Raw genomic sequence first — 57,671 nt, 5'->3', positions numbered from 1 at the left:
GACAATGCGCACCCGCACCTTGTTGTTCGATTTGACGAGCTGGATCAGGAGCGCGATGACCCAGCCGCCCCACGTCGAGCGCACGAGGCTCAGCGCGAACGCAAAAAAGCCCAGCGCCGCGGCGACCCAGCGCACCCGGTGCGTGGCCGCCATCACGAACACCATCGCGCCCATCATCGCGAACGCGAACGGTCCCGACGAGTTCATCGTGCTGAACACGCGCACGCCCATCGGCACCGGGTCGCCCTGCGAGTTCATCTGCGAGCCGAGCATCCACAGCGCGTCCCACTGCGGCATGATGAAGAACTGCACCAGACCGTAGCCGCCCATCACCAGCATGCCCCAGATGAACGTATTGACGATGGTGTCGCGGTACTGCGGATACTGGCGCGTGTTCGCCATGATGTGAAAGCCGATCAGGATCGGATACAGCCAGTTCGCGAGGTCGTAGGTGGCCGCCAGCGGCCCGCTCGACATCACGCCAACCAGGAACGCGTAGACGAGCCCGAGCAGGACCAGCAACACCGGCAGGCCGCGCCTTTGCGCCAGCAGTTTGTAGTAGCGCAGGAGCGACAGCGCGCTGATCATCGTCACCGCGAGCGGCGCGACCTGGATCAGGCTGGTCGGCGTGAACGAGCCCTTGGACCAGTCGGCCAGACGCCGCACTTCCGGGCTCAGGAACCACAGCCACCACATGTAGCCGATGTAGCGCGCCGGACTCTTGAAGTAGAGCCACAGGCCCGTCAGGATCGCGAGCACCGGAAACGCGAGCGTGAGCACGGTGCCCTGATGCGCGCCGATCAGCAGCGTCGTGACGAACCACAGCAAAGCCTCCGGCAGCCATTCCTTGCGGCCGCGGGACGGCGCCCGTCCGGTGCCGTTCGCGCTATCGGCGCTTCGCGCAATCGTCGACATCGTTCAGAGACCTCCGCGCGACTGGCGCGCCGGCCGCTCGGACTCGGACACGCCCGCCGTCGCCATGTCGGCCGCCGAGCGTGCGCGCGACGAGGCACGCGCACGCAGCATCTCCTGCGTGATCCGCACGTGCTGCATCGCGTAGTGCTGCGTGGTCAGATCGCGCGACAGCAGGCCGGCGGCGGCGGCCTGCGCCTGGCGCAGCGCGTCCAGCGGCGCGGCGGCGAGTTGGTCGACCGCTTCGCGCAAGGCCTGCGGATTGAACGGCGGGATGTAGGATGCCTCGCCCGCCGGAAAATAGTCCTGCAAGGCGCCGACATTGGTGACCACCATCGGCTTGCCGACCGCCGCCGCTTCGAGCATCACCGTGATGCCCGAGGCGTGCGAATTCGGCCGCAGAGGCACGACGATCACGTCGGCCCAGTCGTACAGTTCATGTTGCTTCTTGATGCCGGAAAACAGCGCGATCTCGACATTCGGCGCGCGCAGCGACGCGGGAATCCGGCGCCGTGTCGCGAGCTTCACCGTGTAACGCGCGTCGTTGCCGAACGCCTTGATGAGCGTCTCCCAATCGCGGTCGCGGTCGTTGCCGATCGCGGCGATGCGGATCGGCGTGTGCGGCGTCCATTCAGTCGGCGTCTTGACCGGAAAGTCGCGCGTGTTCAGGCCGTACAGCAGCGGTTTGGCGTCGCGATCGAAATAGCGCCGGCACAGCTCGGCGTTTTCGCTGGCGAGCGTGGTGAGCTGATCCGCGCGCGTCATCAGCTTGCGATACAGCCAGCTGCGCACAATGCCGTAGGAAGGCCATTTATCGAGCAGCCACACGCTTTGCGCGAGCAGCAAGGGCGAGGAGTCGGCGCCCGCCTTGCGGCCGCTCAGCAGCAGCATGAGGGCCGCGGAAAGCCATTCCTGTTCCGTGTGCGTCCAGATCACGTCCGAGCGCAGCATCTCGGCGCGGTTGCGCCACGTATGGATGAAATCGAACCCGAGCGCCGCCTTCAGCGCGCGGCGCAGCAGGCGCACCGGCTTGCCTTCGCGGGCGTCCTGCGAATAGGTGAGCTTGAACGCGTCGGATTCCGCGTGGTGATAGCCGTACAGACAACCAATGTCGTCGCCCTGTCGATAAAAGCGCGGGTCGGCGCCGTAAAACAGATGAACGTGAACTTTCGTACTCATGCAGACACTCCGCTCTGCCGGTGGAAAGGGGCATCGGCGGCCCTGACGCGGGCCGTGCGCCGATGCGCGAACGTGCGGGACGTGGTGCGAGCCAGGGCGATCACGCGGCGCGTGACAGCGCGCGACGCGCCTCGTGCGCGCCGCTGCGCACGGCGCGCCAGCGCGTGAGCTTCAGGCCCGCCTGCTTCGAGAGCAGCGCGAGCGCCGCGTGCGTGAGGCCCGGATAGACTCGCGTGCCGACCAGCGTCCACCACCACCACGCGGTTTCGCGATGCAGCGGCGGCAACTGGTCGCGCAGGATCAGATGGAAGTTGAAGGCGGCGTTGCGCAAGGCCGCCATGGTTTGCGCGTCGCGCCGGTCGTCGTCGAAACGCTCGGCGGGAAAGTGATCGACCGCCACGCGCGGGTCGTACATCAGCTTCCAGCCGGCGTTTCTCACGGCGAGGCTGAAGGCCATATCGTTGTGGACCTGCGCACCCGCGCCGCGCAGCCGCGCGTCGAAGCGGATCGTGCGCACCGCCTCGCGGCGGTAGCTCATGTTGGCGCCCTTCAGAATATCCACCTCGCGCGCGCCACCGACACCCAGATGATGATTGCCGATGATCTTGCCGTGCGCCGTGACCTTGCCCACCAGCGGGCGCTCGCCGTCCAGCACGCGGCCTTTCTCGTGCACCCAGTCGCGTCCGCCGAGCGCGCCGAGGCGCGCGTCGCTCGTGAACGCGGCTGCGATGCGTTCGACCCAGTCGACGTGCGGCGCGGCGTCGTCGTCGGTGATCGCGATCACGTCGCCGCGAGCCGCGTCCAATCCGCGATTCAGGGCCGCGACCTGGCCGGGCACGTCGACAATCGCCAGCGCGAGCGGTAACGCGCCCGCTACAGACGGATCGCGCAGGCACGCGTGGGTCGCTTCGTCGTCGGCGCGCGCCACCACCACCACTTCGTCAGGCAGCCGCGACTGCCGTTGCAGCGCCGCGAGGCAGCGCGCCAGATCGGCCGGGCGGCGGTAAGTCGGAACCAGTACCGTCACTTTCATCGTGATGTCCTTTTAAATCGTCGTTGCGCGAGCGTCGGAATGCATCCGCAAACCCGCCGGCTCAGGTGCTCAGGTATTCCTGAACCGCCGCGTAGCCACGGTCGTAGCCGCCGCGCGAGCGGGCCGGCATGCCGTTGAAAATGCCGCCCTGCACGTGCACGCCGGCCGCGCGCAGACGCTTCAACGCATCGTTGATCTCGCCTTCGCTGTGCACGCCCGAGCGCATCACGAAGAAGGTCGAACCGGCATACGCGCCGATGATCGACGCATCGGTCACGGCCAGCACCGGCGGCGTGTCGATCATGATCACGTCGTAGCGCTTGGCGAGGCCTTCGAGGTACTGCGGCAGACGCGGCGACATCAGCAGTTCCGACGGATTCGGCGGACGGCGGCCGCACGAGATGAAGCTCAGGCCGTCGACCTGCGAGCTGCGGATCGCTTCTTCCAGCGAGATCTGGCCGCTCAGCAATTCGGACAGGCCGTTATCCGGCGCACCGCCCAGATAGCGTTCGAGCACGCCGCGGCGCATGTCGCCGTCGATCATCAGCACGCGCTTGCCCGAATTCGCGAGCAGCACCGCCAGGTTGACCGTCAGGAAGCTCTTGCCGACGCCGGCCATCGGACCCGTCAGCATGACGATACGGTTCTTCGCGTCCAACAGCGTGAACTGCATGGAGGTGCGCAGGCTGCGCAGGCTTTCGACCGTGACGTCCTTTGGCCGCGCATTCGCCAGCACCGAGCGCAGACGCTCGCCGCCGCGCAGGAAGCTGGCTTCGAGCACGCCCTGCTCCGCGCTCAACGGCACGAGGCCGAACACCGGCAGATGGAACGCGCGCTCGATGTGGTCCGGGTCGTCGATGCCCTTGAACATATTGCGGCGCAGGAACACGAAGCCGGTGCCCGCGATCAGCCCGAGAATCACCGCCGCCGACAGAATCAGCGCCTTCTTCGGCTTGACTGGCACGCCCGGACGCAGCGCGGCGTCGACGATATGCACGTTGCCGCCGGTGCCGGCCTTCTGCACCGACAATTCCTGCACGCGGTTGAGCAGCAGCACGTAGATGTCTTCCGCCACCTTCGCGTCGCGCTGCAACTGCACGGCCTTCACTTCGGTGGCCGGCAGATCGCGGAAGCGGTCGGCGTATTTGGTGCGCTGTGCCTGCAATTCGGCCATCTGCTCACGCGCGGCCACGAGCATCGGATGGTCGTCGCCGTAACGCTCGGTGAGCTGCGCCATCTGCAGACGCAAGCCGGCGATCTGCTGCTCGTACTGCACGCTGCCTTCGAGGTACACCTTGGCCTCGTCGCTCGCGTTGATCGAGCCGGACTGGCGCTGATACGCGGTCAGGGCGGCTTCGGCGCGTTCGAGATCGGACTTCAGGCGCGGCTCCTCGCTCTTCAGGAAGTCGAGCATCTTGCTCGCGTCGGCCTGCTTGTTCAGCACGTGCTGGCGCACATACGATTGCGCGAGCGCGTTGGCGACCAGCGCGGCATGCTCGGGGCTCTTGTCTTCCAGCGAGATCTGGATCACGCCGGTCTGCTTGCCCTGCTCCTGCACCGTGATGGCCGACTGGAACGAGGAGATCGCGTCGAGGTCGTTGGCGCGCATCACCGTGAATTCCTCGCCCGGCCGCGCGACCAGTTTATTGACCATGATGGTCACGCCGCCGCCCTGCTCCTGCTGGCCGACGAGGCCGCGCAGCAGCAGCGAACCGTTCTGCGCATACAGGCTGTAGTGCTGGTCGTCGATCACCTTCATGGTGAGCTTCTGACCTTCCAGCGCGGGGATCACGTCGATCGAATCGACGTCGGCCTCTTCACCGCCCCATGCGTACGACGCCAGACCCAGCCACGGACGCGCCGGTTGACCCGGCGTGGCCATGCGCGCGGCGATGCTGCCCAGCAGCGGTAGCGTCTTCGGCGTGACGCTGAAGTTCAGCTTCAGTTGCTGCACGACCGGGCCGACCACGCCGCGGCTCTTGATGATTTCGATCTCGGCGTCGGTCGGCAGCGAGGTCGAGCCGGTGGTGATCGCCGCGCCGGTCTGCGTCTGCGTGAGGGCCTGCGACGTGTTGTCCGATTGCTCGACCCGCACATGCGCATCGGCCGAATAGATCGGCTTGGCGAGAAAACAATAGGCGCCGGCGATCCCTACGATCACGGCGGCGATGGCGATGAGCCACCAGATGTCGTCGAGGATCACCTGCACCAGTTGTCCGAGGACGACGTCCTCTTCTTCGGTCTTGATCGGACCGGCCATGTGTGGAGAGATTTGGTTGCTCACAATTCGCTTCCCGTATCGGTTACAGCGGTATTTGCTTCGGTCCCGCGCCGCGTCCATCACGGACGGCGCGGCGCGGGGCCTGACGACGGCTCAGACTGCGGTTACGACGATCAACGCGTCAGCTGTTTCAGGTAGAACAACGTCTGCACACTCGGCAACACCTGCTGCAACACACGGTTGAAAGTGGTCGACGCGGCGGTGCCCACGTACACGACATCCAGCGGCTGCAACTGGAACTGCGAGGACAGCATGATGGCGTCCGGCTGCGTCATGTCGAGGCGGTACACGTCCGGCGTGGTCGGGTGATCCTTCATGCCGCGCATCACGAAGATCTGGCGCGGATTGGCGTCGGTGTCGAGAATGCCGCCGCCTTGCGTCAGCGCGTCGGCGATCGTCATGCGACCCTTGATGATCGGCAGCTGGATCGGCGTCTTCACTTCACCCATCACGAAGACGCGGCTGTCGGTGCGGTCCGGCACGTTGATCACGTCGCCGTTCTGCAGCATCACGTTCTGCGTGGTGTCGCCGCGATCGAGCATGCGGTCGGCGTCGAGCACATAGAGTTTGTTGTTGCGCGTGAGACGCACGCGCTGAATGTCGGCGTCCGCGTTCGTGCCGCCCGAGCGCGTGATCGCGTCGACCAGCGTGAGCGGCACGTCGCTCATCGCGAGCGGGCCCGGCGTCTTCACTTCGCCGGTCACCTGCACCTTCTGGCCGCGGTACGACAGCACGCGCACGTCGACCTGCGGATTGCGGATATAGCGCACGAGGCCGGTGCTCAACTGATCGCGCACCTCGCCGACGGTTTTGCCGGCGGCCCGGATACGACCGACGAACGGGAAAAAGATCGTGCCGTCGGCGGCGATGGTCTGGCCGTACGGATCGGCTTGCCCCGGCAGCGCGGCCGTGTACGGCTGCTGCAAGGCGCCGCCGATCGACTGCGTGGTGTTACCGCCCGCCGACAGCGTGCTGCCCTGCGGCGTGGTCAATTCAGGGTGGTCCCACACGGTGATGCCGAGAATGTCCTGCGGCGCGAGGCGGTACACGTACTGCGACGGGTCGCTCAGGTTCGAGGGCGGCAGCACCTGGGTCTTCGCGGCGGCGGCTTGCGCCTGCGCGGTCACGACGGCGGCATCGATCACATGGACCGGATAGGTTTCGGCGGGCTGGCTGTCGTGCTGGCCGTCGTCTTTCAGACGGGACGTATCGAGGTAGTTGCCCGGTGCGGTGGCGCAGGCCGACAGAAAGGACGTCAGCAAAAGCGTGGCGGCGAGGTTCGACTTGAAACTCGTCGACTTGCAGTTCGCGATTGAGTTTGCAGCGAGTTTTTTCATCAGCATATTTTCTTCAGCCATCCCATGACCAGATGTTCGATGAGCACGAGACTCTCCCTATAAGCGGTTTCCGCACCGCCGTGCGGATCGGCGACGTCGGAATCCGCTTCCCACTTGCCGAGCGGATAGACCTTGCCGCGTGAGGCCGGATCGAGCGCTTCGACGTCGCTCACCTGCGCGCGCTCGGTGACCAGCACCAGATCGGCGTTGCGCACGAGCTGCCGGTCAAGACGCCGCGAGTAGTGGATGCCCGAGGCAACGCCCTGCTCGGCGAGCAGGCGTTGCATGACCGGGTCCATGGCGTGGCCGTTCACGGCCCGGATGCCCGCCGAATGAAACGCGATCGGCGCCGCCTGCGAACGCGACGCCGCGCGTTGCCGGGCCTTGAACAGCATTTCGGCGGCGGGCGAACGGCAGACGTTGGCGTGGCAAACGATCAGAACGTTGGCGAACATGGCGGGCTCCGTGATAACGGCTTGTCGATGCGTGAGCAGCGGATCAGCGGCCGGCTTCGGCTGCGTCCGCCGTTTCCGCCTGCGGGTGCGGCAAGCCGTTCGTGCCGACCTTCGCGGGCGCGATGCGCAGCGCGTGCTGACGGCCGATCGCGTGATACTCGATACCGAGTTCGAGCAGCGCGTCCGGTTCGTACAGGTTGCGGCCGTCGAAAATCAGAGGCGTCTTCAGGATCCGTTTGAGCGAGTCGAAGTCCGGGCTCTTGAACACCTTCCACTCGGTGAGGATCACCAGCGCGTCGGCGCCTTCGGCGGCGTCCATCTCTTCCTTCACGAACTCGAGGCGCGCGTGTTGTTGCGGCACGTCCTTCAGGTCCAGCGCGAACACTCGCCTCGATTCGTCGATCGCGACCGGGTCGTACGCCTTCACGCGCGCGCCGCGGCGCAGCAGTTCGGCGATCAGCGGACGGCTCGGCGCTTCGCGCATGTCATCGGTATTCGGCTTGAACGCGAGGCCCCACACGCCGAAGGTGCGGTCCGACAGGTCTTCGCCCAGACGCGAGACGATCTTGTGCGCGAGCACTTTCTTCTGCGTGTCGTTGACCGCTTCGACCGCTTCGAGAATGCGCAGGTTCGCCTTGTGATCGGCGGCTGTGCGGATCAGCGCCTGCACGTCCTTCGGAAAGCATGAGCCGCCGTAGCCGCAACCGGCATACAGGAAGTCGTAACCGATACGCGGATCGGAGCCGATGCCGCGACGCACGGCCTCGATATCCGCGCCGACACGGTCGGCCAGATTCGCGAGTTCGTTCATGTACGAAATGCGCGTGGCGAGCATGGCGTTAGCCGCGTATTTGGTGAATTCGGCCGAGCGCACGTCCATGTACAGCGTGCGTTCGCGATTGCGGTTGAACGGCGCGTACAGGCGCTTCATCAGGTCGCGCGCTTTCTCGCCCGGCACGTCCTCGTCGCAACCGAGCACGATGCGATCGGGCCGCGTGAAGTCTTCCACTGCCGCGCCTTCCTTGAGGAACTCGGGATTCGACACCACCGAGAACATGTGCGCCGCGTTGCGTTCGGCTAGCTCGGCGGCGATCACCTCGCGCACGCGCGAGGCCGTGCCGACCGGCACCGTCGATTTGTCGACGATCACCTTGAAGCCCGTCATATGGCGGCCGATGTTGCGCGCGGCGGCGAGCACGTATTGCAGGTCGGCGGAGCCGTCTTCGTCGGACGGCGTGCCGACCGCGATGAACTGGATATCGCCGTGCGCGACGGCGGCTTCGACGTCGGTCGAGAACTTCAGGCGGCCGGCCTTGCGATTGCGCGCGATGATCTCCTGCAGACCCGGTTCATGGATCGGCACGCCGCCGTTGTTGAGCACGTCGATCTTGCGCTGATCGACGTCGAGACAGAACACATCGTGGCCGATGTCGGCCAGACATGCGCCCGTCACGAGGCCTACGTAGCCACTACCGATGATCGTCAGGTTCATGTATTACACCTCGCAAATGGAGTTCAACAAAATAAGTCGCTTAACGCGTGAACGAAGCCCGCAGGAAAACGCCGGGCCGCCCCAAGTTTTCCGCCCCGCAGGAAGTCCCCTTGGGGGATTGCTCCCCCCTCGGGGGGGCTGGCGCGCAGCGACAGGTGGGGGCCGTCAATAAGCGTTGCTGCCCACGAAACCCTTCCACAGTGTCAGCACGACGATCTTGATGTCGAGCCAGAAGGTCCAGTGCTGCATGTAGTACAGATCGAGCTTGACGCGGCCCATCATCTTTTCGATGCGGTCGGTTTCGCCGCGATAGCCGTTGATCTGCGCCCACCCGGTGATGCCCGGTTTGATCCGGTAGCGATGCATGTAGCCCTTCACCAGATCCTTGTAGATGTCGTCGTGTTCGAGCGCATGCGGACGCGGGCCGACCACCGACATCTCGCCGCGCAGCACGTTGATGAACTGCGGCAGTTCGTCGAGGCTGGTGCGCCGCAGGAACGCGCCGACCGCGGTGATGCGCGGATCGCGGCGTGTGGCCTGGGTGATCTTGCCGTGCTCTTCCTTGTGCATCTTCATCGAGCGGAACTTGTAGATCTCGAACTGATTGCCGTCGATCCCCTTGCGCTTCTGCCGGAAGAACACGGGGCCCGGCGAGTTGATCTTCACCGCGGCGGCGATCACCAGCATCACCGGCGCGAGCGCGGTCAACGCGGCCAGCGCGAACAGACGGTCGAACACGCGCTTGGGCAGCACGCGCAGATCGGTGATCGGCGAGGCGGCCAGGTTGATCGCCGGCACGCCGAGCAGATCGACCATCGGCTGATTGAACAGCGTGAGGCTGCGCACGTCCGGAATGAAGCGGATGTTCACGAAGTCGTTGCGCAGGTCCATCACGAAGCGGTGGATGGCTTTCTCCTTCGAGATCGGCAGCGCCAGCCACAGCTCGCGGATCGCGCGCTGGCGCACGAGATGCAGCATGCGCTGATAGTCGCGTTCGACCGGCACGCCCTCGATCGCCTCGCCGGCGTCCGGGTCTTCGTAGTGGTTGATCGTGCTGTCTTCATCGAACACCACGACCGGCGAAAAGCCCGCGTCCGGACGGCTGCGCATCTGCTGGATCAGAAAGCGCCCATACGGCGCGCCGCCGACGATCGCCACCGCGCGCTGATTGAAGCCTTCGCGGCGCAGTCCGCGCAGAATCGAATAGACGATCACCTTGGTGACGATCAGCAGCACGATCGTGGCCACGGCCCAATAGACGAGCCACAGCCGCGACAGGCTGTCCGAGCGGTGCAGGCTGAAGCTGATCAGCACGCCGGTGACTTCCACCAGCAGCCAGCCGCCCGCCACGCGGCACAGCAGGTCGTACAGCGGCTTGCCGCGCCACGAGTGATAGATCCCGAGCGCGGGGAAAAACACCACCACCAGCAGGCAGTCGAACGCGAGCGAGACGCTTTGCATATCGTCCAGCCACACGACTTTCCCGCTGTGCACGGCCGTCGCGATGGCGGCGCCGAGCGCGACCATGGCGATGTCGATGATTCTCGATAGAACGCTCAGCATGCGCTGCCCCTCAGTTCGTCAGTCAAGTGCCATCCGTTGGTTGGTTGAAATTCAATCCGGCGACGGGACGCACAACGCCGGAAACCGCGTCATGCAAATCCATGCGCGACGCGTAACTGTGTGAACCGATGCTAATTGCCCTTCTGTTTCCCGCTCGAAAAAACTGCCTGAACAGCCGAATTGGGAAACCTGTGTCGGAATGAGTGAATACCCTTGTACAGGTATAGATAAAGCGATATTAAAATTCCCACTGCAAGACCGTAAAATATCTCAAATTGTATCGGTCAATGTTTCGGCATTTTTTCTGAATTTTGTTCGGCAATTGTTACCGGATTTGGTGTTTGACAGGCGTCCTGCAAGCGTTGATGTAAGCCGATCTCGTACTTTCAGAGCGTTTTCCTACGAAGCTTACGCGTCGCCCTCCGCCATCATTCTGAGGCATGGACGGCGGTAAAAAAATGGCCCGTGATTTTTTTCGCGTAATTTTTCTTTTTAAAAAATTATCCGGACATTTTTTCTTCACGAAATGGAGAAATTTATTAGGCGTTTTATATAGTTTCTATTTAACGCGCTTTTATTGATTCCTGAGTTCGTGATAAAACTCGACGCATTCACCCAGCCTCGAGGAGTCCATCATGACAGCTCCGGTCACGGCCACGCCCGCCGACACCCGGTCCACGCAAGTCAAGTCCCTGAACGTCAAGCTCAAGGTTCATCCCGTGATTCTGGCGGGCGGCTCCGGCACGCGGTTGTGGCCGATGTCGCGCGAACAGCATCCGAAACAGTTGATCGGCCTGCTCGGCGACGATTCGCTGCTGCAATCCACCACGCGCCGTCTCGAGGGACTCGAGGCCGGCTATCCGCTCACCGAGCAACTCGTCGTGGTGGCTAATGAAGAACAGCGCTTCACCACCGCCGAGCAATTACGCACGAGCGGCAAGCCGACCCGGCTGATTCTCGAACCCGCCGGCCGCGACACGGCGCCGGCACTCACGGTGGCCGCCCTCTCGGTCGCCGCGCAGGACGAAGACGGCATCATGGTCGTGATGCCCGCCGATCATGCGGTCACCGACATCGATGGCTTTCACGCGGCCGTGGCCGCCGGCGTGCAGCATGCGGCGGTCGGTCATATCGTCACGATGGGTATCGTGCCGACGCGCGCGGAAACGGGCTACGGCTACATTCGTATTGGCGCGGCGCTTGGCACGACTAACGACACGCAAGACGCGGCCGCGGAAATGACCGGCAAAGTCGGTGCGCACAAGCTCGATCGCTTCGTCGAGAAGCCGCATCTGGAGCTGGCGCAGCGTTATATCGAATCGAAGGAGTACTGGTGGAATAGCGGCATCTTCATCATGCGCGCATCGACCTGGCTGAAGGCGATCCGCCATTTCCAGCCGGCCATTTACGAAGCCTGCGATGCGGCCTTCGCGGGCGGCAAGGCGGACGGCGACTTCTTCCGTCTGCAACGCGACGCGTTCAGCGCCTCGCCGTCGAATTCGATCGACTACGCGGTGATGGAGCAGCTCGGCAACGATCAAAGCGCGGCCTCGGGCGTGGTCGTGCCGCTGCAGGCGGGCTGGTCCGACGTGGGTTCGTGGGACGCGATCTGGGACATCTCGGATAAGGACGCCGATCAGAACGTGGGCCGTGGGCGCGTGATGTTCGAAGGCGCGGCCTCGACGTTCGCGCATTCGGAAGGACGCCTGATTGCCTGCGTGGGCACCCAGGACCTCGTGGTGGTGGAAACGGCCGACGCCATTCTGGTCGCCGACAAGTCGCGCGTGCAGGACGTCAAGAAGATCGTGGGCCGGATTCGCAACGACGGCGGGCTGGAGGCGGCCAACCATCGCAAGGTGCATCGTCCGTGGGGCAACTACGATTCCGTCGACACCGGCGAGCGCTTCCAGGTCAAACGGATCGTGGTAAAACCGGGTGCGCGGCTCTCGCTGCAAATGCATCATCACCGCGCCGAACATTGGATCGTCGTGCGCGGCACGGCGCTCGTCACGCGCGGTGAAGAGCGCTTTATCGTCTCCGAAAACGAATCGGCCTATATTCCGCTGGGTGTCACCCACCGTCTCGAGAACCCGGGCAAGATGCCGCTCGAAATGATCGAGGTCCAGTCCGGTTCGTATCTCGGCGAAGACGATATCGTCCGTTTCGACGACACCTACGGACGTCAGTAACGCGCGTCGATGAGGGGCGTCGATCAACGGCGTCCTTCTGATAACACCAGTGAATCAGGGCGAATGTCACAACGAATGAAGCGGGAACCTGCGGCGGTTGCTCCTACCGGCCGCGGGGAACTTCTGTGCTCATCCCGCGTGGGAGATGAGTTCTGTGTACGACGGATAACGATCGGATGCACTGTTCTCGGTCGCCGCGGTGGCAGCGGCCGGTTCGCCGGGATAACGGCGCAACGGACCACGGAACGCGTTGAGCGGTCCATGCAACGGCGCGCCGTGATTGGCCGCGACTGGCTCGGGCACATGGCGCAAGGCAGGCAACGGACGAGCCGCCGTGGACGCAGGGTTCGCTGAGACATGAGCCGGCGCTTGAGCGGATGCCTGTGCCGCAGCCGCGGATTGTGCCGCTGCCGCCAACGTGAGGCATTCGCGCTCGATCCACTGATTTGCCCAGTCGAGCGCGTATTGCTCCGCCGCCTCGGCTTGCGCAAAGCGCGGGCCGACGAGGCCGGAACGCTCGACGCGTTTGCCGTCCTTCATGATTTCCGCCCACGCGCGATACATGGCGTTCGGCACCTGCTCAGCCGCGACGTAAATCACATAGCCACGCCGGTCGACGATTTCCGTGCCGCGTGGCGCGAGGCTCATCGACAGCGGGTTGCGCCGATCGTCGGGCGCAGGCGTGCCGCGCGCCGACGCGATGGCCGAATTCAAACCATGCATGGCCGCGCCTACCGCGCGCGCTTCGTCCGGACGCGGCAAGCCGGCCCGCACGACATGCCGTGCGGGCGCTGCAGCGGGTGCCGCTGGCGCACGAGACACCGGCGGCACGTTCGCGGCGCCGGACAACTGACGCGTGATGTCCGCGATCGGATCGGCCGAACGCCAACTGCTCAGGCTGTTCGACATGCCACCCGGCGCTTGCCACGACTCGGGGCTTCTCCAGGACACGCCACGCAGATGCTCGTCGCGCACGCTGGGGGGTTCCGCTACCGGTGCCGCGGGTTTGGCCGCGACGGGCGGCGCCGGTTGGGGGACGTACGCAAAGGTGCGCCCGGTTTGCGACAACAGCCGAACCATCTCCAGCAGCGTGCCGTTCAACTGCCATTCTTCAAAACGGCGCCGGCAAGTCGGACCCGACGGATAACGCCCTGGCAGTTTCGACCAGGGTTCACCGGTTGTCAGAATCCACAGGACGGCATTCGCCACGATGCGTGGTTCGGCGCGGGGCCGGCCGCGTCGGTTTAGACGGACGGCCGGCTCATCTGAAACAAGCGCTGCCAGCAGCGCCCATTCGTCATTGCTTAGCTCATCGAAAAACATTGGGTTTTCTCCACGCAGCCTGGCCGGGCCGCGGCTTTGGACTGCCACGGATTCAACTTTCACGACCCGTGTGCAGGCCTCGGTTGCACAAATATGTTTTGTACGTTCTGTTGGCTGGTCAATACCGCCCCGACTTAGTGCGGTTTGTCCCTATTGCGAAGCACAAAACGTGGTCTCACTCGTGCATGGGAGAATTTGTGCACGAAGCATACCATCCCCAGGGTTTCCGTGAATATCAATGAGACAAGTGTTACGGATGGAAACAAACTTGTCCTTTTTGCTGCGTCTTTCTCGCAATGCCGTCACAAAAGTCCCGGCGCTTTCGGCAGCGAAATGATGCTATTGCATCGCACAACAAGCAGGTATCACGTCGAATAACTTTTATGAATCCGTCGCCTGTCCGGTACGGGATTTCCATGCATTTTGGCTCGGCTTTCGCGGATCGACTGAAGCGCGGGAAGCAGCGCTGAACACGCTATGTGCAGTGCATCAATGCCGAGGAGATCGCGCGGCCTGAACGGCGCGGGAGCATGAAGTCAGCGACGGGTTTCGCCGCTCGACACTCCACTGATACAACTGATAGACCAGGTTTCAGCGCACTGGTTTCGCCGCGCCCTCGCCCACCACTGTCGTCCATTCCCGCACGCGCCAGCGTGTCACGAGACCGGCAAGTACATACGGATCGGCCTTGGCAAAGGCTTCGGCGGCAGCGGCGGAGTCGCCTTGAAAGAGCAGCATGGCGGTGTCCGTGGGCTCGGCCAGCGCGCCGGCCAGCAACAGCTCGCCGCGCTCCGTGGCGGCCCAGGCGAGCTTCAGATGCTCATCGCGATACGCGGCGCGCCGCTCGAGGTAATCGGACACGAGGTCGTACATCAACAGATAGTGCATGGCGAGCCTCTTTGGCCAGTGTGAGCGCAGACCAGCGACGCAACGGGCGACATGCATCCTGGTCAATATTACCCATATGTTGGGTGGTGGAATTTCCTGCCGAATTACAATTCAATTGCATGTGCAGCAATGCGCAAAGCATGTTTGAATTTTTGATCGGTCTTATCGAATGGCATCGTGCTAATTCGTTTGAATGCGCTTCATGCATTTAATCTGGAATGCATAACATCATTCCCCACTCTCGCCATTCGCCATTGCATACTCCAATCCGCCGTCAGTCCCCGTCACGTAAGGGAAAACCAGCGTGAGCGTCTGTCAACCGGAATGTGGTTTTGGCCGTTCTGGCAGACAGCATTTGCCATAATGGACGTGCCGAGGGTCCTGGATATCGTTGACGCCCGCGCGCATGAACGACCAAAAACGTTTTCACCACCGATGGAGTGTCACATGAAAATCCAATCCGCTATCGCTACGCTGGTGCTGGGCGCTGTCCTCGTTTCTTCGCCGGTGTTCGCGCAGAACAGCCAGCAAACGAAAATGGCCGACTGTAACAAGCAGGCCGGCGACAAGAAGGGCGACGACCGCAAGGCGTTCATGAAGACCTGCCTGTCCGCCAAGCCGGCCGCCGCTGCGCCGATGAGCCAGCAGGACAAGATGAAGGCGTGCAACGCGCAAGCCACCGGCAAGAAGGGTGATGACCGCAAGGCGTTCATGAAGACCTGCCTGTCGTCCGCACCGGCTAACTAAACACAACGAATCGGCGCCGCGCGACATGCGCGGCGCCTGAGCGCGCTCCGCTCGAACACATCGGCGCTGTCTTCCGGCGCTCGCCCCGCCCTTCGCAGTGCATCTGCCCGAACCCGCCATTTTTCTTCTATGATGGCTGCGGAGACGGCCCACCCCCCTATACAACATTAGACGGGCCGCCATCTTGTCGTTGGTGCTGCAGAGCATCCATCGGAGGCAAGGATGGTATCGAAGCATAAAAACCGCTGGTTGAGGCGGTGGCTGGTCGTCATCATATTTTGGGCGGTGCCCGTGGCGATCGTGGCGGTGAGCGAGATCCGGGAGGAAATGGCGTACAACGCCGTCGACCTCGACCGTGCGCTGACCACCTGGAATTTCACTGACGCGCAGCGCGCCGCCGGCGCCGCTGCGCGCTGTCACGGCAAGCCCGACGAAGCGCAAGCCGCGGGCTGTCCGGCGGATGTGCTGGCCGCCAACGCGCCGCGTCAGCAGGACGCCCGCAATGAATACAGCGTGCGCCGCTCCACCTTGATGGCTTATCTCTGGCACGCATTCGTCGGCTACTGGATCGTGCCGGCCGTGACGCTGTTTCTGCTCGGCGTGCTGATCGGCATGGTGCGCCGCGCGCTGCGGCGCCCGCCGGCGGTCAAGAGTCCGGCGAACCACGGCTGAGCGCGCGTCCGGATCAAAAGGCCGATTGCGGGCCGCTATGCCGGCCGATCTGCTGCGTCGAGGCAACACTTTCAATTTGATTTCAATGTCGATTCGCGCGGCGCAAAATCGGTAAAAACGAATGGTCGCTACCGTCGCGGCTTTGCTCTGATCGGCTCCGGCGAAACCCGGCGCGATTCACCGGGAGCCCATTCGAACGCGCGCTGCGCGGAGCTTCCAGGCGCGCTGCAGCGCCGGTCAAAGTTACCGCACGACATCTTACGATTAGCCCGAAACCCCCGCCGCACAAGGCTTTTCGCCTGATGAGGAAGCGCGCCTTTTGGGCTTGCGTGTGATATAACTCAAAGGCAACCTGGCAAGTCAGATGAGGTTGCGCCCCGGAACCATGACGGAGAAAAACGATGCAAAGACGAAACTTCATGTTGAAGACTACCGCTGCGCTCGCTTTCGGAGGCCTTGCACTGGCTGGTTGCACGACCAATAAAGGCAACCCCGATACACCCGCCACCGATTCAGCCAAACGCCAGTCGATCGACGCTAGCGTCGAGGGCACCATGTCGCGCCTCTTCACGACCGTCAAGGGTTCGCGCGAACTGGTCTCGAAGGCGCGTGGCGTTCTCGTGTTCCCGTCGGTGCTGCAGGCGGGCTTCGTCGTCGGCGGACAGTATGGCGAAGGCTCGCTGCGCGTAGGCGGCGGCACAGTCGGTTACTACAGCACGATTTCGGGTTCGTTCGGCCTGCAGGCGGGTGCTCAGTCGAAGGCGATCATCTTCCTGTTCATGACGCAGGACGCCCTGGACAAATTCCGCAATGCCGACGGCTGGTCGGTAGGCGGTGACGCGTCCGTCGCGCTGGTGAAGATGGGCGCCAACGGCGCGATCGACAGCAACACGGCGACGGCTCCGGTCGAAGTGTTCATCCTGACCAATGCCGGCCTGATGGCCGATATATCGCTGCAGGGCACCAAGGTCACGCGCCTGAAGATCTAGGCACGCCGTCTGGTTGCCGGTCTGCGGGGTGTGCGTCTGATCCGCCGGGTTCCGTGAGCAGCGGTGCCGGGTCAGACGCAATCCTGCGCAGCCTGCCTTTGCAACGTGAGCAACGCGGCGTGCGCCGCGCCGGTGAGCTTTTGCCGGCCGTAGTCGCAATCGCAGCCCATCGCTACCCCCCCTTGCCTGATGCGAAAGCCGCAATCGTGTCGAGCCGTGCGCCAATGAAAACGGCGATGCGTACCTCGCATCGCCGCTCTTTTTTCACCTGCCGCATGAGCCGAATCTCTTCAGCTCAGCTTCCCGACGTATCGATCACCTTGAAGCGCGAACGCTTTTGCGCGCGAATCACCAACTGATACGCATCCACATACTGTTGCGCCATGCGGTGCGAGGTGAAGCGCTCCTCGAAGCGCTGCCGCACGCCCGCGCGCGGCATCTTGTGCAGGCGATTGACCGCCGCCACCGCGCCGATTTCGTCTTCGACGATAAAACCCGTCACGCCGTCTTCCAGCACTTCCGGCACCGAGCCGCGGTTGAACGCGATCACCGGCGTGCCGCATGCCATTGCTTCGATCATCACGAGGCCGAACGGCTCCGGCCAGTCGATCGGGAACAGCAGCGCGTGCGCGCCGGACAGGAATTCGGCCTTCTGGTTATCCGCGATCTCGCCGATGAACTCGACATAAGGCAAATCCAGTAACGGCCGGATGTCGCGCTCGAAATACTCGCGATCGGCGGCATCCACTTTCGCGGCGATGCGAATCGGCATGCCGCAGCGGCCCGCAATCCGGATCGCGGTGTCGACGCGCTTTTCCGGCGAGATCCGGCCGAGAAACGCGAGGTACTTCTGCTCGACCGGCTGCGGCGTGTAGAGCTGTTCCGGCAAGCCGTGATAGACGGTGGTCAGCCACTTGGCCTGCGGCAGCGGATGCCGCTGCGAATTCGAAATCGAGATCACCGGCGCGGTGTTGAACGTGTCGAACACCGGCTGTTGCTCGGGCAAGTCCAGGCGGCCGTGCATCGTCGTGACGAACGGCGTGTCCTGGCGCTTGAAGACCGAGAACGAGTAATAGTCGAGGTGAAAATGCAGGACGTCGAAGTTCTCGGCCTGACGGCGCACCAGTTCCATCAGCAGCATATGGGGCGCCACGCGGTCGCGAATGCCCGGATCGAGACGCAGCGCGCGCGGCCAGACGGCTTCGAGCTTCGCGCTGGTGACGGAGTCGCCGCTCGCGAACAGCGTCACGTCATGGCCGAGATCGACCAGCGCCTCGGTGATGTACGACACGACGCGCTCCGTGCCGCCATACAGCTTCGGCGGCACGGATTCGGTCAAGGGGGCGATCTGCGCAATCTTCATATTATGTCTCCGTGAGCTGACGGCTTGCGCCGCGAGGCGGTGCGCGTCAGCGGCGCTGAGTATGACAGCGCCGATACCTCCGATCAATGCAACGGCCGAATCCGGCCGCGTGCACCACCGGCATCGAAGCATTATTCACTACAGGACAACAAAAAGCCTCTGGTCTTGCATTTCCTAGGTGCTGTTACATTCAGCTTACATACGGCTCGATGCGTGAACGGCTTTACCTATCAGCGCGTGGGCCATTTCCAGGCCGGCAAATCGCGGTCGTCGGCGTCGGCGATGCGGGTTGCGCCGAACTGCTTTTCCAGCACGATCGACTGGCTCGCTTCCTCACGCTCGAGCGCCGCGATCAGACGCGCCGCATGCGACACCACCAGCACCTGCGAATGGGCAGCCGCCCGCGCGATCAGGCGGGCGAGCGCCGGTAGCAGGTCCGGATGCAGGCTCGTCTCGGGTTCGTTCAACACGAGGAGTTCAGGCGGACGCGGCGTCAGCAAGGCCGCGACCAGCAGCAGATAGCGCAAGGTGCCGTCCGATAGCTCCGCGCCTTTCAGCGGTCGCAGCAGGCCGTGCTGCTGCATCACCACTTCGAAGCGGCCGTCCTGTGTCGTGACGTCGAGGCTCGAGCCGGGAAAGGCGTCGTCGATGGCGGCGTCGAGCGCAGCCGGGTCGCCGATTTCGCGGATGGTTTGCAAGGCCGCGGCGAGGTCCGCGCCGTCGTTCGCGAGCACCGGCGTGTGCGTGCCGATCTGCGGCAGACGCGCGGCCGCTTCGGCGTCGGTGCGGAAATGGTCGTAGAAGCGCCACGAGCGGATCTGCTCGCGCACCGTGACCATCTCGGGCGCGGTCCGCGGGTCGGAGAACTCCGTCATCATGCTGTCGAAGCTGGCGACGGGTTGTGGAATGGTTTGCCAGTCGCCCTGCTCATCGCGCGTGCGCAGCGCCGGACCGTGGCGGTCCACCAGCAAGGCTGACGGCCGCAGCACGGGGCCGCTCCAGATGCATTCGCGCTTGATGGTGGGATCGAGCGGAAAGCGCGTGGCGCGATTGAGAAGCGGCAGACCGAGATCGATCGCGTAGCCGAACTGGTCGCCGGAAAAGCCGAGCCGCAGACTTACCGGGTCTTTGCGGCGAAGCGGTTCAACCGGAAGGTCGCCCGCCAGCATGGCCCGCGAAAAGCGCTCAGGACCGGCCCACAGCGTGGACGGCAAGCCGCCCTCGCGCGCCAGCGAGGTAATCACGCCACCGCGCGCCGTTTCGGCCAGGAGGCGCAGCGAACGGTACACGCTCGACTTGCCGCTGCCGTTAGCACCGGTAATTACATTCAGGCGGCCGAGCGGCACGATCAACTCGCGCAGCGAGCGGTAACCCGCGACAGCCAACGTGGTCAACATGCGACCGCCCAGCCTTCAGCAGCGAGGCGCGACGCGCCTCGCAAAACTACCCCGTGGAAACGCCCCATCACTTATGCCCGCCGCCCTTGCCCGGTTTCTGTTCGGGCACGCTGCGCAGATCACGCAGGAAGGTATCGCGCCACACGCCGAGATCGTTCTTGCGCAGCGCCGCCATGTTGATCTCGTGACGCCGCTGACGCGCGTCAAGCGGCATCTGCAACGCGCGCTGCAACGCTTCGCACATCCCGATCGCATCATGCGGATTGACCAGCAGCGCGCCGGTCAGCTCCGCCGCCGCGCCCGCGAAAATCGACAGCACCAGCACGCCGGGGTCGTCGGGATTCTGCGCGGCGACGTATTCCTTCGCGACCAGATTCATGCCGTCGTGCAGGGGCGTCACGAAACCGATCTGCGATTCGCGAAACAGCGACATCAGCTTCCAGCGGTCGTACTGCTGGTTCAGATAACGGATCGGTGTGTAGTCGAGGCCCGAGTAACGGCCGTTGATGCGCCCTGCTTCGTACTCCAGATCCTGACGGATCTTCTGATAGGTGGCGACGTCCGAGCGGGTCGGCGGCGCGATCTGCACCAGCGTGACGTTGCCGCGCCATTCCGGCGAGCGCTCCAGCAGATGCTCGAACGCCCGGAAGCGCTCGACCAAACCCTTCGAGTAATCGAGCCGGTCGACGCTCATGATCAGCTTGCGCCCTTCCAGGCTCTGCTTCAGGTCGAGCACGTGCTGACGGCTTTCGTAGCGCTTCGCCTGCTCGGCGATCTCGTCGGGGAACACGCCGATGCGGTAGACGCCCGTATGCAGCTTGCGGCCGAATGCTTCCACCACGCCGTCCGCGCCCACCGTGCCGCGCGCGTGGCGCGTGACGTAATCCTTGAAGGCAAGCTCGTCGGTGGCGGTCTGGAAGCCCAGCAGGTCGTAGCACGACAGCGACTTCACCAGTTCTTCATGCGGCGGAATGTTCAGCAGGATCTGCGGCGCGGGAAACGGAATGTGCAGGAAGAAGCCGATGCGATTCGTGATGCCCTCGTTACGCAGCGCCTCGGCAAACGGGATCAGATGGTAGTCGTGAATCCAGATCACGTCGTCGGGCTCGAGCAGCTTGATCAGCTTGTGCGCGAGCCACGCATTGACTCGCCGGTAGCCCGCGTACTCCTCGCGCTCGTAGCGTGCGAGGTCGTTGCGGTAGTGGAACACCGGCCACAGCGTGGCGTTCGAAAAGCCGCGATAGTACTGGTCGTAATCCTTGCGCGTGAGACCGACGGTTGCGAAAGTCACCGCGCCGTCCTGCTCCAGCGTCGGACCCGCGTTGGCGACGGTTTCGCTGACCACGTCGCCGCTCCAGCCGAACCACACGCCTCCGGCATCCTTCAGCGCGCCGAATACGCCGACCGCGAGGCCGCCGGCCGAGCCCTTGGTTTCCGTCGGCGTTGCGACGCGATTCGACACGACGATCAGTCGGCCCATGTTGCATGTCCTCCTTGGTTCGCGCGGCGCGCTGGGTGCGTTGTCAGGTGTTCGCGGTGTCTCGCCTGCAATGGGCGCAGCGAGAACCGGAAACACGATGGGGCACGCGATGCCGCGCCAGGTTGGTGAGTGCGTGGACGGTTCGACCGCTTTAGTGCCCGATCAGTTGCATTCATCGGCCCGCCACGCCAGAGTATGCCGCTTTCCGCCGTCAAACCTTTTCCTTCACCGGCCGCGGCGCATCGGTTGCCGATGGCCGTCCGGCGCGGCTTGCCACCGGATCGGCCTCGGTATGCGCGGCCGTGCTGCCGGCCGGCGTCTGCGTGCTGCGCGGCACCCAGTCGAGCGGTTCACCGTTGCCGGTTTCGAGTTCCGCCGACACTTCCGCACGGGCTCGCGGCAAGTACTGCGGGTAATGCTGCTGGATGAAATCGAGCAACCCCTCGCGCACCCGGCAGCGCAAATCCCAGTTCAGGCCGGAATCGAGCGAACTGACGAGCGCGCGCAATTGCATGGAGCGCTCGGTGCCGTCCGTGACCTGCAGCACCTGCACGCGGCGATCCCACTCGGGCGCGTCCTCGACGATGCGCGCCAGTTCCTCGCGCAACGGCGCGAGCGGCATGCGGTAATCGACGTACAGAAACACCGTGCCGATGATCTGCGAACTGCTGCGCGTCCAGTTGGAAAACGGGTTTTCGATGAACCATTGCAGCGGCACGATCAGCCGCCGCTGATCCCACAGACGCACCGACACATACGTGCCGGTGATTTCCTCGATACGCCCCCACTCGCCCTGGATGACGACGACGTCGTCGAGACGGATTGGCTGCGACAGCGCGATCTGCAAGCCGGCGATCAGATTGCCGAGCACCGGCCGCGCCGCGATACCGGCGACCAGGCCCGCCACGCCCGCCGACGCCAGCAGGCTCGCGCCGATCTGCCGGACACTGGGAAACGTCATCAACGCACCGCCCACGCCGACGATCACGATCACGAACATCACCGAGCGCGCCAGCACGCGCGCTTGCGTATGGATGCGGCGCGCCTGCAGGTTGTCGGCGGTATCGAGCGGATGGGCCTGAATGATCGCCTCGCCGATCGCCGCCGCCGAGCGCACCGACAGCCACGTGATCCCGCCGATCAGCGTGATTGCGACAGCGTCGCGCAGCGGTGTGATGAAGGTGAGCGTGTCGGGCGCTTCCGACCACACCGCCTCCAGCGCGAGGATCACGAGCACGAACAAAGACGGCTTGTCGATATAGCGCAGCACCACGCTGGTGAGCGGATAAGGCCGCGCGAGCCGCGTCACGATGCGCGCGCCGATCCGATGAATGCCCACGGCCAGCACCATCCCGATGACCGAGACAATCAACGCGCCGAGCCACGTATGCAGCGGCGCTTCGGCCATGCGGCTGAGTTCGTCGAGAGTTGGCATGAAGGGGCTTTTCCTCCTTGGCTTGAATATGGACAGAACCAGCGCGGAACGGGGCGCGGAGCCGACGAGCCTCGAACGCGGCTGCCGTGTTGCGTGATGCGGGGCGCCGGTGGCGAAGGGTCCGCCAAAGAAACGGGCGCGAGCCGCACGACTGCGCGCCGTCGCGGACTGCCTACAGACATCTTAGGTCGTTCGTCAGCGCGATCTTGGAAAGGTGCCGAGGCCAGCCGCTTCTACAAACGGACGGCCGGGGTTTAAACCGGTTTTCAGGCGGGGCTTCGAAAAAGCCCCCGGCGGGGTTCCGGCTGCTGAAAACCCGAAACATACCCGCAAGCTAAAACGCCCACCGCGCCCGATACTACCGGTGCGCGAGGCATCAGCCGTGATTCAATTCAACTACCGCTCTTGCAGGGAAACGCTTTGCCGAGCCCCAGCGAGATCGCCGTGCTGGCGTTATAGCCCGCGACGTTCGGATTCTCCGCAATATACTTGCGCACTGCGTCGGTCAGCTGCGCCGAACGCGCGTCCTGCGGCAGGCAGAAGTACTGGCCGACGCGCGGACCGGTAGTCCCGCCGATCGCGTCGATGGTGTTGAAGATCCCGTCGGCGGCGCCTTCGATATAAGCGGCACACGCGCTACGCGATGCCACGTCCGTCTTGGTGCACAGCTTGTTGAGGTCGCCTCCCGTGAACGCGGCTGCCGATAGCGGTACGGCAAGCGCGCTGGCGAAAATCAAAGCCCGCAGCATGGTGTTCCTTTCCAGGGTCGTTTATCAGGCGGTCTTTCGCCGCGTCCAAACGGCGCGCCCAGGCGGCGCGCCAAAGTCGTCATTCTGCACTGTTTTGCGAAGCGCAAGCGTGCGCGGCGCCGCTATCTTCAGGCACTTTTTACTGGCTTGCCAGACGGTGGCGGCTGCACCGGTAGTTTCGTGCTTCGGCGCTAGCACGCCTAAAGCTCAGATTGCGGCGCCCAGGCGGCCGGCGGACCGGGCTGGCCTTTGAGCGCGGTGCTCTGGCGAAGCGAGTCGGCCGCTCGTGAGCCGCCGCCGACTCCCGCCGCCACTCACATCACTTCTGTTGCATCTGCTGCAGGCGCGCGGTCAGCCCTTCGACCACGTCCGGCTCCTTGTAGGTCTTGGCGAAATCGAGCGCCGTCATGCCGATCTGGTTCTTCACCGTCAGGTCCGCGCCGTTGTCGAGCAACAGCTTCACCGTCGACACGTGACCGCCGCGCGCGGCCATCATCAGCGGCGTGGTGCCGTTCGGCGAGCCCGCGTCGACGTAGGCCGAATGGTCGAGCAGCACCTTGACGATGTCGTCATGGCCGTTCGCCGCCGCGTAGTGCAGTGGCGCCCAGCCCTTCTTGTTGACCTCGGCGTCTTTCGCGATCAGCAGGTTGACGAAGTCGAGGTCACCGTTCAGCGCGGCCATCATCATGGCGTTCTCGCCGGCCTTGTCCTGAATCTCGATGTTGGTTTTCGGATTGGCGACCAGCGCGGCGCCCACCTTGTCCGATTTCTCGCGCGCGGCCAGCACCAGCAGCGGAATGCCCTGGTTATCCACGCTGTTGGGGTCCATGCCCTTGGCGAGCAACTTGTTGACGCCGTCGACGTCGTCGAACTTGACCGATTTGATCAGCGAATCGATCGGCGCAGCCTGAGCCGGCGACACCACCAGCGAGCTCAGCGCGGCGCACGCCAGCGCCGCCGCGAATGCGACGCGCGAGGCGCCGCGCCGTGCCGAAGCCAGCGCGCCACGCGCTGCGGAAGTGTCTTGGGATGCTGCAATCGACATCGAAATTTCTCTCATATTTAACTTTAGGAAACGTCCCTATCCTTTTGATATTGATCGACTTTACGTATCACGCACCAGCGGGCGCGGGGATCTTGAAAAGGCGGAAGAAGTTCTGCGTGGTCGCGGCGGCCAGCGCCGTTTCCGGCATCTCGCGTTGCTGCGCAATGAACCGTCCGACATAACTGACGTACGCAGGTTCATTAGGCTTGCCGCGATACGGCACGGGCGCGAGGTACGGCGAGTCGGTTTCGATCAGCAAACGCTCGAGCGGCACGCGGCGCGCGACGTCCTGCACGTCGGTCGCGCTCTTGAACGTGACGATGCCTGACAGCGAGATGTAAAAATTCTGCGCCAGCGCCTGTTCGGCGACGGCCCACGGTTCCGTGAAGCAATGCATCACGCCGCCCGGCTCGCCCGCGCGCTCCTCGGCCATGATGCGCAGCGTGTCTTCCGACGACGAGCGCGTATGGATGATCAGCGGCTTCCCAGTGGCATGCGCCGCGCGGATATGGGTGCGAAAGCGCTCGCGCTGCCATTCCATGTCGGCGATCGTGCGGCCTTCCAGGCGGTAATAGTCGAGGCCGGTCTCGCCGATCGCGACCACCTTCGGATGCCCGGCCAGCTCGACCAGTTCGGCGACGCTCGGCTCACGCATGTCCTCGTGATCCGGATGCACGCCGACCGAGGCGTACACGTTCTCATACCGGCTGGCGATGTCGAGCACGGACGGCAGCGTTTCCAGATCGACGGACACGCACAGCGCATGCGTGACCGAGTGGCTGCGCATATTCTCGAGCACCTGCGGCAGGCGGTCGGCGAGTCCTTCGAAGTTGATATGGCAGTGCGAGTCGACAAACATGGTGATGTCCTGCTTAGGAAGTGCTCAAGGTGAATCAGGCGGCGTTCGCGGCGGCCGCAACAGCGTCGAGGCGTTTGCCGAGAATCACCAGATCGCGCTCCACGCCGTCCAGCACGGCCACGCGCGGCAGCGAGCCCCACGTATCGAAACCGAAGGCGCGGAACAGGCGCAGGCTCGCCTCATTGTGGCCGAAGATAAAGCCGAGCACGGAGTCGATGCCGAGTGCCGGCGCCGCCGCCAGCGAAGCCGCCAGCAATTGCTTGCCAAGGCCGCGGCCACGCGCGCTTTCGTCGAGATAGATGCTGACTTCGGCGGTGCGCTGATAGGCCGGACGGCCGTAGAAATCCGAGAAGCTCAGCCACGCGATCACACGGCAGGGCTGTTGCGCGTCTTCCACCACCCACAACGGCCGCTTTTGCGGACCGTGCGCGTGAAACCAGCCCAGCCGGCTTTCGACGCTGACCGGCTCGAGATCGGCCGTCACTTGCCGCGACGGCACAGTCGAGTTGTAGATGGCGACGATCGCGGGCAGATCGTCGAGCGTGGCATCGCGGTAGGAAAGGCTCATGGTGCGTTGAACGTGAGATGGAAGGCCAAAACGGGAATAGGACGAAAGATGGACCGGCGCCGGCAGCCTAGTGCGGTAAAGCGCTGCGAAGCGCGCCTGCCGCTGCCGGCGTGCCCCACGGACAGACTTACGCGAACAGCTCGCGGTAGCCGATAAACAGTTCCTCGAACACCAGCCGCGCATTCAGCGGATGATTCTCGACGGCGCGCTGGCGCGTCACGGTGCGCATGAAGCGCGCGAACGCGCTGGCATCGGCCTGCGACGCGCAGCGCGTCAACGCCGCCGACGCTTGCGGAAAGTAACGTGGCGCGCCCGCCGTGCGCTGCGCCAGCAGATCGTACATCCAGCGTTGCAGCCAGCCTAGCACCAGCGGCGCGGGCAGCTTCTGCAGCGCCTCGCCGCAGGCGAAGGCGTCGCAATCGGGGCCGGCGGCGAGTTGCTTGAGCGTCCAGTCGCGCAGCGCGCGGTTCTCGTCGCTGGCGAGCGCGAGTGCGGTGAGCGGCGCGCCACCGGCTTCGGCGAGCAGCGCGGGCGCTTCGGCCACGCCTTGCGCGGCGAGCCACTTCGTCGCCGCTTCGGGCGCAGGGATGGTCATCGGCCATTGGCGGCAGCGGCTGATGATAGTGGGCAGCAGGCGGTCGATCCGCGCCGACACCATCAGGAACACGACGCCCGCCGGCGGTTCTTCCAACGTCTTCAAGAGCGCGTTGGCCGCGGCGATATTCAACCCTTCCGCCGGATACAGCACGACCACGCGCGCGCCGCCGCGGTGCGAACCCACGCCGACGAAGTCGAGCAAGCCGCGAACCTGCTCGATCTTGATTTCCTTGCTGGGAGCGCGGGTCTTCTTGCCTTCGTCGGCGTCGGCCTTGTCGGCTTTCTCGTCCGCGGCGTTGTTCAGGCCCGCTTCGGCGGCCAGCGCCTCGGGCACGACGATCCGGTAGTCCGGATGATTGCCCTGCGCGAACCAGTTGCAGGCCACGCACGCGCCGCACGGCTCGCCGTTGGGCTGTTGCGCCTCGCACAGCAGGCCTTGCGCGAGATGCTGCGCGAAGCGCAGCTTGCCGATGCCGGCCTGTCCATGCAGCAACAGCGCGTGCGGCCAGTGGCCGCGCAGCTGCTGCAGGCGGTTCCAGTCATCGGCTTGCCACGGATAAATCATCGTTTCTCTTTTAAATCAAACCGTTGCAGGAGTTTTATGAGACGTAACACGAACTCTGCACAGCGTTATAAGACAAGGTTATATTCTTTTAAAATCAAAGAACTGCAATCAATTCTTCAAGCTTTCTCTGAATCTGCACAATGCTCTGCGCGGAGTCAATGATAGCGAACCGGTATGGCGCTTCCTCGGCGCGGCGCAGATATTCGGTGCGGGTTCGGTTGAAAAACGCCACGGATTCGCTCTCGAAGCGATCCGGATCGCGCGCCGCACTGCGCCGTTCGTTGGCGATCTCGGGCGCGAGGTCGAACAGCACCGTCAGGTCCGGTTGAAAACCGCCCTGCACCCAGCGCTCCAGCGTTTCGAGCTTGTCGCGCGGCAGACCGCGGCCGCCGCCCTGATACGCGAAGGTCGCGTCGGTGAAACGGTCCGACAGCACCCAGTCGCCGCGCGCGAGCGCCGGTTCGATCACTTCGGCCAGATGCTGGCGGCGCAGCGCGAACATCAGCAGCGCCTCGGTTTCGAGGTCCATTTTCTGATGCAGCACGATCTCGCGGATCTGCTCGCCGAGCGGCGTGCCGCCAGGTTCGCGCGTCATCACGACCGAGCGGCCGGTGCTTGCGACCTTCTGTTCGAGGCGCTCCCGAAACCAGCTGAGATGGGTGGTCTTGCCCGCCCCGTCGATGCCCTCAAACGTAATGAATTTGCCCCGCGCCATCATTGCCCTCGAATGTATTTGTCCACGGCCTTGTTGTGATCGCCGAGGGTGTCAGAAAAGATACTGCTGCCGTCGCCGCGCGACACGAAATACAGCGCGGTGGTTTGCGCCGGGTTCAGCGCCGCTTGCAGCGACGCCACACCGGGCAGCGAGATGGGCGTCGGCGGCAGACCCATCCGGGTGTAGGTATTGTAAGGAGTGTCGGTCTGCAGGTCTTTTTTCCTGATATGGCCGGTGTAGCCGCCGCCCATGCCGTAGATCACGGTCGGGTCGGTTTGCAGCGGCATGCCCACGCGCAGACGGTTGGCGAATACCGCCGCCACCATCGGCCGGTCGGACTTCTTGCCGGTTTCCTTTTCAATGATCGACGCCATGGTCAGCGCGTCGTACGGCGTCTTGTACGGCAGGTTCGGCGCGCGCGCGGTCCACGCTTCATCAAGCCGCAGACGCATCAGACGGTAGGCGCGGCGGTACACGTCGAGGTCGCTGGTGTTCTTGTCGAACAGATACGTATCCGGGAAAAACAGCCCTTCGCCATTGCCGATCGAAGCTTCCGGCGCATTGATCGCGTTCATCAGATCGGTGTCGCTCATGCCGATGGTGTCGTGCTTGAGCGCCGGATTGGCGTCGAGCTCGGCGCGCATGCGCTTGAAGGTCCAGCCTTCGATAATGGTCGCCACGTATTCGTTGACGTCGCCGCGGGCGATTTTCTGCAGCACCTCGTACGGCGTCACGCCCGTCTTGAATTCGTAGTTGCCCGATTTCAGCTCGCTTTGCAGCCCCAGCAGCCGCGTCATGATGACGAACAGTTCCGGCTCGACCGGCACGCCGCCACGATTGAGCTGCAGCGTGACGCTGCGCAAGCTGCTGTGCGGCTTGACGGTGACATCGAGTTGCGCGGGGGTCAGCTCGAGTGGGCTGTTGGCCCAGTGGTACCCGCCGGCAATTGCGGCTGCGGCCAGCACAATGACAAGTGAGCCGGCAATGAAACATTTCTTGAAAAGGGTCATGCGAAACGCGGCAGGGTTGGACTGCATATAATACTTGTTTGCCTTAGCTAAAGTCAGAATTGACTGTTCTCGGAATCCATGAACACACCGCTCGCTACCGCTTCAGGCACTTCCACAGGCACGGCGCCCACTGCCGCCACGCCGGCCGGCCTGCCCACGCTGCCGCGCCCTTCCGCCGATGAATTCGACGCCGTCATTCACCACGGCGCGTACATGCCGCTCACGCAGTTCGGCGTGATCGACGTCACCGGCGACGACGCCGCGAGCTTCCTGCACGGCCAGTTGACCAACGACACCCAGCACCTCGACGCCGCCAATGCGCGTCTGGCCGGCTACTGCTCGGCCAAGGGACGTCTGCTGGCATCGTTCCTGACGTGGCGCAGCGGCGACACGATCCGCCTGCTGGCGTCGAAAGACGTGCAGGCCGCCGTGCAGAAGCGGCTCTCCATGTTCGTGCTGCGCGCCAAAGCCAAGCTCGTCGACGCGAGCGGCGAACTGGCCGTGGTCGGTCTCGCCGGCGACGTGCGCAAGGCGCTCTCGGGCGTGTTCGACGCGCTGCCGGACGGCGTGCACGTGAAAGTGGACGGCGCGGCGGGCTCGCTGATTCGCGTACCCGATGCGCTCGAGCGCCTGCGTTTTCTGTGGATCGGCCCGAAAGCGCAAGTCGAGTCGCTCCTGCCCTCGCTCGACGAAAAACTCAAGCGCGTCTCGCCGGCCGTGTGGGACTGGCTCGACATTCGCGCAGGCGAGCCGCGCATCACCCAGCCGGTGGTCGAGCAGTTCGTGCCGCAAATGGTCAACTTCGACGTGCTCGGCGCGGTGAATTTCCGCAAAGGCTGCTATCCCGGTCAAGAAGTGGTGGCGCGCAGCCAGTATCGCGGCACGATCAAGCGGCGCACATCGCTCGCCAACGTGGCCGGCGAACTCGACACGGTGCACGCCGGCGCGGAACTGTTTCATTCGGACGATCCAGGCCAGCCGTGCGGCATGGTCGTGAACGCGGCGTCGGCGCCGGACGGCGGTGTCGATGTGCTGGTTGAGATCAAGCTCGCCGCGCTCGAAAACGGCTCGGTGCATCTGGGCGCGGCGGACGGCCCGGCGCTTCGCTTCCTCGCGCTGCCCTACGGGTTGCCGACCGAAGTTTAAAGTTCTCTCGCGGTACGAAGCGGCGCAACCAGCGCCGCTTTTTACTGGCCTCTTCACCTGCAGCGCCCCACCGGGAGATGCCCCCCGATGTGCCTGATCGTCTTCGACTGGCGACCCGACGCGGTCGACGGCCCGCTCTTCACGCTCGCCGCGAATCGCGACGAATTCTTTCGCCGCACGGCCGAACCGATCAGTTGGTGGCATGACGCGCCGGGCGTGCTGGCCGGCCGTGATCTGGTGGGCGGCGGCACGTGGCTCGGCATGTCGCGCGACGGCCGCTTCGCCGCGCTGACCAATTACCGCGCGCCGCACGAAATGCGCGCCGACGCGCCGACCCGCGGCACGCTCGTCAGCGACTGGCTGAGCGGCGCCGCGCGCGATGCGACGGGAAACCCGCACGCCACCCCGCTCGCGTACCTGCAACACGTCGCGCAAACCGGCGACATCTACAACGGTTTCAATCTGCTGGTGGGCGACTGGACGCGCCGCGAACTCGCCTGGTACTGCAACCGGGGCGATCTCGCGCCCGCGCTGCTCGCACCTGGCACGCACGGCATCTCGAACGCGGTGCTCGATACCGCGTGGCCGAAGCTTGTGAATAAGCGCACGGAACTGAGTGCCGTGCTCGCGCGCGACGCCATGCCGCCGCTCGAACGCCTGATCGATCTGATGCGCGATCCGCGCCTCGCGCGCGACGACGAATTGCCGTCCACCGGCATTCCGCTCGAACGCGAGCGGGCGCTGTCGGCGGCATTCATCGAAACGCCGGAGTACGGCACGCGCGGCACGACCGCGTTGCGCGTGGCCGCGCATGGCGAAGTGATCAGCGTGGCCGTCGCCGAGCGTAGCGACGACAACGGCTCGCACCGCATCGCACGGCCCGGCGACTTCGAGCGCAGCTTCGCTTTCAATATCGAACGCGAGATTGCCTGAAGGTCATTCCGTTGGCGGTTGATTGACTAGCTAAACAACCGCGTTCACTCGATGCCGAACGCCGCGCGCAATGCCGCGGCGGCATCCGCGTGCGCCTGCGCGACCTCGGGTACGAAGCCGCCCATTTTGAAGAACTCGTGGATCATGCCCGGATAGCGCTTGAGCGTGACCGTGTTGCCCGCCGCGCGTAATTTCTCCGCGTAGGCATCGCCTTCGTCGCTCAAGGGATCGTATTCGGCGGTGGCGATCCATGCCGGCGCAATGCCGCTGAAATCGGGCGCGCCGCGTTGGCCGTCGAGCGGCGCGAAACGCCAGTCTTCACGGTCGCTCGCATCGCGCACGTATTGCTCGAAGAACCATTGAATCGTGTCGCCGGACAACAGAAAGCCGTCGGCGAGGCGCGAGTGCGAATCAGTTTGCTGGTAGCTCGTCGTGCCTGGATAGATCAGCAATTGCAGTGTGAGTTTGATCCCGACGTCGCGTGCGAGCACCGCGCAGACCGTCGCCAATGTGCCGCCCGCGCTATCGCCGCCTACCGCGAGGCGGCCGGTATCCACTCCGTATTCCGCGGCATGCGTATGCAGCCAGCTCAAGGCGTCGAACGCGTCCTCGACGGCCGTGGGAAATTTGTATTCGGGCGCGAGCCGGTAATCCACCGATAACACCGTGCACTGGCCGTCGCGCGCGAACATCCGGCACAGCGCATCGTGCGTATCGACGCTGCCCACCGTGAAGCCGCCGCCGTGGTAGTACACCAGCGCCGGCGCGGGCTCGGCCCAGCTCGGCTCGACAGGCTGATAAAGGCGCGCGCGAATGGTCGCGCCGTCGCGTGTCGGGATACGCAGATCTTCCAGCGCGAACATCGGCGCGCTGGCGATCTCCAGAATCGGTGCGCTTTTTTCGTAGGAGGCGCGCGCGTCTTGCGCGGTCATTTCGTGAAGCTTCGGGCGCCTGGCCCGCGCGATCATGTCGAGCACCTGCTCGATCTTCGGATTCAGCGGCATGGTGCGTCTGATGGCGCATGAGCGCCGAAGGTTTGAAAAAACCGGCGCGATAGCGCGCCGGCGATGCGATGAAAGTCGCGCCTAACCGGCGTTCTTCACTTCCGGCTTGAGCGACATGGGATCGGTGGGATTGCGCAACTGCTCGATGTCCTCGTGACGCAGCTTCACCGTCGCCATGATGCCCGGATGCGTGACGATATAGAAACGCCGCGTGGCGATCGCTTCGAAGGTGATCTCGGCGACATCGTCGGCACTCAGCTTGCCCGATTGCACCGCACGCTGCAGTTGCTTGCCCGCGGCGACCTGCGAGCGCGTCGGTCCGCTGTCGTTGCGCAGGTCCGCGGGGCGCGCGCGTTCCGCGTCGGCGATACCGGTCGGCACGAAGGCTGGGCACAGCAGCGAACAGCCGACGAGCCCGCCCGCCGCCTCTCCGCCTTGCGCCAACTGCAGGTCGTGATACAGCGTTTCGGTGAGCGACACGACGGCATGCTTCGACGCGTTGTAGATGCCCATTGCGGGCGGCGACAGCAGCCCCGCGACCGACGCCGTGTTGACGATATGCGCCGGCTCGTTCTGCGCCAGCATGATCGGCGTGAAGACCCGCACGCCGTGCGCGACGCCCAGCACGTTCACGCCGAACACCCACGACCAGTCGTTCGCCGAGCTTTCCCACAGGAAGCCGCCCGAGCCCACGCCCGCGTTATTGAACAGCAGATGCACGCGACCGTAGGCGTCGAGTGCCGCTTGCGCAAGCGCTTCGACCTGCGCCGCGCTGGCGACGTCGGTCGGCACGCCGATCGCCTCGGCGCCGTCGGCGCGCAATGCGTCGACGGTTTGCGCGAGCGCGTCGGGGTTCACGTCGGCCAGCACGAGCTTCATGCCGAGCGACGCGCCCTTCTGCGCGAACGCGCGGCCAAAACCGCTCGCCGCACCGGTGATCACCGCCACCTTGCCTGCGAATTCGAACATCATGTGACTCCCCTGGGTTGATCGGCGTGTTGTGTGATTCGCTTGACCGCCGTTGCCATCAGATCAGTTTGACGAGTTGCTTGCCGAAGTTCTTGCCTTTGAGCAGGCCCATGAACGCCTCGGGCGCCGCATCGAGTCCTTGCGCGATGGTTTCGCGATATTCGAGCTTCTTTTGCGCGACCAGCGTGCCGAGTTGCTTGAGCGCTTCCGGCCACACGTCCATGTGCTCGCTGACGATAAAGCCTTGCACGAGCAGTCGCTGCGTGAGCATCAGCGAAGGATGCTTGAGCGGCAACGGCTGGCCGTCGTAGCCCGCGATAAACCCGCACAGCGCGATCCGGCCGAACGCATTCATGCGCGCGAGCGTCGCGTCGAGCACTTCGCCGCCGACGTTCTCGAAGTAACCGTCCACGCCGTTCGGGGTCGCGGCCTTGAGGTCCTGATAGAGATTGCCGCCCTTGTAGTCGACGCAGGCATCGAAGCCGAGCGTTTCGGTCACATAGCGGCACTTGTCCGCGCCGCCGGCGATGCCGACCGCGCGCGCGCCGGCCAGCTTCGCCAGTTGGCCGACCACGCTGCCCACCGCGCCGCTCGCCGCGCTGACCACCACCGTCTCGCCCGCTTTCGGCGCGATGATGCGGTTCAGGCCGTACCATGCCGTGACACCCGGCATGCCGACCGGGCCGAGATAGGCCGATAACGGCACATGCGTATCGTCGACTTTCTGCACGCCGGTTCCGTTCGAGGTGCCGTATTCCTGCCAGCCGAACATCGCGACGACCTTGTCGCCGACCGCGAACTTCGGATTCTTCGACTCCACCACTTCGCCCACCGTGCCGCCGATCATCACTTCGTTCAACGGCTGCGGCGCTGCGTACGACTTGCTATCGTTCATGCGGCCGCGCATGTACGGGTCGAGTGACAGGTAGTGATTGCGCACGCGAATTTCGCCATCGGCCAACGGGGCGAGCGGCGTTTCGACGAGGCGGAAATTGTCGGGTGTCACGGCGCCTTGCGGGCGCGACGCCAGCACGAGTTGACGGTTGATCTGAGGCATGACGATCGTCTCCATGAGTTGCCGATGAGTTCGGCGAATGATTCGAACGGCGTTTTGTGAAAGCAGGAACCCGCGCGCGGTTCTGGGACACGCGCGTTGTTCGCACGGTTGCGTTCAGCCGTCGCTAGGACCGGGTTTCGCCGACGGGTCGCTGCGCAAGCGTTGTTGCGTGATATCGCGTCCCACGGCGAGGCGCCGCATGTACTTGAAGGTGCCGAGCGCCTTGGCGACGAAGTGGCCTTCGCTGTCGCGGATCTCGCCTTCGCAGTAGGCCATGGTGGTCGAGCGGTGCAGCACGCGGGCGCTCGCGCGCAATTCGCCGCGGCCCGGCTGCATGAAGTTGACCTTCATCTCGACCGTGACGACGCCGACGCCGTCGCCGGCGAGGCTGCGGGCGGCCATCGCAAGCGCGATGTCGGCGAGCGTCATCGTGACGCCGCCGTGGGCGACGTCCCACGTGTTCATATGATCTTGCCGCAGCGGCAGCACGACTTCGCTGGCGCCGTCCGCGGCCGAGAGGAGCTGCGCGCCGAGCCGGTCGACGAACGGGCTCTCGGGCATGGACGCAGTGCTCGCGTTAGATGAAGGCGAATCGGTCATGGCTTGTTTGCAGATTGTGTAGTCGCTACGTTCATGAAATCGATGCGGGGCGCGTAGGGTGGCTTCGGCATTTTGTTCGAGCGCCCCTTGCGGCCAGAGCAAAGAGCAAGCCTATCAAACTTACGCGTTGGGTGGAGTGTTATCGGGCGGTTCGGGGCGGGCAAAACGGGCCTTGGCGATGCGGATGAAGGCTCGCTCGCGAGCATTGTGCTCTGCGGCGAAATCACGCCCTTGGGGTCGAGAGAAAAGGCTTTTGCGACGACTGGCAGAACTGCGGCCCGATTGGGTTGGCCAGAGCCCCCAATCGGGTACAGGCTGTGTCGGCGCCAATTAGAAGAAATCTACAAGATGTTTGCGGACAAACGAACGAGGTCGGCGCGCGGGCGCGACGCCGAACCGTTGGCCTCTTTAATGGCTGAAGTCAGCCCCTAGCCAACCCGCAGCCGTGGTTTTCGCATGGCTGACGGCGTCTTGCGCGTCGGGGAAGATGCCAAGCTGGTCCCAACGTTCTTCCGGCGCAAAAGGCCCCTTGATCCCGAGCGCTTTCTGAATGCTCAACTGCGCCGCGTACCTTCCGTCCTCGAGAGGCCGGGCTGTCGCGACCACCTTGTGCGGTAGCCCCTGCCGCACGGGCTGAATCAGTTCCAGAGGACCACCGGCGGCGCCGACATCGATCAGCTCGTTGCGCGTATTGCAGTCGGGGCAATAGAAATAAAACGTATTGTTGTCCCGATTCGGTTTGACCTGTTTGCGGGCAAGCACAGCTCGGCACTCGACATTTTCACAAATGAATGGCATATCGTCTCCGTGGTGATCTTCGAGTGGTAACGCGGGGCAGATCGGCATTGCCTTCAAGAAACGATCTGCCAGAAGCAGTCGGGGAGCAATCAGCACATGACCGGATTGCTAATGATAGGAAGATGCCATTCGGAGTGCTTTGCAGGTCTTTTGTGACTCCTTGCAACGAACCGCTGCGCTGGCAGACGATCCGCCGACGATCAAAGTAATGTGTCTCTTCAAGCACTTATACATCGGCGCCGCACCCGCATCAACCTGAATACGCCGTCATCCGCGCGGCCAGCCGCCCTAACCTGCGCACGGCTTCGTCGGCCAGATCGAGATCCGTGCTCGGCGAACTGAGCCGGATGAAATGATCGAAGCGCCCGGCATTTGAAAACACCGTCCCCGGCATCACGCGAATGCCGTCGTCCAGCGCGGCCTCGAAGAACGCCGTCGACGACAATTCCCCCGGCAGTTCGATCCAGAAAAACATCCCGCCGCCCGGCGGCGTGAAGCGCGTGCCGTCGGGAAACGAGGTAGCGATCGCCGCCGCCATCCGTTCGCGCTGCAGCCGCAGCCGGTCGCGCAGACGCCGCAAATGCCGCTCATACGCGTTCGTTTCCAGAAATTCGGCGAGCACGACTTGCGACAGTTGCTCGTTGTGCCGCGATTGCGCGAACTTCAGCATGCCGATGCGCGGATGCCAGCGGCCGCCGTTGATCCAGCCGACCCGCATGCCGGGCGCCAGCACCTTGTTGAACGACGTGCAGTGAATCACGGTGCCGTCGGTGTCCCAGGCCTTTAGCGATTTGGGCGGCTGGGCGGCATCGGCCAGTTCGCGGTAGGGATCGTCCTCGATCAGCGGAATGCCGGCTCGCGCGCACAGCTCGACGAGCCGCGCCTTGTGCGTGTCGGGCATCACGCTGCCCAGCGGGTTCTGCAAGTTCGGCACCACGACCACGGCCTTGATGTCGGGATGCGTTTGCAGCGCGAAGGCCAGCGCTTCGATCGCGAGGCCGGTGGTCGGACTGGCCGGAATTTCGAGCGCGCGCAAGCCGAGGCTTTCGAGCGCCTGCAGCAAGCCGAAAAAGCACGGCGACTCGACCGCGACGGTATCGCCCGGCTGCGTCACCGCCCGCAACGCGAGGTTCACGGCCTCGATGCCGCCGTGAGTCATGATGATGTCATCGGCGCCGATCTGGATGCCGGCGTCGAGCGCGCGGCGCGCGATGATCGCGCGCAAGGCTGGATCGCCTTGATCGTGTCCGGCGGCGGTCAGCAAGGTGGGCCGCTTGCGCAACGCGCGCAGCGCGGCTTTTTGTAGCGCGTCCGTCGGATACAGGTCGGGCGACGCGGTCGCGCCACCGAGATTCAGCGCGTCCGGATAGCGCTGGAATGTCGACACGATCGCGGAAATCACCGAGTGAATGCCGACGAACTGCGCGGCGCCCGGCAGCACCGCCAGGTCGGGCTCGGACGCGGCCGGCAGCGCAGCCGTGGGCGGCACACGCACGAAGTAACCGGCGCGCGGCCGGGCATCGATCAGCGCGTCACGTTCCAGCACGCGGTAGCTCTCGGTCGCCGTCGCGAGACTCACGCCGTGCCGCTGCATGAATGCGCGCATCGACGGCATGCGGTCGCCCGGACGGAGCACGCCGCTGCCGATCGCCCGGCGGTATTGATCAGCCAATTGCCGGTAGAGAGGCTGGCTGTCCGGCAGCCGGTCCGCGGGCGCTGCCTGCCGGGTCAGGATGGATTGGGTCATGAGCCGATGGTGCGCACAGTTCGCGCGTCGCAACAGATACACATCCGTTCGATTCCGACCGATACAGCACACCGAAACGCGCTGCTGTACCGGTTCACATTGTCTGTGGCTGCGGCTGTTTTGATGCGAACGGACTCAATAAGCTGTGTGGCATGGAAACGCTTTAAAGGAAACGGCCATGTCAGTCTGTCAATCCCGCTTTGGTCCGGCATGCAGCGCTGCTTCTCGCCTCGTGGCCGGCCAGTTGGCCGTGCATGACTTGCGCGCCCGGACCTCGATCGTCGCGGTGGAAGGCGACTTGCAACTCGAGTTCCGCGACCACTCGCTTGCATGGCTGGGCGACGCCGTGCCGCTCACGTCAATCACTTTGCACGAAGGCGACTGCTTCGTGACGCCGCAACGCGGCGTCGTGTCGATCAGCGCCGCGCATGCGAATGCTGCTGCGTTTGTCGTGCAGCCTTGGGGCGCGCGGAAGGACGGTCGCAGTCTGATCCTTCAAACGGCGCACCATCTGGCCAGCTTCGTCAAAACACGGCTGCGGCGCGCGGCCTGAAACGCTGCTCCGCGTGCAATATGGCCCGGTACAATGCATGACCAAAGCCGCTTCTTTCGAGGTGCAGGTCATGTCCTTCTTTCGCGCGCTGCTGTCCGGCCGTTCCGTTCGTCTGACCACGATCCTCGCCCTCGTCACGCTGACGCTCAACGGTTGCGCCGGCCTCTTCGGCGGCGACCCGGTGCGTGTCAACGTGGCAGGCATCGAACCGATCGACAGTCAGGGCCTCGAGATGCGCTTCAACGTGAAACTGCGCGTGCAGAATCCCAACGATTCCGCGGTTAACTTCAACGGCGTGTCGCTCGATCTCGAACTGAATGGCAAGCCGTTCGCGAGCGGTGTGAGCGACCAGGCGGGCACCGTGCCGCGCTACGGCGAAACGGTTGTCAACGTGCCGTTGACCGTGCCGGCTTTCGCCGCGGTTCGGCAGGCGTTCGCCTTCGCGGGGGCCACGGAATCGGGACAAATTCCGTACATTCTGCGCGGCAAGCTCGCGGGCGGACTGACGGGCACGACACGCTTCATCGACCAGGGCACTTTGAGCCTGCCGTCGTCCAGCATGGCTTTGCCTTGAGACGGCTCATGACGGTGGACACCACGCGCGAATAAAAACGGGTGCCGCGAGTTCGCCGCTCTCGCGCCGAACCACACGGCACCCGCCGTTCACTACCTCGAGCCGGATCACACCACTTCGAACAAACCCGCCGCGCCCTGCCCGCCGCCGATACACATGGTCACGACGACCAGCTTCGCGCCGCGTCGCTTGCCTTCGATCAGCGCATGGCCGGTCAGCCGCGCGCCCGACACGCCATACGGATGGCCGACCGCGATCGCGCCGCCGTTCACGTTCAGACGGTCCTGCGGAATGCCGAGCTTGTCGGCGCAATACAGCACCTGCACCGCGAACGCTTCGTTCAGTTCCCACAGGTCGATGTCCTCGACCTTCAGACCCGCCTGTTTGAGCAGCTTCGGCACCGCGAACACCGGACCGATGCCCATCTCATCCGGCTCGCAGCCCGCCACCGCGAAGCCGCGGAAAATGCCGAGCGGCTGCAGGCCTTCGCGCTCCGCCACCTTCGCGTTCATCACCACGCAAGCCGACGCGCCATCCGAGAACTGGCTCGCATTGCCCGCGGTGATGACCCCGCCCGGCATCGCGGTGCGAATCTTCGATACGCCTTCGAGCGTCGTGTCGGCGCGAATGCCTTCGTCGCTGCTGACGGTGACTTCCTTGGTGAAGAGACGTCCGCTCGCTTTGTCGGCGACACCGGCTAGCACCGTCAACGGCACGATCTCGTCCTTGAACTTGCCGGCTTCGAGCGCGGCCGCGGCGCGTTGCTGCGAACGCACGCCGTATTCGTCCTGGCGTTCCTTCGAGATCGAATAGCGTTTCGCGACGTTCTCCGCGGTCTGCAGCATCGACCAGTAGATTTCCGGCTTGTTCTGGCTGAGCCAGCCTTCGGTCAGCATGTGGTGGTTCATCTCGTTCTGCACGCACGAGATCGATTCCACGCCACCCGCCACATACACGTCGCCTTCACCGGCGATCACGCGTTGCGCGGCCAGCGCAATAGTTTGCAATCCCGATGAACAGAAACGGTTCACCGTCATGCCCGGCACGCTGACCGGCAAACCCGCGCGCAGCGCGATCTGCCGAGCGATGTTCATGCCCGTCGCGCCTTCCGGATTGGCGCAACCCATGATCACGTCTTCGACGCGCGCCGGATCGAGCTTCGCGCGCTCGACCGCGGCCTGCGTCACGTGGCCGCCGAGCGTCGCGCCGTGCGTCATGTTGAAACCGCCGCGCCAAGATTTGGCGAGACCCGTACGGGCGGTCGATACGATTACGGCGTCAGTCATGCATGTCTCCTACTTCCAGATGTCGATGGTGGCGCGCCGGCGAATCGTCGCGCAGCGCCACCTCAGTCAATTCGCTCGCGCTGTGGCTCAGCCGTTGAACCCACGGCCCTTCGCAGCCAGCTCCGCGATGCTCGGCGCCAGTTCCCAAGCGTCGCCGTTCGGCCGCGCCGTGTAGCGGCGAATCGCGCGCTCGACGTTGTAGAGGCCGACCGTGTCCGCGTACAGCATCGGACCGCCGCGATAGAGCGGGAACCCGTAGCCGGTCAGATAGACCATGTCGATATCCGACGCCTTCGACGCAATGCCTTCCTCGAGAATCTTCGCGCCTTCGTTCACGAGCGCGAACACGAGGCGCTCGACGATTTCCTCGTCGCTGATCTTGCGACGCTCGGCGCTGGTTTCCTTCGAGAACGCGACAATCATGTCGTCGACCACTTTCGACGGGTACGCGGTGCGGTCGCCCGCCTTGTAGTCGTACCAGCCGCCACCGGTCTTCTGACCGAAGCGCCCCGTCTCGCACAGACGATCGGCGATCTTCGAGTAATGCATGTCGGGATGTTCCTGATAGCGACGCTTGCGGATCGCCCAGCCGATGTCGTTGCCGGCCAGATCGCTCATGCGGAACGGCCCCATCGCGAAGCCGAACTTCTCGATCGCTTTGTCGACCTGCGCGGGCAGCGCGCCTTCTTCGAGCATGAAGAGCGCCTGGCGGATGTACTGCTCGATCATCCGGTTGCCGATGAAACCGTCGCACACGCCCGAAACCACCGCGGTCTTCTTGATCTTCTTCGCCAGCTTCATCACGGTGGCGAGCACGTCTTTGGCTGTCTCCTTGCCGCGCACCACTTCGAGCAGCTTCATCACGTTGGCCGGACTGAAGAAGTGCATGCCGACCACGTCCTGTGGACGCTTCGTGAAAGCGGCGATCTTGTCGACGTCGAGTGTCGACGTATTCGAGGCGAGGATCGCGCCTTTCTTTGCCACTTCATCCAGACGCTTGAACACCTGCTCTTTCACGCCGAGTTCTTCGAACACCGCTTCGACGATCAGGTCGGCGGTTTTCAGGTCGTCGTACGAAAGCGTGGGCGTGATCAGCGCCATGCGCTGTTCGAGCGCTTCGGGCTTGAGCTTGCCCTTCTTGACCGTGGCTTCGTAGTTCTTGCGGATCGTGGCGAGGCCGCGGTCGAGCGCTTCCTGCTTCGTTTCCAGCAGCGTGACTGGAATGCCCGCATTGATGAAGTTCATCGCGATGCCGCCGCCCATCGTGCCCGCGCCGATCACGGCCACCTGGTTGACGTCGCGCACCGGCGTGTCCGACGGCACGTCGGGAATCTTGCTCGCCGCGCGTTCACCGAAGAACGCGTGACGCAGCGCATGGCTTTCCGGCGTCTGCACGAGCGCCATGAAGCATTCGCGTTCGAACGCGAGGCCCTTGTCGAAACCCTTCTGCACGCCCGCTTCCACGGCATCGATACATTTCTGCGGCGCGGGGAAATTCTTCGCGACAGCCGCGACGGTATTGCGCGCGAACTGAATGAAACCGGCAGCGTTCGGATGCTCGATCTTGCGGTCACGCACCTTCGGATGCGGGCCTTCTTTCGCACCGACCTTGCGAGCGAACGCGAGCGCCGCTTCAGCCAGATCGCCTTGCGCGAGTTCATCGAACAGACCGGAGTCAGTGAGCTTCTCCGACATGACGGGCGCGCCGGAGACGATCATATTGAGCGCGGCTTCGAGACCGATGGCGCGCGGCAGACGCTGCGTGCCGCCCGCGCCCGGCAGAATGCCGAGCTTCACTTCCGGCAGCGCGATCTGCGCGCCGGGTGCGGCGATGCGGTAATGCGCGCCGAGCGCCAGTTCCAGGCCGCCGCCCATCGCGACGCTGTGAATCGCCGCGACCACCGGCTTCGCGCTGCCTTCCACGGTCTTGATGACCGTGGCGAGCGTCGGCTCCTGGGTGGCTTTCGGTGTATTGAATTCGGTGATGTCGGCGCCGCCCGAGAAGGCCTTGCCCGCGCCCGTCAGCACGATGGCCTTGATGGCCGGATCGTTCTGCGCGCGCTCGATTCCGTCGACGATGCCCGCTCGCGTCGACAGGCCGAGGCCGTTCACGGGAGGATTGTTCAGCGTGATGACGGCCACGCCGTCATGAGTTGTGTAGTCCACTGCCATCTGCCTGCCTCCATGCGATCCATGCAATAAGGCGACGCTTGGGCGCGCCGCCCTTCCGGTTCATCGAGTCGGATCATTGTCCGACCCATTGTCTGACTTTCCGGGGTCAGCAGGCAGAATACACAAAAAAGCACGCTCGTTCAATTCTCGTTTATTTTATTTCTAGGCGGGGTTTCCCCTGGCAAGCGGCGTCAGCGGACAATCCTTTTCGTCTTCGAGCGCCGATGGCAGGACATGGTCGCGGAAAATGTCGCGCAGCTTGAGTTTCTGCAGCTTGCCCGTCGCCGTATGCGGCAGTTCGTCGACGAAGGCGACGTCGTCGGGAATCCACCATTTGGCGACCTTGCCGTCGTAGAAGGCGAGCAACTCCTCGCGCGTGACCTCGAAGCCGGGCCGCTTGACGACCACCAGCAGCGGCCGTTCGGTCCATTTCGGATGCGCGCAGGCAATGCACGCCGCTTCGGCCACGGCCGGATGCGCGATCGCCACGTTCTCGACATCGATCGAACTGATCCATTCGCCGCCGGACTTGATCACGTCTTTCGAGCGGTCCGTGATGTGCAGAAAACTGTCGCGGTCGATGGTGGCGACGTCGCCGGTGGGAAACCAGCCGTCCACGAGCGGCGAGTCGTCCTTGCGGAAATACCGGTCGATCACCCACGGTCCGCGCACGTGCAGATCGCCGAATGCCACCCCGTCCCACGGCAGCTCGCGGCCGTCCTCGCCGACGATTTTCATATCGACGCCATAGAGCACGTGCCCCTGCTTCTCGAGCAATTCGCGCTGCTCTTCCAGCGGACGCTGGCTTTGTTCCCACGTCAATTTCGACAGCGTGCCGAGCGGCGACATTTCGGTCATGCCCCACGCATGGATCACCTGCACGCCGTAGTCGTCCTCGAACGTGCGCAGCATGGCCGGCGGACAGGCCGAGCCGCCGATCACCGTGCGATTGAGCGACGAAAATCGCACCTTCGCTTCGCGCAGATAGTTGAGCAGCCCGAGCCACACCGTCGGCACGCCGGCCGAATACGTGACGCGCTCGCTTTCCATCAGTTCATACAGCGACTTGCCGTCGAGGTCCTTGCCGGGGAACACGAGCTTCGCGCCCGTCAGCGGCGCGGCGTGCGGAATGCCCCATGCGTTCACATGAAACATCGGCACGACGGGCAGTACGGAGTCGCGCGCGGAGAGGCTCATGGCGTCGGGCAGCGACGCGCCGAACGCATGCAGCACCGTCGAGCGATGCGAATACAGCGCGCCCTTCGGATTGCCCGTAGTGCCGGATGTGTAGCACAGGTACGAGGCTTGCCGCTCGTCGAGCGGCGGCCACTCGAAGTTGCCGTCCTGCGCGGTGACGAGCGTTTCGTAGCTGAGCGCAGGCGTCTGCATGACGGGCCGATGCGCTTCGTCGGCGAGCGCGATCCAGCCGCGCACTTTCGGGCATTGCGGCGCGAGCACATCGACGAGCGGCGCGAACGTGGTGTCGAACAGCACGTAGGCGTCGTCGGCGTGATTGATGATGTAGGCGATCTGATCGGGAAAGAGACGCGGATTGATCGTGTGGCAGACGGCGCCGAAGCCGGTCGTGCCGTAATACGCTTCCAGATGGCGGTAGCCGTTCCACGCGAGCGTCGCGACCCGTTCGCCGGGTTCGACACCGAGTGCGATCAAAGCCTGCGCGAGCTGCTTTGCACGCTTCTCGCAATCACGATAGGTATAGCGATGCAGGTCGCCTTCGATACGCCGCGACACGATTTCGGTGCTGCCGAAATGCCGCGCGGCGTGTGCAAGCAACGAAGGCACAGTGAGCGGCACGTCCATCATCTGGCCAAGCAGCGGCGTCGTCATAAAGGGTGGTCTCCTCGGCTTGATCGTTTCAATTGGTTTTGCAGCTCGGGGGGCGCGCCTCGACGCGCCATCGGCGAAAAGCGCAAAGCCGGCAAACGACCTGGACAGGATCGGTACGGAACAGACGTACGGCCGGCCAGCAGCTCCGCGGGCGCGGACTTACAATATCGGTTAATCCAGAGGCGCTCAACATGTCGTTTTCCCCAAGCATTGCAGGGTTATCCGGGCCTTTGTCGGCTCTTTCCGATGCGCTCACCACGTTGCACGAGAGCGCATTCGCACGGCTCGGCAGCGTGTTTCTGACGCGTTTGCCCGCGGCGCCGCTCAGCGCGCCATACATGGTCGGGTTCTCCGCGGAAACCGCCGCGCTGCTCGGGCTGGAACCGGGCCTCGAGAACGATCCGGGCTTTGCCGAACTGTTCTCGGGCAACGTCACGCGCGAGTGGCCGGCCGAGGCGCTGCCTTATGCGTCGGTGTATTCAGGGCATCAGTTCGGCGTGTGGGCCGGCCAGCTTGGCGACGGCCGCGCGCTTGGCCTGGGCGAAGTCGAACACGACGGCCAGCGCTTCGAGTTGCAGCTGAAGGGCGCGGGGCGCACGCCGTACTCGCGCATGGGCGATGGCCGCGCGGTGTTGCGTTCGTCGATTCGCGAGTATCTGTGTTCGGAGGCGATGCACCACCTCGGCATTCCGACCACGCGCGCGCTGTGCGTGATCGGCTCCGATCAGCCGGTGCGGCGCGAGACGGTCGAAACGGCCGCCGTGGTCACGCGAGTGGCGCCGAGCTTCGTGCGCTTCGGCCACTTCGAGCACTTCTATTCGAACGATCGCACCGACGCGCTGCGCGCGCTCGCCGATCATGTGATCGAGCGTTTCTATCCGCATTGCCGCGAAGCCGACGATCCGTATCTCGCGCTGCTCAACGAAGCCGTGATATCGACCGCCGATCTGATGGTCGATTGGCAGGCGGTCGGCTTTTGCCACGGCGTGATGAACACCGACAACATGTCGATCCTCGGCCTCACCATCGACTACGGTCCATTCGGTTTCATGGACGGCTTCGACGCCGGCTACATCTGCAATCACTCCGATTCGCAAGGCCGTTACGCATACAAGATGCAGCCGCAGATCGCTTACTGGAATCTCTTCTGCCTCGCGCAAGGACTGTTGCCGCTGCTGGGCGAAAAGCATGACGAAAGCGTGCGCGGCGACAAGGCGATCGAAGACGCACAGCGCGTGCTCGGCGGCTTCAAGGACCGTTTCGCCCCGGCACTGGAGCGGCGCATGCGTGCCAAGCTCGGCCTCGAAACCGAACGTGACGGTGACGCTTCGGTCGTGAATCGTCTGTTCGAAGTGATGCACGCCAATCGTGCGGATTTCACACTGACCTTCCGCAATCTGGCGCGCATGTCGAAGCACGACGCGAGCGGCGACGCGCCGGTGCGCGATCTGTTTCTCGACCGCGCCGCGTTCGACGCCTGGGCGAACGACTACCGCGCGCGGCTGTCCGCAGAAACACGCGACGACGCCGCGCGCGCCATTGCAATGAACCGTGTGAACCCCAAATTCGTACTTCGCAATCATCTGGCGGAAACGGCGATCCGCCACGCGAAAGAGAAGGATTTTTCCGAAGTGGAACGACTGGCGGCCGTGCTGCGCCGTCCGTTCGACGAACAGCCCGAGCACGAAGCGTATGCGGGGCTGCCGCCGGACTGGGCGAGCTCGCTGGAAGTGAGCTGCTCGTCGTGATGTGCTGAAAGCCTTCCAATCGCGTGCAGTGAGCCGAATCCGCCTGACCATCCAGCCTCCCCAAAACAAGCCCGAGACAGGAACCCGACCATGAACAAGCCCGACGAACTCAAGACCGACGCCCCCGCCGTGCAGAAAGACGACGCCGAGTGGCGCAAGCAACTCTCCGACATCGAATATCAGGTGACGCGCCACGCCGCCACCGAGCGCCCGTTCACTGGCCGCTATCACGATCACTGGGACCGCGGCATCTATGACTGCGTCTGTTGCGGCACGCCGCTGTTCGAATCGGACACCAAGTTCGACGCCGGTTGCGGCTGGCCGAGCTACTTCAAGCCGATCGACGGCGAAGTGATCACCGAGAAGACCGACCGCTCGCACGGCATGCTGCGCATCGAGGTGGAGTGCAAGAACTGCGGCGCGCATCTGGGCCACGTATTCGAAGACGGACCCGCGCCGACCGGTCTGCGGTACTGCATCAATTCAGCTGCGTTACAATTCGAGCCCAAGTAACGTAGCGCGGAGTCCGGCGCGTTGCCGGCCGGCGTCTGCGACCATTCAGGCGCGCGCCGGCCGCGACCCTTCATCCAGCTTGCGAACCGGTTGCCCCGACGCTTCGCACCGCGCCCTTATTCTTCGACTCACTCTCCGGTCACTTTCCGCTCACTTTCCCATTCCCCCGACCAGATAATGAAATTCCTGTTCGATCTGTTCCCGATCATCCTGTTCTTCGTCGCCTTCAAGATCTGGGGCATTTTCACGGCGACGGCAGTGGCGATCGTCGCCACGCTTGTGCAGATCGCGTGGGTGGCCTTCCGCCACCGCAAGGTCGATCCGATGCTGTGGGTGAGCCTCGGCGTCGTCACCGTGTTCGGCGGCGCCACGCTCGTGCTGCACAACGACACGTTCATCAAATGGAAGCCGACCGTGCTGTACTGGGCGTTCTCCGTCGCGCTGATCGTCTCGCAACTGGCCTTCAACAAGAACCTGATTGAAGCGATGATGGGCAAGCAGATCACGCTGCCGCACGCGATCTGGGGCAAGCTGAATGTCGTGTGGGCAGTGTTTTTCGTGCTGCTCGGGCTCGTGAATCTGTTCGTCGCGTACAACTACACGACCGACCAGTGGGTCAATTTCAAGCTGTTCGGCGCCACCGGCTGCCTCGTGGTGTTCATCGTCGGACAGAGTTTGTGGTTGTCGAAGTATATGAAGGAAGAATGACATGACGAGCGACGCCAATGTATTCATGCACGCCACCACCGCCGAGCGCGCCGCGCTGATCGAGGCGCGCCTCGCCGCCGCGCTGGCGCCGGTCACTTCGATCCAGATCACCGACGACAGCGCGCAGCACGCCGGCCACGCCGGCGCCTCCGCCGGCGGTCATTTCAGTGTCACGATCGTGGCTGCCGCATTCGCCGGCAAGGCCCGCGTGGCGCGGCATCGCATGGTGTATGATGCGCTGGCCGATGCCATGCAGCGCGGCATTCACGCCCTTGCCATCACGGCGTATACGCCCGAAGAATTCGCTTTGTTGCCCCGCTAGGAAAATTTTCGATGACCTTGAAGAAAACCCGCCTTTGGGTATTGCTGGCTGCATTTGCAGCCGCACCTGCATTCGCACAGAACATCGCCGTCGTGAACGGCACGCCGATTCCCAAAGCACGCGCCGACGCGCTGATCGACCAACTGGTTCATCAAGGCCAGCAAAATACGCCGCAACTGCAAACGGCTGTGCGCGAAGAACTGGTGAACCGCGAGATCCTGATGCAGGAAGCGCTGCGCCGCGGCCTGCCGAATCGTCCGGACATCAAGGCGCAAATCGCCGTGGCACAGCAAACCGTCGTGCTGCGCGCGCTGATCGAAGACTTCGTGAAGAACAACACGCCGAGCGACGCCGAAGTCACCGCGCGTTACAACGCGCTGATCAAGGACGCGGGCGGCAAGGAATATCACCTGCACCACATCCTCGTGGATAACGAACAGCAGGCGAAGGACCTGATCGCGAAGATCAAGGCCGGCGCAAGTTTCGAGGATCTGGCCAAGCAATTCTCGAAGGATCCGGGATCGGGCAAGAATGGCGGCGATCTGGACTGGTCGGATCCGAAGGCCTACGTGCCTGAATTCGCGGATGCGGCCACGCATCTGCAGAAAGGCCAGATGACCGACACGCCGGTGCATACGCAATTCGGCTGGCACATCATCCGTGTCGACGACGTGCGCGATGTCACGCCGCCGCCGCTGGAGCAAGTGCGCCCGCAGATCGTGCAGCAGATCCAGCAGGAAAAGCTGCAGGCGTTTGAAGAAGGTCTGCGGAAGAACGCGAAGATTCAGTAAGCGGGTTTGCCGCTGAGGAGCAAGTGGCTCGCTTCGGGCGAGTACGTCGGTTCTTATTATCAGCGGTCCAGGCTTCTGTTCACGGCCCCGTTCAATCGATGATTGAACGGGGCTTTTGCATGTGCGGTCGGATCCGCCGCGATTACCTGCGCAGGGCCCGGCTCATCTCCGCAAGCGGCATCGCGACAATCGAGTCGAGCAGCCGGACTTCGCCCGCATTCGGCTGCGCGATCTCGTCGACGCGACGCCGCGTCTCCGCCACGCGAACGTCGAGCGTGGCCAGCATGTCATCCAGCAATTTTTCCGAGCCCTTCGGCGAGAGACGAAGCACTTCGCCGAATGCGAGCATGTTCTTCCTGGAGATCTGCGCGAACTGCGTCGCGTCTCCGACAGGCATGGTGAGGTCGCAGTGTGGCCAACGGTCCCGCTGTTGCGGCTGGTAGGTCGGCGTATGGTAGACGACCGTACTGACCAGGTCGTAAAACGGAGCCAGCATGTAGCCGCGAGGGCTGACGAAGAACGAGAGATTTTTCAGATGTGAGTCGGCATTGCCGATGAGCACATTGAAGATCGCCCATCGGAATACATCGAGACGCGCCACTGCCCGCGTGCTCGTTTTCTCGATGGCATCCCTGAGCACCTGCGCCGTCGCGTTCTGATATTTGAAGCTGCGGTCGTAGTTCAACAGTTGCATGGCGTCGACGGTATGCAGCCGCCGAGCCGGCTCGCTGCTCGTGTCACGGTCGAAGCGATCGATCACGTAGCAGGCCGAAGGCACGCGCATGAAATGCGTAGGCGGTACGGGCACGCCCATCGCATGAGCGAGTTGCATGCAGAAAAATTCGTTGATCGCCGAATGCGGATAGCCCGTGCTTCGCATGTCGGGCTTGAGCAGATGCATGGACGGTTCGCTGCCCACAGGCTCAAGGAGCGTGTAATCCGGCGCGTCGCCGCGCAAGGTCAGCAGCAGCTTCTGTTGGGCACCCGCCGCGGACATGCGTTTGGGCGCCGTGGCGGTGAGCGCATGCTGCGGCATCGCCTGTATGCGTGCCTCCAGATTCGCGTACGACAACGGTTGCAGACCGCTCGATGCCTCCTGTTCACCCTCCGCAAGCAGCGTCAAGGCGCCAGCCGACTCCCGGCCGTAATAGGCAAGCAGACCCCACGCATCGCTCGCATCGACCTTGGCTTCACGAGCGAGCGCACTGCGCATTTCCTCTTCTGGCAAAAGGTTGTCGAAGAACCATTGCACCGGCCGCTGACTCGAGCCGTCTACGAAAGGCTGGGCTTCCAGCGGGAAAGCGGGTGAGAGCGCAAACGCGTCCTCACGACCTGGCCAGTGCGGGTCGTAGGTAAATGACCAGACACCGCTGTCATCGCTCACGATGCCCACGCGCCGGCCATTCGCATAGGCGACGAGCGTTCTAGCGGCCATGAGTAGTCCGTCGGCGATGGAGCGCCTTGGTGGCCAAGGCCGGGGGAATGTCCACGGAAACTTGCGCGCGCAGCGTGATGCCCAGTTCGCCGAGGAGGTGCAGCACCTTGCCGATCTGCGCTGTCGGCTTACCTGCCTCGATATGCGTGATGAACTTGGGGGACAGGCCGGTCGCGATGGCGACGTCGTCGCGCGTCAGCCCTTGTGCGAGCCGCGATGCCCGCACAAGATCGCCTAAGGCCGTCATATCGCCAATGAAAGTCTCGGATTGCACCACTTTCCGCCCCTTGTACGTTCGTACCCGCTCGGGAACATTATGCCACGGGACGAAGGGGCAGGCTTGATTTCGTACCCGATCGGGTACCAAGTGATGTATTGGAGGTTTGTACGACTGTTTCGTACCCGGTCGGATACGAAGCGTACCAATTTGAAGCGTATCGCCTTTCCCGTACCAGATCGGATACGGACCAAGGCGTCGACAGCCTGCTCAACTGCTACGAGGGCCGGCGCATGTGCCGCCCGCCTTGCCGGCGTCAGACTGACCACGCAGCCGTCGCACCCGCCAGGCTGCCGTGCGAACCACACGGCAGCCTGCCTTACATCATCAACTCAACCAACGGCGCGCGTTCTGGAACACGCGCAGCCACGGGCTTGCGTCCGTGGCGCCCTCGCCCCAGCCTTCCGGATGCCAGCTCATCTGCACCGCGCGATGCACACGCTCCGTATGCGGCATCAGCACCGTGAAGCGACCGTCCGGCGTCGTTACCGACGTGATGCCGTTCGGCGAACCGTTCGGGTTGAACGGATACTGCTCGGTCGCCTGACCACGGTGATCGACATAGCGCATCGCCACCGCGACCTTCGACGCATCGCCTTGCTGCGAGAAGTCCGCGTAGCCTTCGCCGTGCGCGATCGCCACCGGAATGCGCGAGCCTTCCATGCCGTTGAAGAAGATCGACGGCGAAGCCTGCACTTCGACCAGCGAGAAGCGCGCTTCGAATTTCTCCGACTTGTTGCGCGTGAACTTCGGCCAGGCTTCGGCGCCCGGAATCATCGAGGCGAGGCTGCTCATCATCTGGCAGCCGTTGCAGATGCCGAGTGCGAACGTGTCTTCGCGGCCGAAGAACGCTGCGAACATATCGGCCAGTTGCGCGTTGAAGCGGATCGCCTTCGCCCAGCCTTCGCCGGCGCCCAGCGTATCGCCGTACGAGAAGCCGCCGCACGCCACCGCGCCGGCGAAATCCGCGAGGTTCGCGCGGCCGGCCAGCAGGTCGCTCATGTGCACGTCGTGCGCGTCGAAGCCGGCGCGGTCGAATGCATAGGCCGTTTCGAGGTGCGAATTCACGCCCTGCTCGCGCAGGATCGCGACGCGCGGACGCGCGCTCTTGCCGATGAACGGCGCGGCGACATCTTCTGCCGGATCGAACGTCAGCACCGGCGTGATGCCCGGATCGGCCGCGTCGGACAGCGCGTCGTATTCGGCGTCGGCGCAAGCGGGGTTGTCGCGCAGACGCGCAATACGCCAGCTCACTTCGCTCCACGTACGATGCAATTCGGTGCGCGGCGCTTCATAAATCTTCTTGGCGTCGCGATAAATTTCGATCGTGTCGCGCTCGTTGATCTTGCCGATCACATGCGAGCACGCCGACAGTCCATGCTCGCGCAATGCTCCGAGCACCGCGTCGCGCTCAGACGCGCGCACCTGAACGACGGCGCCGAGCTCTTCGGTGAAAAGCGCGCGGATCGTGCGGTCGTCACGGCGGCCGCTGGTCTGCTTCGCCCAGTCCTTGGCGTCGCCGTAGTCGGATTCATGGGTCGGATCGAGCACCAGCATATCGACGTTCAGCGACACGCCGACGTGCCCCGCGAACGCCATTTCGCACACCGTCGCCCACAGGCCGCCGTCGGAACGGTCGTGGTAAGCGAGCAGCTTGCCGTCCTGGTTCAACGCCTGGATCACGGCGAAGAAACGCTTGAGGTCTTCCGGATCGTCCACGTCCGGCACCGTATCGCCGACCTGCTGCGTGACCTGCGCGAGAATACTGCCGCCCAGACGATGCTTGCCGCGGCCGAGGTCGATCGCGATCAGCACGGACTCGCCCACGTCGCTGGCGCGGCGCAGTTGTGGCGTGAGGTGGCGGCGCACGTCTTCGACCGGTGCGAACGCCGAGATGATCAGCGAGACTGGCGCGACCACTTCCTTCGCGACGCCGCGGTCTTCCCACTTGGTGCGCATGGACAGCGAATCCTTGCCGACCGGAATGCTGATGCCGAGTGCCGGGCACAGTTCCATGCCGATCGCCTTGACCGTGTCGTAGAGCGCGGCGTCCTCGCCTGCTGCGCCGCACGCGGCCATCCAGTTGGCCGACAGCTTGAGCTTGTCGAGCGACGCGATCGGCGCCGCCGCGATGTTGGTCACCGCCTCGCCCACCGCCATGCGGCCCGAAGCCGGCGCGTTGATAACAGCCAAAGGCGTGCGCTCGGCCATCGTCATGGCTTCGCCGGTGAAGCCCGCGTAGTCCATGGTGGTGATCGCGACGTCGGCGACCGGCACTTGCCACGGGCCGACCATCTGGTCGCGCGCGGTCGTGCCGCCTACCGAGCGGTCGCCGATCGTGATCAGGAACGACTTGCTCGCCACCGTGGGATGACGCAGCACGCTGACCGCCACGTCCGACAGCGCGAGGCCGGTGACATCCACCGGTTCGAGCTTCTGCTCGACGCGTTTGACGTCGCGGTGCATGCGCGGCGCCTTGCCGAGCAGCACTTCCATTGGCATGTCGACCGGCTCATGCGCGGTGTCGTCGTTCAGTTCGGAGTCGATCAGCTTGAGCTGACGCTCGGCGGTGGCCGTGCCGATCACCGCGAACGGGCAGCGCTCGCGCTCGCACATGGCGGCAAAAGCCGGCAGATCAGCCGGCGCGATGGCCAGCACGTAGCGTTCTTGCGCTTCGTTCGACCAGATTTCGCGCGGCGACAGACCGCTCTCTTCCAGTTGAATCTTGCGCAGGTCAAAGCGCGCGCCCTTGCCGGCGCCGTCGACCACTTCCGGGAAGGCGTTCGAGAGACCGCCCGCGCCGACGTCGTGAATGCTCAGAATCGGGTTCTTCTCGCCGAGCTGCCAGCACGCATTGATGACTTCCTGCGCACGGCGTTCGATTTCCGGGTTACCGCGCTGCACCGAATCGAAGTCGAGCTCAGCGGTGTTGGTGCCGGTCGCCATCGAGCTCGCGGCGCCGCCGCCCATGCCGATGCGCATGCCCGGACCGCCGATCTGGATCAGGAGCGACCCTTCCGGCAGATCGTGCTTATGCGTGTGCTGGTCCGAGATATTGCCGATACCGCCGGCGATCATGATCGGCTTGTGATAACCGCGCACCAGTCCCGCGACGTTCTGCTCGTAAGCGCGGAAATAGCCGCCCAGATTGGGCCGGCCGAATTCGTTGTTGAACGCGGCGCCGCCGAGCGGGCCGTCGATCATGATCTGCAGCGGCGAGGCGATGCGGTCGGGCCGGCCGTACGCTTCGTGCTGGTCGTCCGGATTGCGGTGCGCGAGCGGCTGCGCGGCGTCGCGCGCGTTTTCCCATGCCTCGACACCGTCCGGCAGTTCCAGGTTCGACACCGTGAAGCCCGCCAGACCCGCCTTGGGACGCGCGCCGCGCCCCGTTGCGCCTTCGTCGCGGATTTCGCCGCCCGCGCCGGTCGCGGCGCCCGGGAACGGCGAGATCGCGGTCGGGTGATTGTGCGTTTCCACCTTCATCAAGGTGTGCGTGAGTTCGTTGCTGCGGCGGTAGTGCTCCGGCAGTTCACTCGCGCCCAGGTCGGCAGGCGTGCGCGGGAACCAGCGTTCGGCCATGCCGCCCGCCATGATCGCCGAGTTGTCCGAATACGCGACGATCGTGCCTTGCGGATTCAGCTTCTCGGTGTTGCGGATCATGTTGAAAAGCGAGATGTCCTGCTTCTCGCCGTCGATGGTCCAGTCCGCGTTGAAAATCTTGTGGCGGCAGTGTTCGCTGTTGGCCTGCGCGAACATCATCAGTTCGACGTCGGTCGGGTTGCGGTCGAGCTTGGTGAAGGCGTCGACGAGGTAGTCGATTTCGTCGTCGGCGAGCGCGAGGCCCAGTTCCGTGTTCGCCGTTTCCAGCGCGCCGCGGCCGTCGCTCAATACGTCGACGGTTTGCAGCGGCTTGGCCGGCAGTTCGTCGAACAGATGCAGCGCGTGGTCGCGCGACGGCGACACGCTCTCCGTCATGCGATCGTGCAAGGCCGCCGCGACGGCCGCGCGGGCTTCGTCGGTGAGCGCCTTCTTGCCGCCCAGCAGGCCGCTTTTCAGCGTGACCGTGTACTCGACGCCGCGCTCGATGCGGCGCACCTGCGTGAGGCCGCACAGATGCGCGATATCCGTTGCCTTGCTGGCCCACGGCGACACCGTGCCGAAACGCGGCACCACGAGGAAGGTCTCGGCCGTGCCGCGCTCTTTGGTTTCTTCGAGCGGATCGCCGTAGTGCATCAGCGCTTCGATCTTCGCGTTGTCTTCAGCGGAGAGCGGCGTCTGGGCGTTGACGAAGTGCAGATATTGCCCGCGCACGCCGGTGATGTTCGGATCGATGCGCGTAAGCGTGTCGAGCAGGCGGGTTTGACGGAAATCGGAAAGGGCCGAAGCGCCGGGGAAACACGAGAAGTGGGCCATGGACTTGACGTTGCGTCGCTAATGATGCCGATGAGTGATGCCGATGAGTCGCGCGTGAAGGCGACGTGAGGCGCAAAGGAAGTCCGGGATTATACCCCGGGAAGAGGCTTCCAGCGGGCTTGGCGGTGCGGCTTCGGCCGGGTTTCGAGATAGTTCCGCGCCGCTTCCGCGTGGATCCCGGGCGCGTTTCGGCCGGACTCGGGCTCGCTCACGGCACGCACGGCGGCGGCGCTCAGGCGTTGCACCCGCGTGGCCGCGCCGGCGGTTTGACTGCTATCATTCGCCCTTTCACCAGATCGGCGCGGGCGGCCTGAGCAGGCCGGGCAACGCGCCGCATGTCACGCTCAACGGGAATGCGCCGCTTCGGCGTCTCGTCGGCAAATCGAATCAGAACATGGATGTCATCGTCATCGGCGGCGGGATTGCGGGCGTCGCCACCGCTTATCAACTGCGCGCGGCCGGCCATCGGGTATGCGTCGTCGAGCGCCACGCCACGGTCGCGCAGGGCGCGACCTATGGGCACGGCGGCACCGTCCTGCCGACCCCGCTCGACGTCTGGTTCGGCCCGACTTTCATGGCGAGCCGTCAAAACACCAAAAACGGCGTCGTCAACAAGACCGGCTTCAACGGATCGGCGCGCCAGTTCGTCAAGCAGCTCGCCGAACTGCAGGAACCCAACGCGTTCGGCCATCAATACGGACTGCTGCGGCCGCTGATCGAGCTGTCGCGTGAAACCATGGCGGACATGGAAGCGCGCTTCGGCCTCGAGTTCGAACAGACCAGCGGCGTGCTTTATCTGGTCCGCTCGGAACAGGAATGGGAGCAGATGCGGCCCGCGCGCGGCCTGCTCCAGCTCTTCGAAGTGCCGCACCACGAGCTGACACCCGAACAATGCGCGGCGTTCGAGCATTCCGTGCGCACCGAACCGCAATTCGCGGGCGGCGTGCTGTTCGACCAGGAGCGCACGGCCAATGCCCCGCTGTTCACCAAGCTGATCAAGCAGACGCTGGACACGCAAGGCGGCGTGCAATTCATGCTGGGCTGCGAAGTCTCGTCGATCCGCCTGGAAGGCCAGCGCGCCTCGGTGGAACTGGCGCCGCAGCCGGGCGCGACCTCCCGTTCGCGCGAAGTGGATGTGATCCACGCCGACGCGGTGGTCGTGGCGGCCGGCCACGGCAGCCTGCCGCTGCTCGAGCGACTCGGCTTGCGGCTGCCGTTGCATCCGTTGCGCCTGCACACGCTGGTCGCGCCGATCGCGCATGAGGAATGCGCGCCGCACGTCGCGATCGTGGACGCGGTGAAGCGGATCGCGATCAGCCGGATGAACCATCGGCTGCGGATCGCGGGCGGCGCGGTCTTGCAAAGCGCCGGCCAGATCGACAAACCGTTGGGCGAAGCGGTGACGAAAGAAGCCCTCGCCCTGCTCGGCCAGGCTACGCACGACTGGATTCCGGGCGCCGCGCGAATCTCGGTGGCTTTGCCGTGGGAAGGCGTCAAACTGCTGTCGCCGGACGGCTTGCCGGTGATCGGCAACGCACTGCATCCGCGTCTTTTCGTCAATGTGGGCCACGGCCCCGCCGGCTGGGGGCTCGCCTGCGGGTCGGGCAAACTGGTTGCCGACCTGATTTCGGGCGGCACGCCGGACGTCCCCGCGGACACGCTGGCCGCGCTGCGCGCGGATCGGTTCAGGTAAATCGCCGGCCCGCGCACAAGCGGGCCGCAAGAGGCGCGCGCTGGGCGCCCATCGGCACTACCATAGCGATATCCCAAGCTTTTTCGCCTGCCACCGGGCGAACCGCCAAGCCTCGCCATGACAGAAGCCGACAACACGCCGCCGACGCTCATCAGCCCGCACAACCGGGCGCTGCCGCTTCTGACGCTCACCGATCTGCGGATCGCCGAATCCCAGGCGGCGGCCGCCTTGCCGAAGCACACGCTGATGTCGCGCGCCGGGAAATCCGCCGCGAGCTTTCTGCGCGAGCAGATCACCCGCGATACCTCGATCGAGAGGTCCAGGCAGAAGGTATGGCTCATCGCCGGGCCGGGCAACAACGGCGGCGATGCGCTGGTTCTCGCGACGGAACTGCACGAAGCCGGCATCGCCGTCGAGCTGTGCATGCCGGTCGAGGTGAAACCGGAAGATGCGCGCTGGGCGCTCGATACGGCCCGCGCGGCAGGCGTCGCGATCACCACCGCACCGCCCGCGTCGCTGGACGGCTACCGGTGGCTGGTGGACGGCATGTTCGGCATCGGCCTGACGCGTCCGCTCGAAGGCGTGTTCGCGACCGTCGCCCGGCAGCTTTCGCAGCGGGCCAAAGCACGGCCGCGCAAAGGCGGCGTGCTGGCGCTCGACGTCCCGAGCGGCCTCGACAGCGACACCGGCACGGTCGTGGGCAACGGCGACGGCGCCGCTGTCCATGCCACCCATACGGTCACCTTCATCGGCGCCAAACCCGGGCTCTTTACCGCGCAAGGGCGTGATCTCGCGGGCGCCGTCACGGTCGCGCCGATCGGCGTCGACACCAGCGGCCGCACGGCCGTGCAACTGAACGCACCCGAGCTCTTCGCCGCCTTCCTGCCGCCGCGCGATTTCGCGACCAACAAGGGCAGCTTCGGCAGCCTCGCCGTGGTCGGCGGCGACACCGGCATGTGCGGCGCGCCGATCCTCGCCTCGCGCGCGGCGCTGTACACCGGCGCGGGCAAGGTGCACGTCGCGTTGCTGGGCGAAGGCGCCCCGCCCTACGACCCGCCGCATCCCGAACTCATGCTGCATACCATCGACGATCTGCCGCTCGACCAGATGGACGCGCTCGCCGTCGGCTGCGGCATGGGTCATCGCGAACGGGCCACGCACGTGATGTACGACGTACTGCAACTCGACGTGCCCAAGCTGTTCGACGCGGACGCGCTGAATCTGATCTCGAAGGATCCCGCGCTCGCCGCCGACCTCACCGCGCGCGGCGTGCAAGGCGATCCGTGCATCCTCACGCCGCACCCGCTCGAAGCCGCGCGTTTGCTCGGCACCGACGCGCCGGGTGTGCAGCGCGACCGGCTCACCGCCGCGCGCTCGCTCGCCGCGCGCTATGCCGCCGTGGTGGTGCTCAAAGGCACCGGCACCGTCATCGCGGCTCCGGACGGGCGCCTGGCGATCAACCCGACCGGCAACGCCGCACTCGCGACGGGCGGTACCGGCGATGTGCTCGGCGGCATCATCGGCGCCCTGCTCGCGCAGCATCTGCCGCGCTACGAAGCGGCGCTCGCGGGCGTCTATCTGCATGGGCTCGCCGCCGACACGCTGAGCGCGCAAGGCCACGGTCCCGCTGGCCTGACCGCGGGCGAACTGGCGCCGATGGTGCGAACCTTGCTGAACCGTTTGTTCTACCCGGCGGCGGAGTGCTGAAGCTGTCCGTCCCAACCTATGGATGGACGGCCCAAACCGCTGCCGCCCGTCACGCAACGCCGTTATACTGACTGACTGCGCCGCGCGTCGGAGCCACCACGGGTGACGGCGAACTTTCACCGCCACCCACCGCGAACCCGGCCGCGCGGCATCGCTCTAACAGCATCGTTGCATCATCCTCGGCAGCGCTTCACGCGCGCGCCTTTCTTCGTGCCACTTGGTTAGACGGACGCTATGACCCAGAACTCGCTCCCCTCCTGGTCCTCGCTGCAAACGCATTACGAAAAGATTCGCGATGCGCATATGCGCGACTGGTTCGCCCCCGAGAACGATCCCGCCCCTACCCGTGCTGAGCGCTTTGCGTTCGCGGGCGGCGGTCTCGCGGCCGATTTCTCGAAGAACCGCATCACCGACGAGACCCTGAAACTGCTCGTGCAACTCGCGCGCGAAGCCGGCGTCGAAAAACGCCGCGACGCCATGTTCGCGGGTGAAATCGTCAACCCGACAGAAGGCCGCGCCGTGCTGCACACCGCG

The 57,671-nt window shown here is 64.4% G+C and carries 49 protein-coding genes (1 of these 49 running past the window's edge); 16 read left to right on the top strand and 33 right to left on the bottom strand.

Features of this window, described 5'->3' with window-relative positions:
• From PQR42_RS39725 to PQR42_RS39690, 8 genes are all read right to left on the bottom strand, one after another.
• Positions 1-915, bottom strand: the 5' portion of a protein-coding gene (locus PQR42_RS39725) for a glucose-6-phosphate isomerase (RefSeq protein WP_408391360.1). It extends 555 nt beyond the left edge of the window; the window shows 915 of its 1,470 coding nt (coding positions 1-915); it begins with the start codon at positions 913-915; its stop codon lies off the left edge, out of view.
• 3 nt (positions 916-918) lie between these two features.
• Complete coding sequence (locus PQR42_RS39720; RefSeq protein WP_408391357.1) at positions 919-2,091, bottom strand: glycosyltransferase; 1,173 nt, start codon at positions 2,089-2,091, stop codon at positions 919-921.
• A gap of 100 nt (positions 2,092-2,191) precedes the next feature.
• On the bottom strand, positions 2,192-3,124 hold the full coding sequence (locus tag PQR42_RS39715; protein WP_408391355.1) for a glycosyltransferase family 2 protein: 933 nt from the start codon (positions 3,122-3,124) through the stop codon (positions 2,192-2,194).
• Positions 3,125-3,185: 61 nt separating this feature from the next.
• Entirely contained in the window at positions 3,186-5,384 is a 2,199-nt protein-coding gene (locus tag PQR42_RS39710) for a polysaccharide biosynthesis tyrosine autokinase (RefSeq protein ID WP_408495247.1), read from the bottom strand.
• Positions 5,385-5,518: 134 nt separating this feature from the next.
• Complete coding sequence (locus tag PQR42_RS39705; protein ID WP_408391382.1) at positions 5,519-6,748, bottom strand: polysaccharide biosynthesis/export family protein; 1,230 nt, start codon at positions 6,746-6,748, stop codon at positions 5,519-5,521.
• Entirely contained in the window at positions 6,742-7,197 is a 456-nt protein-coding gene (locus PQR42_RS39700; protein ID WP_408391353.1) for an arsenate reductase/protein-tyrosine-phosphatase family protein, read from the bottom strand. Before PQR42_RS39700 ends, PQR42_RS39705 begins: the two co-directional genes overlap by 7 nt.
• Positions 7,198-7,240: 43 nt before the next feature.
• On the bottom strand, positions 7,241-8,689 hold the full coding sequence (locus PQR42_RS39695) for a UDP-glucose dehydrogenase family protein (protein ID WP_408206537.1): 1,449 nt from the start codon (positions 8,687-8,689) through the stop codon (positions 7,241-7,243).
• Positions 8,690-8,854: 165 nt separating this feature from the next.
• A complete protein-coding gene (locus tag PQR42_RS39690; protein ID WP_408391351.1) occupies positions 8,855-10,252 on the bottom strand; it encodes an undecaprenyl-phosphate glucose phosphotransferase in 1,398 nt (465 codons plus the stop codon).
• 635 nt (positions 10,253-10,887) lie between these two features.
• Here PQR42_RS39690 and PQR42_RS39685 point away from each other — a divergent pair.
• Positions 10,888-12,441 (top strand): mannose-1-phosphate guanylyltransferase/mannose-6-phosphate isomerase, encoded by a 1,554-nt coding sequence (locus PQR42_RS39685; RefSeq protein ID WP_408391348.1) that lies wholly within the window; start codon positions 10,888-10,890, stop codon positions 12,439-12,441.
• Positions 12,442-12,570: 129 nt separating this feature from the next.
• Here the strand turns inward: PQR42_RS39685 and PQR42_RS39680 are convergent, their stop codons facing one another.
• Positions 12,571-13,764 carry a DUF6566 family protein gene (locus tag PQR42_RS39680; protein ID WP_408391346.1) on the bottom strand — a complete coding sequence of 398 codons (1,194 nt, stop codon included), beginning with the start codon at positions 13,762-13,764 and terminating at the stop codon, positions 12,571-12,573.
• A 591-nt stretch (positions 13,765-14,355) separates the two neighbouring features.
• Positions 14,356-14,652, bottom strand: coding sequence for a YciI-like protein (locus PQR42_RS39675; protein WP_408206529.1), 297 nt, complete (start codon positions 14,650-14,652; stop codon positions 14,356-14,358).
• A 447-nt stretch (positions 14,653-15,099) separates the two neighbouring features.
• On the opposite strand from PQR42_RS39675, the gene PQR42_RS39670 reads away from it, so the two are divergent.
• The 3 genes from PQR42_RS39670 to PQR42_RS39660 all read left to right on the top strand — a co-directional run bounded on the left by PQR42_RS39670 (position 15,100) and on the right by PQR42_RS39660 (position 17,060).
• The gene (locus PQR42_RS39670; protein WP_408206527.1) at positions 15,100-15,399 is read left to right on the top strand and encodes a PsiF family protein; all 300 of its coding nucleotides are present in this window, start codon (positions 15,100-15,102) and stop codon (positions 15,397-15,399) included.
• A gap of 222 nt (positions 15,400-15,621) precedes the next feature.
• On the top strand, positions 15,622-16,071 hold the full coding sequence (locus PQR42_RS39665) for a hypothetical protein (protein WP_408206525.1): 450 nt from the start codon (positions 15,622-15,624) through the stop codon (positions 16,069-16,071).
• Positions 16,072-16,472: 401 nt separating this feature from the next.
• On the top strand, positions 16,473-17,060 hold the full coding sequence (locus tag PQR42_RS39660) for a BPSL1445 family SYLF domain-containing lipoprotein (RefSeq protein WP_408391344.1): 588 nt from the start codon (positions 16,473-16,475) through the stop codon (positions 17,058-17,060).
• A gap of 295 nt (positions 17,061-17,355) precedes the next feature.
• Here the strand turns inward: PQR42_RS39660 and PQR42_RS39655 are convergent, their stop codons facing one another.
• The 11 genes from PQR42_RS39655 to mltG all read right to left on the bottom strand — a co-directional run bounded on the left by PQR42_RS39655 (position 17,356) and on the right by mltG (position 28,843).
• Positions 17,356-18,423: a glycosyltransferase family 4 protein gene (locus PQR42_RS39655; RefSeq protein ID WP_408175437.1), complete on the bottom strand. Its 1,068-nt coding sequence runs from the start codon at positions 18,421-18,423 to the stop codon at positions 17,356-17,358.
• 230 nt (positions 18,424-18,653) lie between these two features.
• On the bottom strand, positions 18,654-19,820 hold the full coding sequence (locus PQR42_RS39650; protein WP_408391342.1) for an AAA family ATPase: 1,167 nt from the start codon (positions 19,818-19,820) through the stop codon (positions 18,654-18,656).
• A gap of 67 nt (positions 19,821-19,887) precedes the next feature.
• Positions 19,888-21,300, bottom strand: coding sequence for an alpha,alpha-trehalose-phosphate synthase (UDP-forming) (gene otsA, locus PQR42_RS39645; protein WP_408206515.1), 1,413 nt, complete (start codon positions 21,298-21,300; stop codon positions 19,888-19,890).
• Between the two features lie 211 nt (positions 21,301-21,511).
• Positions 21,512-22,735, bottom strand: a complete 1,224-nt coding sequence (locus PQR42_RS39640; RefSeq protein WP_408391339.1) for a mechanosensitive ion channel family protein — start codon at positions 22,733-22,735, stop codon at positions 21,512-21,514.
• A 392-nt stretch (positions 22,736-23,127) separates the two neighbouring features.
• On the bottom strand, positions 23,128-23,484 hold the full coding sequence (locus tag PQR42_RS39635; RefSeq protein WP_012432952.1) for a Rap1a/Tai family immunity protein: 357 nt from the start codon (positions 23,482-23,484) through the stop codon (positions 23,128-23,130).
• A gap of 319 nt (positions 23,485-23,803) precedes the next feature.
• Positions 23,804-24,529 (bottom strand): ankyrin repeat domain-containing protein, encoded by a 726-nt coding sequence (locus PQR42_RS39630; RefSeq protein WP_408206510.1) that lies wholly within the window; start codon positions 24,527-24,529, stop codon positions 23,804-23,806.
• A gap of 67 nt (positions 24,530-24,596) precedes the next feature.
• On the bottom strand, positions 24,597-25,388 hold the full coding sequence (locus tag PQR42_RS39625; RefSeq protein ID WP_408391336.1) for a TatD family hydrolase: 792 nt from the start codon (positions 25,386-25,388) through the stop codon (positions 24,597-24,599).
• 34 nt (positions 25,389-25,422) lie between these two features.
• Entirely contained in the window at positions 25,423-25,956 is a 534-nt protein-coding gene (locus PQR42_RS39620) for a GNAT family N-acetyltransferase (RefSeq protein ID WP_408495236.1), read from the bottom strand.
• Positions 25,957-26,083: 127 nt separating this feature from the next.
• Complete coding sequence (locus PQR42_RS39615; protein ID WP_408391333.1) at positions 26,084-27,118, bottom strand: DNA polymerase III subunit delta'; 1,035 nt, start codon at positions 27,116-27,118, stop codon at positions 26,084-26,086.
• Between the two features lie 94 nt (positions 27,119-27,212).
• Positions 27,213-27,833, bottom strand: a complete 621-nt coding sequence (tmk, locus tag PQR42_RS39610; protein ID WP_408206580.1) for a dTMP kinase — start codon at positions 27,831-27,833, stop codon at positions 27,213-27,215.
• Positions 27,833-28,843, bottom strand: a complete 1,011-nt coding sequence (mltG, locus tag PQR42_RS39605) for an endolytic transglycosylase MltG (RefSeq protein ID WP_408495234.1) — start codon at positions 28,841-28,843, stop codon at positions 27,833-27,835. The genes tmk and mltG overlap by 1 nt, the downstream gene beginning before the upstream one ends.
• Before the next feature lie 78 nt (positions 28,844-28,921).
• On the opposite strand from mltG, the gene ygfZ reads away from it, so the two are divergent.
• Entirely contained in the window at positions 28,922-29,989 is a 1,068-nt protein-coding gene (gene ygfZ, locus PQR42_RS39600; RefSeq protein WP_408391331.1) for a CAF17-like 4Fe-4S cluster assembly/insertion protein YgfZ, read from the top strand.
• Between the two features lie 87 nt (positions 29,990-30,076).
• Positions 30,077-30,922 carry an NRDE family protein gene (locus tag PQR42_RS39595; protein ID WP_408391328.1) on the top strand — a complete coding sequence of 282 codons (846 nt, stop codon included), beginning with the start codon at positions 30,077-30,079 and terminating at the stop codon, positions 30,920-30,922.
• A 44-nt stretch (positions 30,923-30,966) separates the two neighbouring features.
• On the opposite strand, the gene PQR42_RS39590 is transcribed toward PQR42_RS39595, so the two are convergent.
• The 6 genes from PQR42_RS39590 to PQR42_RS39565 form a co-directional block, all read right to left on the bottom strand.
• On the bottom strand, positions 30,967-31,926 hold the full coding sequence (locus PQR42_RS39590; RefSeq protein ID WP_408391326.1) for an alpha/beta hydrolase: 960 nt from the start codon (positions 31,924-31,926) through the stop codon (positions 30,967-30,969).
• An 81-nt stretch (positions 31,927-32,007) separates the two neighbouring features.
• Positions 32,008-32,895, bottom strand: a complete 888-nt coding sequence (locus PQR42_RS39585) for an SDR family oxidoreductase (protein ID WP_408391379.1) — start codon at positions 32,893-32,895, stop codon at positions 32,008-32,010.
• 58 nt (positions 32,896-32,953) lie between these two features.
• Positions 32,954-33,952, bottom strand: coding sequence for an NADP-dependent oxidoreductase (locus tag PQR42_RS39580; protein ID WP_408206470.1), 999 nt, complete (start codon positions 33,950-33,952; stop codon positions 32,954-32,956).
• A 114-nt stretch (positions 33,953-34,066) separates the two neighbouring features.
• Complete coding sequence (locus PQR42_RS39575; RefSeq protein WP_168793794.1) at positions 34,067-34,552, bottom strand: PaaI family thioesterase; 486 nt, start codon at positions 34,550-34,552, stop codon at positions 34,067-34,069.
• A gap of 408 nt (positions 34,553-34,960) precedes the next feature.
• On the bottom strand, positions 34,961-35,350 hold the full coding sequence (locus PQR42_RS39570) for a hypothetical protein (protein WP_408391376.1): 390 nt from the start codon (positions 35,348-35,350) through the stop codon (positions 34,961-34,963).
• A gap of 250 nt (positions 35,351-35,600) precedes the next feature.
• Complete coding sequence (locus PQR42_RS39565) at positions 35,601-37,097, bottom strand: aminotransferase-like domain-containing protein (RefSeq protein ID WP_408206467.1); 1,497 nt, start codon at positions 37,095-37,097, stop codon at positions 35,601-35,603.
• Positions 37,098-37,275: 178 nt separating this feature from the next.
• Between PQR42_RS39565 and PQR42_RS39560 the strand changes: the two genes are divergently transcribed.
• The gene (locus PQR42_RS39560) at positions 37,276-37,650 is read left to right on the top strand and encodes a hypothetical protein (RefSeq protein WP_408391324.1); all 375 of its coding nucleotides are present in this window, start codon (positions 37,276-37,278) and stop codon (positions 37,648-37,650) included.
• Between the two features lie 70 nt (positions 37,651-37,720).
• Positions 37,721-38,224, top strand: a complete 504-nt coding sequence (locus tag PQR42_RS39555; RefSeq protein ID WP_408391374.1) for an LEA/WHy family protein — start codon at positions 37,721-37,723, stop codon at positions 38,222-38,224.
• Between the two features lie 107 nt (positions 38,225-38,331).
• Here PQR42_RS39555 and PQR42_RS39550 read toward each other — a convergent pair whose 3' ends face one another.
• From PQR42_RS39550 to PQR42_RS39540, 3 genes are all read right to left on the bottom strand, one after another.
• Positions 38,332-39,510 (bottom strand): acetyl-CoA C-acyltransferase, encoded by a 1,179-nt coding sequence (locus PQR42_RS39550; protein ID WP_408206463.1) that lies wholly within the window; start codon positions 39,508-39,510, stop codon positions 38,332-38,334.
• An 87-nt stretch (positions 39,511-39,597) separates the two neighbouring features.
• The gene (locus tag PQR42_RS39545) at positions 39,598-41,682 is read right to left on the bottom strand and encodes a 3-hydroxyacyl-CoA dehydrogenase NAD-binding domain-containing protein (protein WP_408391322.1); all 2,085 of its coding nucleotides are present in this window, start codon (positions 41,680-41,682) and stop codon (positions 39,598-39,600) included.
• 162 nt (positions 41,683-41,844) lie between these two features.
• Positions 41,845-43,530: a 3-(methylthio)propionyl-CoA ligase gene (locus PQR42_RS39540; RefSeq protein ID WP_408391320.1), complete on the bottom strand. Its 1,686-nt coding sequence runs from the start codon at positions 43,528-43,530 to the stop codon at positions 41,845-41,847.
• Between the two features lie 191 nt (positions 43,531-43,721).
• On the opposite strand from PQR42_RS39540, the gene PQR42_RS39535 reads away from it, so the two are divergent.
• From PQR42_RS39535 to PQR42_RS39515, 5 genes are all read left to right on the top strand, one after another.
• A complete protein-coding gene (locus tag PQR42_RS39535) occupies positions 43,722-45,278 on the top strand; it encodes a protein adenylyltransferase SelO (RefSeq protein ID WP_408391317.1) in 1,557 nt (518 codons plus the stop codon).
• A gap of 90 nt (positions 45,279-45,368) precedes the next feature.
• On the top strand, positions 45,369-45,791 hold the full coding sequence (msrB, locus tag PQR42_RS39530) for a peptide-methionine (R)-S-oxide reductase MsrB (RefSeq protein ID WP_132374684.1): 423 nt from the start codon (positions 45,369-45,371) through the stop codon (positions 45,789-45,791).
• Between the two features lie 177 nt (positions 45,792-45,968).
• The gene (locus PQR42_RS39525; protein WP_095419421.1) at positions 45,969-46,499 is read left to right on the top strand and encodes a septation protein A; all 531 of its coding nucleotides are present in this window, start codon (positions 45,969-45,971) and stop codon (positions 46,497-46,499) included.
• Position 46,500: 1 nt separating this feature from the next.
• The gene (locus PQR42_RS39520; RefSeq protein WP_408206454.1) at positions 46,501-46,821 is read left to right on the top strand and encodes a BolA family protein; all 321 of its coding nucleotides are present in this window, start codon (positions 46,501-46,503) and stop codon (positions 46,819-46,821) included.
• An 11-nt stretch (positions 46,822-46,832) separates the two neighbouring features.
• A complete protein-coding gene (locus PQR42_RS39515; RefSeq protein ID WP_408206452.1) occupies positions 46,833-47,612 on the top strand; it encodes a peptidylprolyl isomerase in 780 nt (259 codons plus the stop codon).
• A 142-nt stretch (positions 47,613-47,754) separates the two neighbouring features.
• Here PQR42_RS39515 and PQR42_RS39510 read toward each other — a convergent pair whose 3' ends face one another.
• From PQR42_RS39510 to purL, 3 genes are all read right to left on the bottom strand, one after another.
• Positions 47,755-49,047: a HipA domain-containing protein gene (locus PQR42_RS39510; RefSeq protein ID WP_408391314.1), complete on the bottom strand. Its 1,293-nt coding sequence runs from the start codon at positions 49,045-49,047 to the stop codon at positions 47,755-47,757.
• Positions 49,037-49,294, bottom strand: coding sequence for a helix-turn-helix domain-containing protein (locus PQR42_RS39505; protein ID WP_408206572.1), 258 nt, complete (start codon positions 49,292-49,294; stop codon positions 49,037-49,039). The genes PQR42_RS39510 and PQR42_RS39505 overlap by 11 nt, the downstream gene beginning before the upstream one ends.
• A gap of 357 nt (positions 49,295-49,651) precedes the next feature.
• Positions 49,652-53,737: a phosphoribosylformylglycinamidine synthase gene (purL, locus tag PQR42_RS39500; RefSeq protein WP_408391311.1), complete on the bottom strand. Its 4,086-nt coding sequence runs from the start codon at positions 53,735-53,737 to the stop codon at positions 49,652-49,654.
• Positions 53,738-54,131: 394 nt separating this feature from the next.
• Between purL and PQR42_RS39495 the strand changes: the two genes are divergently transcribed.
• The 3 genes from PQR42_RS39495 to PQR42_RS39485 all read left to right on the top strand — a co-directional run.
• Complete coding sequence (locus tag PQR42_RS39495; protein WP_408391308.1) at positions 54,132-55,430, top strand: FAD-dependent oxidoreductase; 1,299 nt, start codon at positions 54,132-54,134, stop codon at positions 55,428-55,430.
• 117 nt (positions 55,431-55,547) lie between these two features.
• Positions 55,548-57,137, top strand: a complete 1,590-nt coding sequence (locus PQR42_RS39490; RefSeq protein WP_408391306.1) for an NAD(P)H-hydrate dehydratase — start codon at positions 55,548-55,550, stop codon at positions 57,135-57,137.
• A gap of 234 nt (positions 57,138-57,371) precedes the next feature.
• The coding region (locus PQR42_RS39485; protein ID WP_494478189.1) for a phosphoglucose isomerase-related protein at positions 57,372-57,671 on the top strand (300 nt) is incomplete at its 3' end.

The organism is Paraburkholderia sediminicola (assembly GCF_046027355.1).
Lineage (GTDB): Bacteria > Pseudomonadota > Gammaproteobacteria > Burkholderiales > Burkholderiaceae > Paraburkholderia > Paraburkholderia sediminicola_B.
The sequence above is the reverse complement of the archived record's forward strand: the minus strand, read 5'-3'. Positions and strand labels throughout refer to the sequence as shown.

Bases quoted from the DNA above. Each gene is read 5' to 3' on its own strand.
- PQR42_RS39705 (WP_408391382.1), bottom strand. From the start codon at position 6,748: ATGCTGATGAAAAAACTCGCTGCAAACTCAATCGCGAACTGCAAGTCG.
- PQR42_RS39570 (WP_408391376.1), bottom strand. From the start codon at position 35,350: ATGCCATTCATTTGTGAAAATGTCGAGTGCCGAGCTGTGCTTGCCCGC.
- PQR42_RS39690 (WP_408391351.1), bottom strand. From the start codon at position 10,252: ATGCTGAGCGTTCTATCGAGAATCATCGACATCGCCATGGTCGCGCTC.
- PQR42_RS39565 (WP_408206467.1), bottom strand. From the start codon at position 37,097: ATGACCCAATCCATCCTGACCCGGCAGGCAGCGCCCGCGGACCGGCTG.
- PQR42_RS39640 (WP_408391339.1), bottom strand. From the start codon at position 22,735: ATGCCAACTCTCGACGAACTCAGCCGCATGGCCGAAGCGCCGCTGCAT.
- PQR42_RS39535 (WP_408391317.1), top strand. From the start codon at position 43,722: ATGTCGTTTTCCCCAAGCATTGCAGGGTTATCCGGGCCTTTGTCGGCT.
- PQR42_RS39540 (WP_408391320.1), bottom strand. From the start codon at position 43,530: ATGACGACGCCGCTGCTTGGCCAGATGATGGACGTGCCGCTCACTGTG.
- PQR42_RS39560 (WP_408391324.1), top strand. From the start codon at position 37,276: ATGTCAGTCTGTCAATCCCGCTTTGGTCCGGCATGCAGCGCTGCTTCT.
- PQR42_RS39715 (WP_408391355.1), bottom strand. From the start codon at position 3,124: ATGAAAGTGACGGTACTGGTTCCGACTTACCGCCGCCCGGCCGATCTG.
- PQR42_RS39515 (WP_408206452.1), top strand. From the start codon at position 46,833: ATGACCTTGAAGAAAACCCGCCTTTGGGTATTGCTGGCTGCATTTGCA.
- PQR42_RS39650 (WP_408391342.1), bottom strand. From the start codon at position 19,820: ATGTTGACCACGTTGGCTGTCGCGGGTTACCGCTCGCTGCGCGAGTTG.
- PQR42_RS39655 (WP_408175437.1), bottom strand. From the start codon at position 18,423: ATGAAGATTGCGCAGATCGCCCCCTTGACCGAATCCGTGCCGCCGAAG.
- PQR42_RS39670 (WP_408206527.1), top strand. From the start codon at position 15,100: ATGAAAATCCAATCCGCTATCGCTACGCTGGTGCTGGGCGCTGTCCTC.
- PQR42_RS39630 (WP_408206510.1), bottom strand. From the start codon at position 24,529: ATGTCGATTGCAGCATCCCAAGACACTTCCGCAGCGCGTGGCGCGCTG.
- tmk (WP_408206580.1), bottom strand. From the start codon at position 27,833: ATGGCGCGGGGCAAATTCATTACGTTTGAGGGCATCGACGGGGCGGGC.
- PQR42_RS39550 (WP_408206463.1), bottom strand. From the start codon at position 39,510: ATGACTGACGCCGTAATCGTATCGACCGCCCGTACGGGTCTCGCCAAA.
- PQR42_RS39555 (WP_408391374.1), top strand. From the start codon at position 37,721: ATGTCCTTCTTTCGCGCGCTGCTGTCCGGCCGTTCCGTTCGTCTGACC.
- PQR42_RS39525 (WP_095419421.1), top strand. From the start codon at position 45,969: ATGAAATTCCTGTTCGATCTGTTCCCGATCATCCTGTTCTTCGTCGCC.
- PQR42_RS39575 (WP_168793794.1), bottom strand. From the start codon at position 34,552: ATGACCGATTCGCCTTCATCTAACGCGAGCACTGCGTCCATGCCCGAG.
- PQR42_RS39615 (WP_408391333.1), bottom strand. From the start codon at position 27,118: ATGATTTATCCGTGGCAAGCCGATGACTGGAACCGCCTGCAGCAGCTG.
- PQR42_RS39505 (WP_408206572.1), bottom strand. From the start codon at position 49,294: ATGACGGCCTTAGGCGATCTTGTGCGGGCATCGCGGCTCGCACAAGGG.
- ygfZ (WP_408391331.1), top strand. From the start codon at position 28,922: ATGAACACACCGCTCGCTACCGCTTCAGGCACTTCCACAGGCACGGCG.
- PQR42_RS39585 (WP_408391379.1), bottom strand. From the start codon at position 32,895: ATGTTCGAATTCGCAGGCAAGGTGGCGGTGATCACCGGTGCGGCGAGC.
- PQR42_RS39545 (WP_408391322.1), bottom strand. From the start codon at position 41,682: ATGGCAGTGGACTACACAACTCATGACGGCGTGGCCGTCATCACGCTG.
- PQR42_RS39510 (WP_408391314.1), bottom strand. From the start codon at position 49,047: ATGGCCGCTAGAACGCTCGTCGCCTATGCGAATGGCCGGCGCGTGGGC.
- PQR42_RS39685 (WP_408391348.1), top strand. From the start codon at position 10,888: ATGACAGCTCCGGTCACGGCCACGCCCGCCGACACCCGGTCCACGCAA.
- PQR42_RS39495 (WP_408391308.1), top strand. From the start codon at position 54,132: ATGGATGTCATCGTCATCGGCGGCGGGATTGCGGGCGTCGCCACCGCT.
- PQR42_RS39635 (WP_012432952.1), bottom strand. From the start codon at position 23,484: ATGCTGCGGGCTTTGATTTTCGCCAGCGCGCTTGCCGTACCGCTATCG.
- PQR42_RS39695 (WP_408206537.1), bottom strand. From the start codon at position 8,689: ATGAACCTGACGATCATCGGTAGTGGCTACGTAGGCCTCGTGACGGGC.
- mltG (WP_408495234.1), bottom strand. From the start codon at position 28,843: ATGACCCTTTTCAAGAAATGTTTCATTGCCGGCTCACTTGTCATTGTG.
- PQR42_RS39620 (WP_408495236.1), bottom strand. From the start codon at position 25,956: ATGAGCCTTTCCTACCGCGATGCCACGCTCGACGATCTGCCCGCGATC.
- PQR42_RS39665 (WP_408206525.1), top strand. From the start codon at position 15,622: ATGGTATCGAAGCATAAAAACCGCTGGTTGAGGCGGTGGCTGGTCGTC.
- PQR42_RS39680 (WP_408391346.1), bottom strand. From the start codon at position 13,764: ATGTTTTTCGATGAGCTAAGCAATGACGAATGGGCGCTGCTGGCAGCG.
- PQR42_RS39490 (WP_408391306.1), top strand. From the start codon at position 55,548: ATGACAGAAGCCGACAACACGCCGCCGACGCTCATCAGCCCGCACAAC.
- PQR42_RS39710 (WP_408495247.1), bottom strand. From the start codon at position 5,384: ATGGCCGGTCCGATCAAGACCGAAGAAGAGGACGTCGTCCTCGGACAA.
- PQR42_RS39660 (WP_408391344.1), top strand. From the start codon at position 16,473: ATGCAAAGACGAAACTTCATGTTGAAGACTACCGCTGCGCTCGCTTTC.
- PQR42_RS39675 (WP_408206529.1), bottom strand. From the start codon at position 14,652: ATGCACTATCTGTTGATGTACGACCTCGTGTCCGATTACCTCGAGCGG.
- msrB (WP_132374684.1), top strand. From the start codon at position 45,369: ATGAACAAGCCCGACGAACTCAAGACCGACGCCCCCGCCGTGCAGAAA.
- PQR42_RS39625 (WP_408391336.1), bottom strand. From the start codon at position 25,388: ATGTTTGTCGACTCGCACTGCCATATCAACTTCGAAGGACTCGCCGAC.
- purL (WP_408391311.1), bottom strand. From the start codon at position 53,737: ATGGCCCACTTCTCGTGTTTCCCCGGCGCTTCGGCCCTTTCCGATTTC.
- PQR42_RS39595 (WP_408391328.1), top strand. From the start codon at position 30,077: ATGTGCCTGATCGTCTTCGACTGGCGACCCGACGCGGTCGACGGCCCG.
- PQR42_RS39590 (WP_408391326.1), bottom strand. From the start codon at position 31,926: ATGCCGCTGAATCCGAAGATCGAGCAGGTGCTCGACATGATCGCGCGG.
- PQR42_RS39720 (WP_408391357.1), bottom strand. From the start codon at position 2,091: ATGAGTACGAAAGTTCACGTTCATCTGTTTTACGGCGCCGACCCGCGC.
- otsA (WP_408206515.1), bottom strand. From the start codon at position 21,300: ATGGGCCGACTGATCGTCGTGTCGAATCGCGTCGCAACGCCGACGGAA.
- PQR42_RS39520 (WP_408206454.1), top strand. From the start codon at position 46,501: ATGACGAGCGACGCCAATGTATTCATGCACGCCACCACCGCCGAGCGC.
- PQR42_RS39700 (WP_408391353.1), bottom strand. From the start codon at position 7,197: ATGTTCGCCAACGTTCTGATCGTTTGCCACGCCAACGTCTGCCGTTCG.
- PQR42_RS39580 (WP_408206470.1), bottom strand. From the start codon at position 33,952: ATGCCTCAGATCAACCGTCAACTCGTGCTGGCGTCGCGCCCGCAAGGC.